Annotated in this window: 42 protein-coding genes and 2 tRNA genes (2 of these 44 cut by a window edge); 23 read left to right on the forward strand and 21 right to left on the reverse strand. The window is 44.0% G+C overall.

Annotated features, from left to right (window positions below; all coding sequences use genetic code 11):
- Positions 1 to 1,405, forward strand: the 3' portion of a protein-coding gene (acnB, locus tag HGG78_RS00265) for a bifunctional aconitate hydratase 2/2-methylisocitrate dehydratase (RefSeq protein WP_172531773.1). The gene continues 1,184 nt to the left of window position 1, outside the view; 1,405 of the gene's 2,589 nt are visible here — the last part of the coding sequence; the start codon falls outside the window, past its left edge; the stop codon is at positions 1,403 to 1,405.
- 112 nt (positions 1,406 to 1,517) lie between these two features.
- On the opposite strand, the gene HGG78_RS00270 is transcribed toward acnB, so the two are convergent.
- From HGG78_RS00270 to HGG78_RS00280, 3 genes are all read right to left on the reverse strand, one after another.
- On the reverse strand, positions 1,518 to 2,651 hold the full coding sequence (locus HGG78_RS00270) for a glycerate kinase (RefSeq protein WP_172531774.1): 1,134 nt from the start codon (positions 2,649 to 2,651) through the stop codon (positions 1,518 to 1,520).
- Positions 2,652 to 2,671: 20 nt separating this feature from the next.
- Complete coding sequence (locus HGG78_RS00275) at positions 2,672 to 3,937, reverse strand: GntP family permease (RefSeq protein WP_172531775.1); 1,266 nt, start codon at positions 3,935 to 3,937, stop codon at positions 2,672 to 2,674.
- A 133-nt stretch (positions 3,938 to 4,070) separates the two neighbouring features.
- On the reverse strand, positions 4,071 to 5,216 hold the full coding sequence (locus tag HGG78_RS00280) for a sugar diacid recognition domain-containing protein (RefSeq protein WP_172531776.1): 1,146 nt from the start codon (positions 5,214 to 5,216) through the stop codon (positions 4,071 to 4,073).
- Between the two features lie 84 nt (positions 5,217 to 5,300).
- On the opposite strand from HGG78_RS00280, the gene HGG78_RS00285 reads away from it, so the two are divergent.
- From HGG78_RS00285 to HGG78_RS00310, 6 genes are all read left to right on the forward strand, one after another.
- A complete protein-coding gene (locus HGG78_RS00285; protein ID WP_053311302.1) occupies positions 5,301 to 5,675 on the forward strand; it encodes a YacL family protein in 375 nt (124 codons plus the stop codon).
- 190 nt (positions 5,676 to 5,865) lie between these two features.
- Entirely contained in the window at positions 5,866 to 6,204 is a 339-nt protein-coding gene (locus HGG78_RS00290; protein WP_053311301.1) for a P-II family nitrogen regulator, read from the forward strand.
- A gap of 28 nt (positions 6,205 to 6,232) precedes the next feature.
- Positions 6,233 to 7,462 carry an ammonium transporter gene (locus HGG78_RS00295; RefSeq protein ID WP_172531777.1) on the forward strand — a complete coding sequence of 410 codons (1,230 nt, stop codon included), beginning with the start codon at positions 6,233 to 6,235 and terminating at the stop codon, positions 7,460 to 7,462.
- A 140-nt stretch (positions 7,463 to 7,602) separates the two neighbouring features.
- Positions 7,603 to 8,616: a Fe(3+) ABC transporter substrate-binding protein gene (locus HGG78_RS00300; RefSeq protein WP_172531778.1), complete on the forward strand. Its 1,014-nt coding sequence runs from the start codon at positions 7,603 to 7,605 to the stop codon at positions 8,614 to 8,616.
- Between the two features lie 100 nt (positions 8,617 to 8,716).
- Positions 8,717 to 10,342: an ABC transporter permease gene (locus HGG78_RS00305; RefSeq protein ID WP_172531779.1), complete on the forward strand. Its 1,626-nt coding sequence runs from the start codon at positions 8,717 to 8,719 to the stop codon at positions 10,340 to 10,342.
- The gene (locus HGG78_RS00310; protein WP_172531780.1) at positions 10,342 to 11,370 is read left to right on the forward strand and encodes an ABC transporter ATP-binding protein; all 1,029 of its coding nucleotides are present in this window, start codon (positions 10,342 to 10,344) and stop codon (positions 11,368 to 11,370) included. The genes HGG78_RS00305 and HGG78_RS00310 overlap by 1 nt, the downstream gene beginning before the upstream one ends.
- Positions 11,371 to 11,570: 200 nt before the next feature.
- Here HGG78_RS00310 and HGG78_RS00315 read toward each other — a convergent pair whose 3' ends face one another.
- The 14 genes from HGG78_RS00315 to hemL form a co-directional block, all read right to left on the reverse strand.
- Positions 11,571 to 12,983, reverse strand: a complete 1,413-nt coding sequence (locus tag HGG78_RS00315) for a phosphoglucomutase/phosphomannomutase family protein (protein WP_172531781.1) — start codon at positions 12,981 to 12,983, stop codon at positions 11,571 to 11,573.
- Between the two features lie 171 nt (positions 12,984 to 13,154).
- Positions 13,155 to 15,560, reverse strand: a complete 2,406-nt coding sequence (locus HGG78_RS00320) for a glycoside hydrolase family 94 protein (protein ID WP_172531782.1) — start codon at positions 15,558 to 15,560, stop codon at positions 13,155 to 13,157.
- A gap of 91 nt (positions 15,561 to 15,651) precedes the next feature.
- Positions 15,652 to 17,565 (reverse strand): beta-N-acetylhexosaminidase, encoded by a 1,914-nt coding sequence (locus HGG78_RS00325; protein ID WP_172531783.1) that lies wholly within the window; start codon positions 17,563 to 17,565, stop codon positions 15,652 to 15,654.
- A gap of 9 nt (positions 17,566 to 17,574) precedes the next feature.
- Complete coding sequence (locus tag HGG78_RS00330; RefSeq protein WP_053311293.1) at positions 17,575 to 18,450, reverse strand: glucosamine kinase nucleotide-binding domain-containing protein; 876 nt, start codon at positions 18,448 to 18,450, stop codon at positions 17,575 to 17,577.
- Position 18,451: 1 nt separating this feature from the next.
- Positions 18,452 to 20,173 (reverse strand): glycoside hydrolase family 9 protein, encoded by a 1,722-nt coding sequence (locus tag HGG78_RS00335; RefSeq protein ID WP_172531784.1) that lies wholly within the window; start codon positions 20,171 to 20,173, stop codon positions 18,452 to 18,454.
- Between the two features lie 165 nt (positions 20,174 to 20,338).
- Positions 20,339 to 21,334 carry an ABC transporter ATP-binding protein gene (locus HGG78_RS00340; protein ID WP_053311291.1) on the reverse strand — a complete coding sequence of 332 codons (996 nt, stop codon included), beginning with the start codon at positions 21,332 to 21,334 and terminating at the stop codon, positions 20,339 to 20,341.
- Positions 21,335 to 21,371: 37 nt separating this feature from the next.
- Positions 21,372 to 22,355, reverse strand: coding sequence for an ABC transporter ATP-binding protein (locus HGG78_RS00345; protein ID WP_053311290.1), 984 nt, complete (start codon positions 22,353 to 22,355; stop codon positions 21,372 to 21,374).
- A gap of 2 nt (positions 22,356 to 22,357) precedes the next feature.
- A complete protein-coding gene (locus tag HGG78_RS00350) occupies positions 22,358 to 23,392 on the reverse strand; it encodes an ABC transporter permease (protein WP_053311289.1) in 1,035 nt (344 codons plus the stop codon).
- A 2-nt stretch (positions 23,393 to 23,394) separates the two neighbouring features.
- Entirely contained in the window at positions 23,395 to 24,381 is a 987-nt protein-coding gene (locus tag HGG78_RS00355) for an ABC transporter permease (RefSeq protein ID WP_053311288.1), read from the reverse strand.
- Between the two features lie 167 nt (positions 24,382 to 24,548).
- A complete protein-coding gene (locus HGG78_RS00360) occupies positions 24,549 to 26,222 on the reverse strand; it encodes an ABC transporter substrate-binding protein (protein ID WP_172531785.1) in 1,674 nt (557 codons plus the stop codon).
- Between the two features lie 899 nt (positions 26,223 to 27,121).
- Positions 27,122 to 30,508 (reverse strand): hybrid sensor histidine kinase/response regulator, encoded by a 3,387-nt coding sequence (locus HGG78_RS00365; RefSeq protein WP_172531786.1) that lies wholly within the window; start codon positions 30,506 to 30,508, stop codon positions 27,122 to 27,124.
- 207 nt (positions 30,509 to 30,715) lie between these two features.
- Positions 30,716 to 31,741: a 16S rRNA (guanine(1207)-N(2))-methyltransferase RsmC gene (gene rsmC / locus HGG78_RS00370; protein WP_172531787.1), complete on the reverse strand. Its 1,026-nt coding sequence runs from the start codon at positions 31,739 to 31,741 to the stop codon at positions 30,716 to 30,718.
- Positions 31,742 to 31,816: 75 nt separating this feature from the next.
- A complete protein-coding gene (locus HGG78_RS00375; protein ID WP_053311284.1) occupies positions 31,817 to 32,902 on the reverse strand; it encodes an AI-2E family transporter in 1,086 nt (361 codons plus the stop codon).
- Between the two features lie 260 nt (positions 32,903 to 33,162).
- Positions 33,163 to 34,455 carry a glutamate-1-semialdehyde 2,1-aminomutase gene (gene hemL / locus HGG78_RS00380; RefSeq protein WP_172531788.1) on the reverse strand — a complete coding sequence of 431 codons (1,293 nt, stop codon included), beginning with the start codon at positions 34,453 to 34,455 and terminating at the stop codon, positions 33,163 to 33,165.
- Positions 34,456 to 34,896: 441 nt separating this feature from the next.
- On the opposite strand from hemL, the gene erpA reads away from it, so the two are divergent.
- From erpA to HGG78_RS00395, 3 genes are all read left to right on the forward strand, one after another.
- A complete protein-coding gene (erpA, locus tag HGG78_RS00385) occupies positions 34,897 to 35,238 on the forward strand; it encodes an iron-sulfur cluster insertion protein ErpA (RefSeq protein WP_053311281.1) in 342 nt (113 codons plus the stop codon).
- A 105-nt stretch (positions 35,239 to 35,343) separates the two neighbouring features.
- Positions 35,344 to 36,450, forward strand: coding sequence for an efflux RND transporter periplasmic adaptor subunit (locus HGG78_RS00390; RefSeq protein WP_172531789.1), 1,107 nt, complete (start codon positions 35,344 to 35,346; stop codon positions 36,448 to 36,450).
- An 8-nt stretch (positions 36,451 to 36,458) separates the two neighbouring features.
- Entirely contained in the window at positions 36,459 to 39,560 is a 3,102-nt protein-coding gene (locus HGG78_RS00395) for an efflux RND transporter permease subunit (protein WP_172531790.1), read from the forward strand.
- A gap of 61 nt (positions 39,561 to 39,621) precedes the next feature.
- Here the strand turns inward: HGG78_RS00395 and HGG78_RS00400 are convergent, their stop codons facing one another.
- Complete coding sequence (locus HGG78_RS00400; RefSeq protein ID WP_172531791.1) at positions 39,622 to 40,914, reverse strand: peptidoglycan DD-metalloendopeptidase family protein; 1,293 nt, start codon at positions 40,912 to 40,914, stop codon at positions 39,622 to 39,624.
- A gap of 129 nt (positions 40,915 to 41,043) precedes the next feature.
- Between HGG78_RS00400 and tyrS the strand changes: the two genes are divergently transcribed.
- Positions 41,044 to 42,231 carry a tyrosine--tRNA ligase gene (tyrS, locus tag HGG78_RS00405; protein ID WP_172531792.1) on the forward strand — a complete coding sequence of 396 codons (1,188 nt, stop codon included), beginning with the start codon at positions 41,044 to 41,046 and terminating at the stop codon, positions 42,229 to 42,231.
- A gap of 441 nt (positions 42,232 to 42,672) precedes the next feature.
- Complete coding sequence (locus tag HGG78_RS00410) at positions 42,673 to 43,518, forward strand: magnesium transporter (RefSeq protein WP_172531823.1); 846 nt, start codon at positions 42,673 to 42,675, stop codon at positions 43,516 to 43,518.
- Here the strand turns inward: HGG78_RS00410 and dacB are convergent.
- Complete coding sequence (dacB, locus tag HGG78_RS00415) at positions 43,497 to 44,939, reverse strand: serine-type D-Ala-D-Ala carboxypeptidase (protein ID WP_053311275.1); 1,443 nt, start codon at positions 44,937 to 44,939, stop codon at positions 43,497 to 43,499. The two genes, HGG78_RS00410 and dacB, sit on opposite strands and share 22 nt — an antisense overlap.
- A 100-nt stretch (positions 44,940 to 45,039) precedes the next feature.
- Positions 45,040 to 46,080, reverse strand: coding sequence for a porin (locus tag HGG78_RS00420; RefSeq protein WP_053311274.1), 1,041 nt, complete (start codon positions 46,078 to 46,080; stop codon positions 45,040 to 45,042).
- Between the two features lie 555 nt (positions 46,081 to 46,635).
- On the opposite strand from HGG78_RS00420, the gene greA reads away from it, so the two are divergent.
- Positions 46,636 to 47,109, forward strand: a complete 474-nt coding sequence (greA, locus tag HGG78_RS00425; RefSeq protein ID WP_053311273.1) for a transcription elongation factor GreA — start codon at positions 46,636 to 46,638, stop codon at positions 47,107 to 47,109.
- Positions 47,110 to 47,191: 82 nt separating this feature from the next.
- On the opposite strand, the gene yhbY is transcribed toward greA, so the two are convergent.
- Positions 47,192 to 47,488: a ribosome assembly RNA-binding protein YhbY gene (yhbY, locus tag HGG78_RS00430; RefSeq protein WP_053311272.1), complete on the reverse strand. Its 297-nt coding sequence runs from the start codon at positions 47,486 to 47,488 to the stop codon at positions 47,192 to 47,194.
- A 119-nt stretch (positions 47,489 to 47,607) separates the two neighbouring features.
- Between yhbY and rlmE the strand changes: the two genes are divergently transcribed.
- The 10 genes from rlmE to infB all read left to right on the forward strand — a co-directional run.
- Positions 47,608 to 48,237 (forward strand): 23S rRNA (uridine(2552)-2'-O)-methyltransferase RlmE, encoded by a 630-nt coding sequence (rlmE, locus tag HGG78_RS00435; RefSeq protein WP_053311271.1) that lies wholly within the window; start codon positions 47,608 to 47,610, stop codon positions 48,235 to 48,237.
- A gap of 99 nt (positions 48,238 to 48,336) precedes the next feature.
- Entirely contained in the window at positions 48,337 to 50,295 is a 1,959-nt protein-coding gene (ftsH, locus tag HGG78_RS00440) for an ATP-dependent zinc metalloprotease FtsH (protein ID WP_168523221.1), read from the forward strand.
- Positions 50,296 to 50,353: 58 nt separating this feature from the next.
- The gene (gene folP / locus HGG78_RS00445) at positions 50,354 to 51,184 is read left to right on the forward strand and encodes a dihydropteroate synthase (RefSeq protein ID WP_172531793.1); all 831 of its coding nucleotides are present in this window, start codon (positions 50,354 to 50,356) and stop codon (positions 51,182 to 51,184) included.
- 22 nt (positions 51,185 to 51,206) lie between these two features.
- Entirely contained in the window at positions 51,207 to 52,547 is a 1,341-nt protein-coding gene (glmM, locus tag HGG78_RS00450) for a phosphoglucosamine mutase (RefSeq protein ID WP_172531794.1), read from the forward strand.
- 261 nt (positions 52,548 to 52,808) lie between these two features.
- Positions 52,809 to 53,144, forward strand: coding sequence for a preprotein translocase subunit SecG (gene secG / locus HGG78_RS00455; RefSeq protein WP_053311267.1), 336 nt, complete (start codon positions 52,809 to 52,811; stop codon positions 53,142 to 53,144).
- Between the two features lie 27 nt (positions 53,145 to 53,171).
- A tRNA-Leu gene (locus HGG78_RS00460) sits at positions 53,172 to 53,255 on the forward strand.
- A gap of 54 nt (positions 53,256 to 53,309) precedes the next feature.
- A tRNA-Met gene (locus tag HGG78_RS00465) sits at positions 53,310 to 53,386 on the forward strand.
- A 206-nt stretch (positions 53,387 to 53,592) separates the two neighbouring features.
- Positions 53,593 to 54,048, forward strand: coding sequence for a ribosome maturation factor RimP (gene rimP, locus HGG78_RS00470; protein WP_053311266.1), 456 nt, complete (start codon positions 53,593 to 53,595; stop codon positions 54,046 to 54,048).
- A 35-nt stretch (positions 54,049 to 54,083) separates the two neighbouring features.
- On the forward strand, positions 54,084 to 55,571 hold the full coding sequence (gene nusA, locus HGG78_RS00475; protein ID WP_053311265.1) for a transcription termination factor NusA: 1,488 nt from the start codon (positions 54,084 to 54,086) through the stop codon (positions 55,569 to 55,571).
- A 24-nt stretch (positions 55,572 to 55,595) separates the two neighbouring features.
- On the forward strand, positions 55,596 to 57,671 hold the 5' portion of the coding sequence (infB, locus tag HGG78_RS00480; RefSeq protein ID WP_053311264.1) for a translation initiation factor IF-2. It continues 636 nt past the right edge of the window; only the first 2,076 of its 2,712 coding nucleotides appear in the window; it begins with the start codon at positions 55,596 to 55,598; its stop codon lies beyond the right edge, outside the window.

The following is a 57,671-nucleotide window of genomic DNA, read 5'->3' on the forward strand; positions in this document are numbered from 1 at the left end:
GCGTGCCGGTCAATACTGTGAGCCTAAGATGACGACCGTAGGTTCTCAAGACACAACCGGACCAATGACGCGCGATGAGCTAAAAGACTTAGCGTGTTTAGGTTTCTCTGCAGATCTAGTCATGCAGTCATTCTGCCACACCTCGGCTTATCCAAAACCAGTTGATGTTAATACACACCATACTCTGCCGGATTTCATTATGAACCGTGGCGGTGTTTCTTTACGCCCTGGTGATGGTGTTATTCACTCATGGCTAAACCGTATGCTACTACCAGATACCGTTGGTACTGGTGGTGACTCACATACTCGTTTCCCATTGGGTATTTCATTCCCAGCAGGTTCTGGTTTAGTAGCGTTTGCTGCCGCCACCGGTGTGATGCCTTTGGATATGCCTGAGTCTATTTTGGTGCGCTTCAAAGGTGAGATGAAACCGGGCATCACGTTACGTGATCTGGTTCATGCCATTCCTTATTACGGCATCAAACAAGGTCTGCTTACTGTAGAAAAAGCGGGCAAGATTAATGAATTCTCTGGCCGCGTGCTAGAAATCGAAGGGGTTGAACACCTAACGGTCGAGCAGGCATTTGAGCTATCAGATGCATCAGCAGAGCGCAGTGCCGCGGGCTGTACGGTTAAGCTTTCTCAAGAATCGATTGCTGAATACTTAAATTCAAACATCGTGATGCTGAAGTGGATGATCGCTGAAGGTTACGGCGATCGTCGTACTATTGAACGTCGCATCACCGCTATGCAAGAGTGGCTAGCGAACCCAGAGTTAATGGAAGCGGACAAAGATGCAGAATACGCTCATGTGATTGAAATTGATCTGGCGGAAATCGATCAGCCAATTTTATGTGCACCGAACGATCCTGATGACGCATGTTTGTTGTCTGATGTACAAGGTACCAAAATTGATGAAGTGTTCATTGGTTCTTGTATGACCAACATTGGTCACTTCCGTGCCGCTGGTAAGCTGCTTGAGAAATTTAATGGGCAGCTTGATACTCGTTTGTGGGTTGCTCCACCAACGAAGATGGACAAGGATCAATTGACCGAAGAGGGCTATTACGGCATCTTTGGCCGGGCTGGAGTTCGTATTGAAACGCCAGGATGTTCGTTGTGCATGGGTAATCAAGCGCGAGTTGCCGATAAAGCAACTGTGATGTCAACTTCAACTCGTAATTTCCCGAACCGTTTGGGTACAGGGGCGAATGTTTATCTTGCTTCTGCTGAGCTGTCAGCGGTAGGGGCTATTTTAGGTCGTATTCCAACTAAGGAAGAATACTTAGAGTATGCACAGCAAATAAATGCGACAGCAGCGGATACTTACCGTTACTTGAACTTCCATAAAATGGATCAGTACACCAAGAAAGCGGCGGAAGTCATCTTCCAAGAACCTGCATAAGGTTAGTTGTTATCAAAAAAAACCGCAGGTATAAATACCTGCGGTTTTTTTTCACCTAATGGTTTTCGCCATCAACTGAGTTCATCTGGATGACTCGACCAGAATAGAATGGCTAAAATTGCATTTTTAGTGTAGCCGCAACGTTACGTGCGGTTAGTTCGATATTTTGTGCTGCTTCTGCAAGTGCCGTTGGCAAATCAACTGAACGGTTAACGACGGCAAATACCGAATCGATACCATACTCGTGCACTACGCCGCAGTCGGTAGATAGACAGCCAGCGATACCGATAACTGGTAGATTGTATTGTTTAGCGATACGCGCAACACCAATCGGTGTTTTACCATGGATGGTTTGGCTATCAATACGACCTTCACCGGTGATGACCAAGTCAGCATCAGCAACCACGTTAGCCAAATCTACAGCATCCATCACGATATTGATCCCAGGTCGTAGTTCTGCGCCTAATAGTCCAACTAACGCCGCGCCGAGACCACCTGCCGCACCAGCGCCCGGCATATTGACGACGTCTTTATTCAGTTGCTGTTTCATGATATTTGCATAATGCGCTAGGTTCGCATCAAGCAACTCAACCATTTCTGGTGTCGCCCCTTTTTGTGGGCCAAATACGTGAGATGCGCCTTTCGGGCCACACAATGGGTTATCTACGTCACAAGCCACTTCCAGGCGCACCGTACTTAAGCGAGGGTCCAGGTTGCTCAGATCAATAGTCGCCAGCTTCGCGAGCTCGCCACCACCAAAACCAAGTTCATTACCGTCAATGTCGAGCATACGAATACCCAAAGATTGCGCCATACCTAGACCACCATCATTGGTTGCACTGCCACCAATCCCGATGATGATGTGCTTAACGCCTTTGTCTAATACGGCCTTGATAAGTTCGCCTGTGCCGTAAGTTGTCGTTTTAAGTGGGTTGCGTTGTGCTGGCTTGACTAAATCTAGGCCGGAAGCTGCTGCCATCTCAATAATTGCGGTTTCACCATCGCCCATCAGGCCATAGAAACCTTCAACCACTTCACCTAAAGGACCAATCACGGGATGATGAATAATAGTGCCATTAGTCGCATCGACCAAAGACTGCACTGTACCTTCGCCACCATCAGCCATCGGTAACTTAACGTATTCTGCATTTGGCAGAACTTGTTTAAACCCATCTTCAATCGCTTGAGCAACACCCATCGCGGTGAGGCTTTCTTTGTATGAGTCAGGAGCAATTACAATTTTCATTTTTTTTAACCTTACCGAAATTAAACAAATAGACCAAACACACCAAATATCATCACCGATACAAAGGCGATCATTAAGCCAACAGCAGATTCATAAGGGATCAGCTTGAGGCGTTCACGAATGTCCATATGAACCGCGCCGCCGGTTGCATGGAAAAAGCTACCATGTGGCATATGGTCTAAAACTGTTGCACCCGAGTGAATCATGGCCGCCCCAGCTAAAGCGGGTACACCAAGTTCTAAAATAGTGGTGCTAAATACACTTGCAGCAACGGCTGTACCTGCCGTGGTTGAAGCGGTGGCAAGTGACATCATTGCACCAGAGATAGGAGCAAGTAGGAAAGATGGCAGACCAGACAGAGCAAGCAGATCAATCAAACCATCTTTTAATCCAGAGTTGGCTACGATGCCGGCTAAAGTACCAGTACCCATCAACAAGACAGCAACGGGTGCCATACGATTCAGACCTGATATAGCAAAACGGTTGGTTTCTTGGAAACGTCCCATAGCGATCGCACCAAGCAAACCACCAAGTGGCAACGCAATAAGAGGGTCAACATTGATGCCTGCGATTGGGCGCAGTGCTAGCAGGGCAATCGCTACTAGTGGTGCAACGATTGCTGTTGTGAAAGAAGGCAATTTGCTGTGATCAACCGCGACCACTTCAGTTTCAGAAACTTTGTTACCCTTATTTACTAGACGTTTAGCAATAAAATAAGCAAGCAACAAACCACATAAACCAGGGATCACGCCCGCAGCCATGACTGAAGTTAGCGGTACATTGAAAGCATCCGCCGCCGCAATGGCATTAGGGTTTGGTGACATTACGTTGCCCGCTTTACCGCCACCGACCATCGCCAATAAAATCGCGGTTTTTGAAATGTCCGCACGACGTGCAATTGCCAAAGCGATTGGTGAAACGGTGATCACTGCAACATCGACAAACACACCGACTGAAGTCAAGATCATGGTTGCAAGTGCCAAAGCAAGGAGTGCTCGAGTCTCACCAACCTTTTTTACAATATTTTCAGCGATAGAAGTTGCTGCGCCGGATTCAATCAATACCCCAGCAAGAACACCAGCCGCAAGAATACGCAGCACAGCGGTTACGATGCCTTGAGCACCACCAATCATTAAGGCCACGGTATCGGTTAGCGAAACACCGCCGATCACACCGCCGACCAACGCACCAATGATCATGCCATAAGCGGGTGGAACTTTTTTGAGAATTAAGCCGATGGCAACGACAAGTGCAGCCAAAGCGCCAAGCGTAGAAACTTCAATCATGTTCAATATCCGTACTAGTTAATCTGTATTTGGCTGCAATATATGCAGCCAATAGTGAGTAGTCTTTAGCTATCTGTACGAATTTTAAGGAAGGAATAAGAGGGTTATTTGTGCGTTTGCACAATTTTAATGTTTATTTAAAACAAGAAAAAGCCAGATAAAGATGAGTGATATCATTTAACTTATTGAATTTTAAAGAGGTAACTTGCTCTATCTTCTCTAGCCGGTAGCGTAGGGTATTACGATGAATATGAAGTACTTGGCAAGTTTGATGTACATCGCAGTTTTGAGCAAAATAACTCTCAAGCGTCTTCATCAGAATGCCTTTGGTGTCATATGACTCTAGTAGTGTGTAAGGCTGGCGTAATTGATCACTTCGCCACTGCTCATCTTTAATGCTGTTAAGTAACACGGGGAGTTTGTCATCTTGATAGAAGAACACTTGGCCAGGCTTATTATCTGAAGCTTGCATGGTAAGCTTGGCGGTCTGGTAGGATTTTGCCAAACCAGCGAGTGTTGGAAAATAATCACCCAAGGCAATTTTTATAGTGAATTTGCCCTCTTTTTTGATTCGTTTGAGGAGTTGGTTAACTCGTTTTGCTTCGATTTCTTGCGACCATCCTTTATGAGTTAATGAGATCGGCTTTAGCACTACCACTTCATTAAACGAGACCGAGATAATTCCGACCAAGTTGTCGCGTTCAGGGTATTCTAGTAAATGGACAAGTTGCTGTAGATGTTCCAAAGAAAGCGCCGTATCTTTTTCAGGTATGACTTTAACTACCGCGGCTATACGCGGCTGAGAAAGGTCTAGCCCCAAACGTTCGGCAATTGAGTTGAGCTGTGTTTCATTGAGAGTTGAGCCTTGGATCAATTGCAATAATAATTCTTCACGGTGGCGTTTATTCCATTGAACCTGAGCCATCAATGCCGCTTGCTCAACAATAAGCTCAGCCGTCATTTTAACTAACTCACCGTAATGGCGCACTTCACTCGGTGCGCCTGAAATACCCACAACACCAATGACTTGCTCTTGGTAAATAATAGGTAGATTAATTCCCGGTTTTACACCCTTAAGGTATCCAGATGTGGCCTTATCAATCTCGACGACGCGGTTTTCATTGATCGCCAGAATCGCCCCTTCGTGCTTTTGGTGTAAACGTGCAGAGTCGCCAGAGCCAATAATGCGTCCTTTGTCATCCATTACATTGATCGAATAACTGATGATCTTCATGGCTCGCTCAACTATTTGTCGGGCGATGGTTTCGGTGATCTGCATAATCTCAAGTGGTTTCGCTAGGGATAATCACCGATAATAACAAAGTTGACGATATCACCAAGCAGCAATCTGCAGAGAATTTAGATGGATTACGAATTTAAAAAAAATACCCTTGATGGCAGTTATTACTGCGCTTTCTCTATGGGGCACGAAATCATTGGTCGCTGGTTGCAAGAAGAGATTAATAAGGATCACACTAAAATAGGTCAAGTATTGCAGTTGATCGAAACGGCACAAAATGAAGCCAGCCGAGAAGTGACGCTTGAAGGATGCGAAATCAGTCTCATCATTTTATCTGACGAGGTAACGGTGCAAGAAAACGTGTTATCTCATGCAGATGAATTAGATACAGACAGCGAGTTTGATTTCTATGATTGTGAGAGCACCGCGAGCTGTGGCATTGATGATTTTGTTTTAATGATGGATAAATGGTGTCAATTTATCGGTTACCACCGCTAAGTTGCACAATACTGGTGAAGCTTAAGCGTTTCGCCTTATTTTCGGGAAAGGGCTGCACCTAATTGGTGCGGCCCTTTTGTTTTTTTATCGGGAATTTAATTTAAATCATTTAAAATCAACAGATTAAAAAGTTGGCACGTACCTTGGATTTAATTAATCGTAAACGGACTACAGCTTCAGAGAGGATGCGATGAAACTAATAAACGCGATAATTAAACCATTTAAGTTAGATGATGTGCGTGAAGCACTGGCAGATGTTGGCATCGAAGGGATGACAGTATCAGAAGTTAAAGGTTTTGGCCGTCAAAAAGGCCATACCGAACTATACCGAGGTGCAGAGTACCAAGTGGACTTTTTACCAAAAGTGAAACTGGAGATAGCGACACAGTCAGAAAATGTTGATCGTGTGGTTGAAGCGATTATTAAGGCTGCGCATACCGGTAAGATCGGTGATGGCAAAATTTTTGTGTATGACTTAAGCCAGGCGGTTCGTATTCGTACGGGTGAAATGGATACAGAAGCACTATAAAAGATTCAAAGGATTGGAGAAAACTATTATGGAATTATCAGCAACAGTAACAGAGTTACGTTACGCTCTAGATACGTTCTTTTTCTTAATTTCGGGCGCATTAGTGATGTGGATGGCAGCCGGTTTTGCCATGTTAGAAGCGGGCTTAGTACGTTCGAAAAATACAACCGAAATTTTAACTAAGAACTTTTGTTTGTACGCTATTGCATGTACGACTTACTTAGTGGTTGGTTACAACATTATGTATGTCGACAACGCTGAAGCGGGTTGGTTACCATCATTTGGTTCACTGATTGGTAGCCAAGGTGAAGGTGCTGATCACTCACTAGAATCAGATTTCTTCTTCCAAGTGGTCTTCGTTGCAACTGCGATGTCTGTGGTTTCTGGCGCGGTCGCAGAACGAATGAAATTGTGGTCTTTCCTTATTTTCTCTGCCATTTTGACTGCATTTATCTACCCAATGGAAGGCTACTGGACATGGGGCGGAGGTTTCCTCGCTGATGCTGGATTTAGTGATTTCGCAGGCTCTGGTATTGTGCATATGGCTGGTGCTTCAGCAGCGTTAGCGGGTGTATTACTGCTAGGTGCACGTAAAGGTAAATACGGCAAAAATGGTGAGATATACCCAATCCCTGGTTCAAACATGCCATTAGCAACGCTAGGTACGTTTATCCTTTGGTTTGGTTGGTTTGGGTTTAACGGCGGTTCACAATTGATGCTGTCTGATTTCGAAAATGCAACCGCTGTAGGTCAAATTTTCTTGAACACTAACGCGGCGGCGGCGGCAGGTTCAATTGCGGCACTACTTGTTTGTAAAACTACATGGGGTAAAGCAGATTTAACGATGATCCTCAACGGTGCGTTGGCTGGTTTAGTGGCTATCACCGCAGACCCACTCTCGCCATCACCGCTCTATTCTGTTGCTATCGGTGCGGTTGCTGGTGTACTTGTAGTGTTTAGCATTATTGCTCTGGATAAAGTGAAAATCGATGACCCAGTTGGTGCGATTTCAGTTCATGGTGTATGTGGTTTCTTCGGCTTAATGGTTGTGCCAATCAGTAACGGTGACGCAAGCTTTGGCTCACAGTTACTCGGTGCCGCTGTCATTTTTGCTTGGGTATTTGGTGCAAGCCTAGTGGTTTGGGCGGTATTGAAAGCAACCATCGGAATTCGAGTAACCGAAGAAGAAGAGCTAGAAGGTATGGATATGCATGACTGTGGCGTAGGAGCTTATCCTGAGTTTGTCACTGTGAAGTAATATTTCCTTACAGATAAAATCGGAAAAAACCTGTCGCAAACGGCAGGTTTTTTTTCGATTAGTGATTGTTTTAAGATTAAGCATGAATATAATAACGAAACTGATATACATTATCATTACCAATTCAAAGGAACGACATAATGAAGAAACTGCTTACTCTTTCTGCAATTGCTTGTAGTGCATTGGCTCCATCAGCGATGGCTGCGGAAGAAGTTAACGTTTACTCTTACCGCCAACCATTTTTGATTGAACCTATGTTCAAAGAATTCACTAAAGAGACTGGTATTAAGGTCAATGTGAAGTTTGCAAAAGAAGGTATTGCTGAAAAATTGGCGCAAGAAGGCGAATACAGCCCTGCTGATGTGATCTTAACTTCTGAGTTTAGTCGTTTGTTTGAATTGTCTGAAAAAGGTCTCGTTCAACCTGTCGACAACGACACTATCGACAGCAATATTCCAGCGCAATACCGCGACAGTGCTGATGAATGGTTTGCATTAACAGTACGTACTCGCAGCGTTTATTCTTCACGTGACCGTGTTGGAAAGTTGGGTGCTGACTTTAATTATGCCGACCTCGCTAAGCCTGAGTTCAAAGGAAAAGTTTGTACGCGCAGCGGCAAGCACCCTTATAACGTTGCTCTTGTTGCTTCAATGATTGCAGAACAAGGTGAAGCAACAACCAAAGCTTGGCTTGAAGGCGTGAAAGCAAACTTGGCTCGTAAACCACAAGGTAATGATCGCGACCAAGTTAAAGCGATCAAAGAAGGGTTATGTGATGTCTCATTAGGTAACAGCTATTACCTAGGTAAAATGATCAACGATCCTAAGCAGAAGTCTTGGGCTGATTCGGTTTACATCAATTTCCCAGGCCAAAATGCGCAAGGTACTCACGTCAATGTCAGCGGGATGGCGTTAGCGAAATATTCACCAAACAAAGACAATGCCGTTAAGTTAATGGAATTTTTAACTAGCGACAGTGCGCAACACATGTACGCGGAAGTGAATTTTGAATACCCAGTGAAAGCGGGTGTTGAGCGCTCTGAACTCGTTGCTTCTTGGGGTGAGTTCAAAGCAGATAAATTGCCGTTAGAGAAAATCGCAGACAATCACGAAGCGGCAATTAAACTGCTAGATGAAGTCAAATTTGACCTTTAATTAGCTTTAGGGGTATAACCATACCCCTATTCTAATAAAGGGATATGAGATGTATTTGCACTTGTATTTGAGTTTCATAAGGCCTTGTTGTAATTAGGCGATGAAAGAAAAAAATTTATTATGGAAAACCAGTAGCGCCGCACTTGCTGTGTTACTGGTTTTGCCGATCTTAGCGATCTTTTATACCGCTGTTGGACAAACTGACGATGTTTTTTCTCATCTGATGTCGACAGTGATGCCTACCTATACTTTCAACACCATCGTTCTGACTTTGAGTGTGATGGGACTGTCCTTAATTTTTGGTATTCCTAGCGCTTGGATCATGGCAATGTGTCGGCTTCCGGGTGAGCGTATCTTACAATGGGCGTTAGTTCTGCCATTGGCGATGCCCGCTTACATTGTTGGTTATATTTTTACCGGATGGTTTGATTATGCCGGACCAATCCAAATTCTACTGCGTGATTTGACCGGATGGGGTGTCGGTGACTATTGGTTCCCAGATCTTCGCTCTTTAACAGGTGCTAGCATTGTATTGGCGTTAGTCCTTTACCCTTATGTGTATTTACTGTGCCGGGCTGCGTTTATGGAGCAAAATGTCTCTTTACTGCAATCGGCGCGGTTGCTGAAATGTTCTCCGTGGGAAAGCTTTCGACGTATCTCATTGCCGTTAGTTCGCCCTTCAATGGCGGTTGGCTTGTCGCTTGTCGCGATGGAGACGGTGGGTGATTTTGGTACGATGAGCTATTTCGCGGTCAATACTTTAACCACAGCGGTTTATGATACTTGGCTTGGCTACTCCAATTTAAACGCTGCTGCAAAGATATCAGCGGTGATGTTAGTTATTGTTATCCTGCTACTTAGCGCGGAACGTTACAGTCGGCGCAAACAAAAACTGTTCCAAAGTCAGTTCAATAGCCATGAAGATTTCCGTTATCAGTTGCAAGGTTGGAAAAAATGGTTGGCATTGATCTGGTGTTGGGGATTGGTGGCTATTGCCTTTATTTTGCCACTGATGCAACTGCTGTCTTACGCTTATCATTATTTCGAGCAGAGTTTTACGGTGGAGTTTCGTGAATACGCAATAAACAGTTTTACCGTTTCCTTTAGCGCCGCAATATTGGCCGTATTTGTCGCGCTGGTGGTCAATTTCTGTTATCGCTTAGCGCCCAATCGCAGTAATTTAAGCTTTATGCGTCTCTCTTCAATGGGCTACGCTGTGCCCGGAACGGTGCTGGCGATTGGTATCATGTTGCCGGTACTATTTATGGATCATCTCGTGAACGACATTGCTAAATACATGCAGTGGGGACGTCCGGGGTTAGTCTTTTCTGGTTCAATGTTTGCCATTATTTTTGCTTTAGTGGTGCGTTTTTCTGCGGTTGCGATTGGCAGTATCGAAAGCAGCCTCAATAAAATTTCACCTTCTTTAGATATGGCCGCTCGCACCATGGGGTGTAAGACAAACCGTATGTTGTGGCGGGTGCATTTACCACTGATCCGTCGAGGCGCACTGATTGCTGGTTTACTGGTTTTTATTGAGTCAATGAAAGAGCTGAATGCCGCTCTCTTGCTACGCCCATTTAATTTTGAAACTCTGGCGACTTATGTTTACAACTATGCCTCTGATGAGCATTTGGAATTGGCTGCGTTACCTGCCGTTTTATTAGTTTTAGTGGGCTTAATTCCGCTTGTTATCGTTAACCGTTCTCTGGAGCAAAATCACTGATGAGCTGTGCACTCTCTATTCATAATTTGACTTGTAAGTATGAATCTCAAACGGTGCTTGAATCGTTGACTCTGGATGTCGAACAGGGTGAAATTGTTTGTTTACTTGGAGCCAGTGGGTGCGGTAAAACCACCTTACTCAAAGCGATTGCCGGTTTATTGCCTCTGAGCTCTGGTGTGATGAGCTTAAATTGTGTGACGATTGATGATGGTGAAAATTGGCTGCCACCAGAAGAGCGTAATATCGGCATGATCTTCCAAGACTATGCGCTTTTTCCTCATCTCACGGTGGCTGAAAATGTTGCATTTGGCTTACGGCACATGCCCGCCCTTGAACGTGCAAACAAAGTTTCAGAGATGTTAGAGCTGGTCCATTTATCAGGTTTGGATGGGCGCTATCCACATCAATTATCCGGCGGTCAGCAACAACGAGTCGCGATAGCACGTTCATTGGCTTACAAGCCGGATCTACTGCTACTCGATGAACCGTTTTCCAATATTGATACCCAAGTTCGTCATGAATTAATCGCTGAAATTCGTAAAATCTTCAAAAAGCAGGGAGTGACAGCAATTTTTGTGACACATAGCCGCGAAGAAGCGTTTGCGTTCGCTGATAAAATGGCGGTCATGAATCATGGTGTGATTGAACAATATGGTACGGCATCAGAATTGTATTATCAGCCATCGAGTAAATTTGTTGCTGATTTCCTTGGTGGAGGAAGTTACCTAGCAGCAACGCGTCTTTCTGATTCTCAGTTTAAAACGGAGTTGGGGGTTGTCGAGGCGATAGCGCAACAACAGATACCACTGAACGCTGCGTGTGAGCTGTTATTACGCCCGCAACATGTGCAGATTTCAGCTCAAGATGAAAGCAGTGTTCATGTTATTGAACAGCAGTTCATGGGGGATCACTGCCGCTATGTAATTGAGGTCAATGGCAGTAAATTATTAGCCACTTCTTCCCAAGCACTGCTTATTGGCCAAAGTGTTGCGGTGAATATTGATACCCAAGGGATATTGGCATTTTAGAAAAAAGCCCGGCCAAAAATGCCGGGCAAATGTCTTCACCTATAGGGAACTCATTTGAGTGAAGCTGATTACCTTGCCCACTTGAAGCTGCGGCGGTGCTAACTACGCTCGCTTATCCCTAATCACATAGTTTGCCGTTGTGCATGGGGATAAACTGACTGGTTGTTTATCTGCAACTCCAAGTAGGCTGGGTACGAGCGTTACAACGACAGGAATTCTTTTACCTGTAGAAGAACGCGTTCTGCGGTTTCTTTATCGGCCATTTCGGCAAAAATTCGCAGCAATGGTTCAGTACCTGAGAAGCGGGCAATCACCCAACCTCCATTTTTGAAATAGACCTTAGCGCCATCTTCGTAGCTGACTTTTTCAATCTCATATTCAAATTCAGGCAATTGTTTCTCGACATAGATCTTGTTGTAGAGCGCCTCTTTCTCGGAAGACTTAAACTTACAATCTCCCTCTGCGGTATAGGCGTAGCCGTATTTACCATAGATTTCGGCCAACAGTTCTGACAACTTTTTACCGGTTACGCTGATCATTTCAACTAGTAGACTTGAAGCAAATACGCCATCTTTGCCTTTAATATGCCCACGAATAGTTAAACCACCCGAACTCTCACCACCGATCAAAGAGTCATCCGCTTCCATTTGTGAACTGATATGTTTGAAGCCAACAGGCACTTCAAAACATTTCTCGCCATGATCTTGCGCGACTTTATCAAGAAGGTGAGTGGTGGCGATGTTACGCACCACTGACCCTTTCCAACCTTTGTATTCCAATAGGTAGTAGTAAAGCAAGATAAGCACTTCGTTGGGGTGAATGAAGTTACCTTTTTCGTCGATTATACCTAAGCGGTCTGCATCACCATCGGTACCGATACCGATATCATAACCTTCAGCTGCCACAAGGTGCTTTAGTCGATACAATGTTGCTGCGCTCGGCGAAGGCATTAAACCACCGAAATCGGGGTTTTTACCGTCGTTGATCACATCAACATCACAGCGTCCATTGATCAACACGGTTTGCAGTGCATTTTTAGCCACCCCAAACATAGGATCAATCAAGACTCGTAAATTGGCTTTTTTGATGGCTTCAATATCAATAAAGTTGATGATTGAATCGACAAACTCGTTCATGGGATTGATGATTTCAATGGCTTTATCATTAATCGCTTGTTCGAAATCGACCCGTTTTACATCTGCAAGGGTTAAATGCGCAATTTGCTGCTCAATCTTTTGCGTGATGATTTCATCCGCATCGCGTCCACCTTCGATAAATACTTTAATCCCGTTGTAGTCTGCAGGGTTATGCGAGGCGGTAATACAAGCAGAATAAGCACAGCCCATTTCTTTGGCTTTGAACATGACGATAGGGGTTGGAACAAATTTATCAATGAAGCTAACTGGTACGCCATTTGCCGCCAATACTTCAGAGAACCAGCGGCCTGCTTTATCTGATAAAAAGCGACGGTCATAGCCGACAATAAAACCTTTATCTGCCACTTGTTCATTGTTGATGATGTTAGCAAGGGCTTGAGCTACAAGACATACATTGTCTTTTGTGAACTCTTCACCAATAAAAGCGCGCCAACCACCTGTACCAAATTTGATCATAATTTCATCCTTTGGGATTCACTATAATTTGCTCCCTTAACTCATAAGGGAGCAAATATACCCTTCCTACTTAAGCTACTTTGGCGTTAGTACCCCAATCACATCGTTTATCTATGCTCATGGGGATTAACTCACTTGCCACCTACCTGTATATAGAGCTATCTGTTGACCTTAACCAAGCACCACGACAACGTCATTGACACTGCCAGCTTCAAGTACTGGAATAACACCTTCAATAGCCTTGCCGTTTAGCGTGATAGATTTAACGCCTTTGCTCACCGAGCTCGGGTTTTCAACTTTGATGTTGTAAGTCGCACCGCGCCATTGACGTGTTACTTCAAAGCCTGGCCAATTCGTTGGAATACAAGGATCTACCGTCAGCCCTTCAAACCCAGTACGAACACCGAGAATAAAGTTTGTCACCGCGAAATATGCCCAGCCAGAAGTGCCGGTTAGCCATGGGTGGTTGGCGCGACCATGATCTTGATGATCGCGTCCCATGATGAACTGTACGTAAGAATACGGTTCAGCAATGCGCTTTTCGATAATGTCATTTTGGTTATACGGGTTTAGTGCGTCATAGAATTTCATTGCACGATCACCACGGCCTAATTTAGCTTCAGCCACCCATGCCCAAGGGTTTGGATGTGAGAAGATAGCACCATTCTCTTTTACCCCTTGATATACGCGAGTCACAAATCCAATGTCGTCGTTTGGTGTTGAGAAAGAAGGCGCATTCAGGTGCAGACCATATTCACAGAATAGGTTTTCATCAACCGCATCCATCGCTTTCTCACCACGCTCTTGCGATACGGCACCAGAAAGTACAGCTAGCGTATTGGATTCAAGGTGAACTCGACCTTCAGTTTGTTGGGCTGTACCAATTTTGTCGCCATTTTTGGTGAGGCCTCGAATATACCAACCACCTTCATCGTCCCACAGGTGAGTTTCACAAGCTTCGCGTACGTTGGCTGCCATTTCTGTATATTTCGCTACATCAGCCTCATTTTTACGGAACTTGGCAAGGTCGATAAACTCTTGTAGTGCCCAGAAATGAAGGAAAGATACCATTGATGACTCACCACCGCCTAAATTTAGGCAGTCGTTCCAGTCAGCACGTAGACCTTTACAGATGCCGGTTTGTCCGACGTATTCTGCAGAGAAATCTAATGCCGCTTTCATATGCTCGTAAACGGTTGCATTGCCACTGTCAGCGTATGGGATCTCTTCATCAAAAAAGCTAGTTTCACCTGTTTCCATCACGTATTTGCAAATGGTAGGTACTATCCATAAGTGGTCATCAGAGCAGGTATCTTCGATGCCGTGGATCTTGTCTTCATCACTTGGCGTTGGCACCACAGTTGGTGACTTAGATGGTTTAACGTCAGCTTTTTCTGGATCAAACCAGTCAGGATCAAAGAGGTGTAAACCGTAACCGGCTTTCACTTGGCCTCGTAGTAAATCAACCAGACGCTTACGTGTCATTTTCGGGTTCGCATGAGGCACAGAAATAGCGTCTTGTGCGGTATCACGGTAGCCAAGACCTGTACGCCCACCGACTTCAATAAATGAAGCAAAACGCGACCAAACTACACATGTTTCGGCTTGATAGAGTGTCCAAGTGTTGATCATCGTATCCAACCCTTGGTTAGGTGATTTCACTTGGAATTTATTGCAGCGTTCATCCCAGTGCGCTTTGATATCAGCAAAAGCGGCATCAACGTTGGTAATATCTTGATATTTTTCACGTAGACGAGCACCATTCCCTTTGCCGATACCGAGAATGTAAGCAAAACGAACTTCTTCGCCCGGTTGAATAACAAATTGCTTATGTAAAGAACCACAATGGTTGTAGCAAGTTTGCGCGCTGTTTGAACAGCGACCTTTTTCAACAGCAATTGGGTTCGCTTCGTCACGGTATAGCCCTAAGAAGCTGTCGCGTTGGCCGTCATATGAATCAGGATCAAATGTTGAAGCTAAGTAGTAGAAACCTTCAAAATCATTGGTGTTGTAGTAAAGGTCGTATTCAATAACACCCGCATCGTAAGCTGTACCAGCCGAGTACAGTGACATTTGGTGATTTTGGTTGTCAGATTGAATATGGCTAAATGAGAATTCAACGAATGAAAAGGCGCTGATTGTTCGAGGTTGATCAGAATCGTTTTTGATCACGACATCCCAAATTTCTGCATCTTCCCCTTTTGGTATAAACAAGGTTTTGCTGGCGCTAATACCATTGTATTCACACTTAAATTTTGAATAAGAAAGACCGTGGCGAACTTCGTAGTTTGCTTCGTCTAGGCTTTTTGCTACAGGTTGCCATGAAATGGACCAGTAATCACCAGTTGCATCATCACGCAGATATACATAGTGCCCTGGACGATCAAACGATGCGTTAGGGCGGAATTTAGTCACACGGTTATACTCTGGCGAGTTATAGAATGAGTAACCGCCAGCATTATGGGAAATGACCGTACAGAATTTTTCTGTTCCTAGGTAGTTTGTCCAAGGTGCCGGTACGTCTGGGCGTGTAATGACATATTCACGATTGTCGTTATCGAAATAGCCGTATTTCATTGTTCTTTCCTTTTAAACACACTGCGTATTGTGCAGCGAAAATTAATGCTAGTGAAAACGGTGGAGAGAAGTGAACTCTCCCTGCTTCATGTTATTTCCAAGGTGATCGGTAGCCTATTTCTTGTTTGTCTAACAAGGGAAGGTGACCTTTCAGCCGTGATAGATAGTCTTGCCAATCACGATGGGATTTTTGCGTCCATCCTGCTTCAGCGAGTGCGGTTAAGCGTGGGAATATCATGTAGTCCATACGCTGTTGGTTATTGACCAGTTCACACCAAAGTGCGCATTGAATACCGAGAATACGTTTACGAAGTGGATCGTCATCAGGCACTTCGGCCAAAGGCTCGTAGCGATATGCTTTTTCTAAAGGGGTAACGCCAGCCCAATCAACGCCAGGTTCTTCCGGTGCATAGTCTTGAGCGATATCTAAATAGGTATATTGACCCGGCTGTAAGATCACATCGAAGCCTTGTTTGGCGCAGTTCAGTGCCGCTTCTTCCGATAACCAGGAATAAATAACCGTGTCTTTACTGACTTTATTACCGTGTTGCGCTTCTTCCCAACCGACCATGCGTTTACCTAATGCACGAAGTTTTTGTTCGGCGTAACGCAGTAGGTGGCCTTGCAATTCTTTGGCGTCGGTGTAGTGGTTTTCTGCCATCAATTGTTGGCATTTTGGACTATTAACCCACACACCATCAGGCACTTCATCGGCACCAATATGGATAAATTGAGAAGGAAACAGTGCTGCTACTTCTTCCAACACGGCATCTAAAAATTGGTAGGTGCCAGGAAGTGCAGGGGAGAGCACGTTGTCGTTGTAGTATTGAATACTGCGATATTGAGATTGATCTTCATCATCCACCAAAAGGTGCGGTAGCGATTTAATTGCTGCGCGGCTGTGTCCTGGGATATCGATTTCTGGAATGATAGTGATTCCACGTTGACTGGCATAGTCAATGACGTGTTTGATCTCTTGCTGAGTATAAAAACCACCGTGACGCTGAGTGAGCAAACTGTATTGTGGTTCAAGAACCTCACCGGTTCCGCGCCAAGCACCGATAGTGGTTAATTCAGGGAAGGCTTTAATCTCGATACGCCAGCCTTCATCATCGGTCAAATGCCAATGGAAGGTGTTGACTTTATAGTGGGCAAGTTGATTGATTAAGCGTTTGACGCGATCAACCCCATGAAAATGACGGGCGCAGTCAAGCATCATGCCGCGATATTTAAAACGAGGGGCATCGCTAATTTTAACGTAAGGAATAATCAATGCCGTATCTTGCTGCTGGATAAGCTGTAACAAGGTCGCACAAGCATGAATGAAACCAACGTGTCCACTGGCTTCTAAGCGCACGCCGCTTCGGTCGACAAGCAGATAATATGTGCCTTCGTCGAAGGTCGGGTTGGTTCTTAAGACAATATCAGCACTGCCAATGGGTTTCACTTGCCAATCAAAGAGAGAGCTAAGCTCTTGCTGTAGCCAGGTTGCCGCCATTTCAGCACACGATGATTGTAATGTGATTTGACTTGATGCTGTCAGGGTAAAATGCCCATCAAATGTTTCAACTTTGTTCGGTTTGGGAATTAGGCACATTGCTGCGGTGTCAGTTTCCGCTACGATGCTACGTTCACGATAAGGTGAGGCTAGTGCAATCGGTGTAACGGTCACATCGTGTTGAACTTGAATTCCTAATTCATTGGTTCGAACAAATGCGTGTTTGACACCGTCGGTGTAGTAATGGAACGGTGCAGTTTTTATGCTGAATTCACAGTAAAAATTTGAATTTGCAGGTAAGCATTTACTATCTGGTTCAAGTGAGCAAAAACTACCTACTTGAGTGACTTCACCGTGTGTCACACTGTCGGGTTGGATAAAGCGATCTATCACAAAATGCAGTGACCAGTCGTTTAAATCTTGATCACTTAAATTGTGAAAAGTTAACCCAAAACGGCAAAATTGTTTTTGTTCAGAGAGAACCGCGAAGTCAATTCGATAGCTCATAAGTATTCCTTAATACAAATTATGCTCGGCTTTGCCGGCAAACATAATCGCGCCTTCGATAGCGTCGAATTGAGGTTGAACAATCCATTGTTGTACTGGTGGGGATAACCAACAAACAATGCGCTCGGCAATGCTGCCCATCAGACAAATGCGATGAGCTCCCTTGTTATTCAAAGCGATTAGCAACATTTCAATATCTGAAGCGGTGTGTTTTAGCATCTCAATCGCTAGGTAATCCCCTTGGTGAGCGAGAGCGAAAATTACTGGTGAAAATTGAGCATAATCGCGTGGTAAGGCACTTTTTGACCAAGTAACAATGTGGTCGATATCATTATTGAAGTGCTGCATAACGTGTTGACTTAATTCGCAATGCTCTCCAATACCATCTTGAATTAACAATACTTTTTGAATCAAGCGTAGCCCCATGACGGCCCCACCACCTTGGTCGGAAATTGGAAACTCTCGTCCACCAACCACATATTGTTGACCGTTTTTAAGTAAGATGCCGCACGAACCAGTTCCTGCAATCATGATTGCACCATCATCACCATGGTGAGCGCCAATGCAGGCTCCATAAGCATCGGTGTTTAACGTCAATGATGCGAAAGGATGTGCTTGCTGCATAAAGTCATGCCAAGCTGATTTTTGTTCTGCGCCAGCTAAAGCAAGGCCGAGATGCATTTGGGGAAAATGCGCTGATGATAAACCACCTTGATGAGCGGCTTGCGTAATTGCCTCGATAATGGACGCCATGGCGATCTCAACGCCCAGTAAAATATTGGCACTGCCACTTTTTGCTTCCCCAATGAGCACGCCTTGTTCATCTCGGATCCGCGCTCTACAAGAGGTACCACCACCATCAATACCAACGTAAAAATAGGTCATGTTATTGCTCTCCTTTTAAAGAAGAGAAATGATCAAACTGCTGGATAATGGCTAATAAATACCAAGCTCCGTGAGGAATCCATTGTTCCCCCCAGCGCCAGTTTTGTAACATGTCATCTTTTTGCGCTGGTGGATTAAAGGCGATGTCTTCTTCATCGTCGAAGCCACCAGTAATGCCATTACAAACTCCACCTTTGGCATTGAAAAAGCCTAACTGTGGCAGGTAGTCTGGGTTGTTATGACCATGTCCATCAAGCATGCACATGTTGTATGGGTTAAGGCCAACAATCCAGTTCAGAGTATTCTGCGCAAAAGTGAGCAATTGCTGGTGTAGCTGTGGGGATACATGAGGTTTCACACTGTAGGCTAATGTTGCCAGCGAGCCTAAACGTGCATTTTCGCCTTGCCACCAGTAGCCTGATTCATTGTCGTGAGCGACAAAAAATGCCGTTCGTTTTTCGCCGTTGACTGACTTTACATACTGACGAGGGTAGCCAAATGGGTTAGTGACTTGTTGGGTTATATTCAGCTCAAAATGACAGGCATTTTCTACGACAGAAATGATGGCTGATTTTTTATCGTCTTGGTGCTCAATCGTTAGATATTCACACAGTGCAATAACAGGTAAGCCCGCTTCGGCTGCGTGATAATAAGGCCGGCTACCATCGTGATTTGCTGACCAGTAGTGAGAGATTTCGTCATCACTCATTTGGCGAGCTGATAATCTTTCAGCCCATAGACGGCTTTCTTGCAAATAACGCTCTTGGCGAGTTGAGCGATAGAGCTCAACACTCGCTAATAGAGCACAATATTCATCTATAATATTTTCTTGGCCATCATTAACATAACGAGTGTTGTACTCTTTGAGGTGCCAATAACCATGTTCGGCTGCTGCAAGGTAGTGCTCGGAGGTAAAATCGCCGTATACATCTAATCGAGCCGCAGCGGCGAGAGCGGCAATTGATATGCCACCACCTTGGCGAAAAGCCGCTTGGTAGTCATCAGACTTGTCGCCTTGTTGATGGCTATAGGCACAAATCTCGCGTTGTTTGATGTCTTTGCTCCATTTGTCAAAGACTGTTGAATAAAAAAATCCCTCGGAATTTTGCATGCGAACAAGAAAATCCGCGCCAAATAAGGCCTCTTCCTTAAGGCGAGTACGTGAAAACGCAGCAAAATCCGAGTGATGCTCTAAAATTGCTAACCCTTTTAACATATTCCAAACCACCATTGGGGTTTGCTGAGGATTTAAATAGTTAGCATAAGAAAGGTGACTTAAATATTTGCTAACGTCACCAGAAGCGTCGTACCACCCACCATGTACATCGGCAGTGGTTGATGTACCTAGCAGTGGTACGCGCTTATCTTGCTTATCGAAAAGACCGCCACAACGTTGAGACTTGAAATAGTGCAGCACATCAGAAAACGTTTTCTGCATTAGTACTGCTGTGCCTATTTCGAAAGTCTCGGAGCGAGTATTTTCGAAACGTAAATAGTATCTTCCTTGAGTGGTAAATTCGGAGAAATCGATAGTGTAAAAGTTACCCACATGCCAATTGGCGACACAACCTTGTGATTTGATCTCTAAAGTCGTGACCGTTTGGTGTTTATCTGCACAAACCAATAAAGCCATGTACGAAGACAAACGCTTACTGCTGGTTGTCAAAATGGCTTGTTTAGGGCCTTGAGATTCATAGCCAATATGGTTAGTGAGTAATTGCATTCAGTCTCTCCAGGTCAATCAATGTGTTGTCGTCAACGTACCGTCTGTTTTGGTATCTTCCATCAAGCTTGAAGTTGCGGCTTGGCTAGCGAGGTTGCTGTGCTGCAACTTCAAGTGCTTGATAGTTGATTGAGTTAAATAGTTATTGTTTTAGTTGGTGATTGCTTACTGCTCATAGAGATAACAACGAACAAAGTGGTTATCAGACAGTTGAGTAACAGCTGGTAATTGTTCACGACATTTTGCAGTGGCATGAGTACAACGACCTGCAAATGGGCACCCGACAGAGTCTGGCGTCCATAGCGGTATTTCACCTTTGTTGCCTTTTAATGGCTCGTGGATCGACTTGCTTGGATCTGGAACGGCTGAAACCAATAGTTGAGTATATGGGTGTTGAGGATCGTGGATTATCTCTTCGGTGTCGCCCCATTCAACCATGTGGCCTACGTACATTACAGCAAGATCTTCGGCAATATAACGTGCGGTCGCGATATCGTGGGTGATGTATAGAAGTGACATTTGTTTTTCAAACTTCATCTCTTCCATCAGGTTTAAAACACCGGCACGAATTGATACATCTAGCATTGACGTTGGTTCATCAGCAAGTACAACTTCAGCCCCCACCGCAATATTACGTGCTAAGTTAACGCGTTGACGCTGGCCACCAGAAAGTTGGTGCGGGTATTTAGCTGCCGTCTCTTTTGGCGGGATCAGCCCAACTTGTTCGAGAAGATCGTGAACTCGTTCTTCTAGTTCCTTTTTATTACCAGACGTCACTTTTTTGTGGATCAACAGTGGACGCGCAATATGGTGGAAAATCGTATGCGTTGGGTTTAAAGAGCCAAATGGGTCTTGCCATACCATTTGTACACCTTCACGGTAGTGCATTAGATCGCTACGTGATGTTATTTCTTGAATGTCGCGGCCTTTGTATTCGATGATGCCATCGGTTGGAGCGTACATTTTAGCTATCATTTTGGCGGTAGTTGACTTGCCTGAACCAGACTCACCTACGACAGATAAACCACGACTTTTATACATTTTGAATGATACGTCGTTAATGGCTCGCATCATCGGTTGTTTAAGGGCGTTACTGTTGAGTGGAAAATCCTTAATCAGATTTTTACCTTCTACCAGTAATTGACCAAGCTCTTTGCTCATAATTGTCTCCAGAAATTCTTTTAATACAGCACTTGTTCTACAGCTTCATTTGAGCAATTGGTTCACCGTAAAGGTGGCAATTGGAGAAGCGACTAGGCTCTATTTGGCGCAAAGCCGTTGGTATTTTTGTACACGCCTCATGGACGCGATCACAGCGAGCCTGAAAGCGACAACCATGAGGAATATCTAGCAAGTTAAGTGGATTGCCAGGAATACCAGTTAGCTTTGTTTTTGGGCCAGTTAATGGAGGGAAAGAGCTTCCCAACCCTTTTGTGTAAGGGTGGTAAGGGCTTTGCAAAATTTGCTTAGAAGGTGCAACCTCAATTAATTCGCCTGAATACATGATGCCAATGCGGTCTGAGAACTCGACCATCAAAGATAAGTCATGAGTGATAAACAAAATTGAGAATCCAAATTCTTCTTTCAGAGCGTAGATTTTTTGCAAAATTTCACGTTGAACCACGACATCTAGTGCAGTGGTCGGCTCATCCATAATGATCATTTTAGGGTTGAGTGCGAGCGCAATCGCGATGACCAAGCGTTGACGCATACCACCAGAGAACTGGTGTGGGTAATCGTTCAAGCGGCTAGGGTGAATATCAACGATTTCCAATAACCCTTCAGCACGGCGTTTCGCTTGTTCACGTGTCATGTTGGTGTGACGCATAATCACATCACAGAACTGTTCTTCCATGGTCAATACTGGGTTTAATGCGTTCATTGCACTTTGGAATACCATCGACATCTGGCTCCAACGAAATGATTGCATGCGTTCATCACTGTATTGGATGATGTCTTCGCCATTGAAGATCACTTCGCCACCAGTAATAAATGCAGGCGGCTTATGCAGACGCATTAAGGAGAATGCAACGGTTGATTTACCACAACCAGACTCACCCGCTAGGCCAAAAACCTCGCCTGGAGCAATATCGAAGCTGACATTATTACAAGCACGGACATCGCCAGCGTCAGTAATGTAGTCTACGCATAGGTTACGGATTGAAATAAGTGGTGATGTCATAATTATTTATCTCCGCTCCAAAGTGCATTGTTTTGTGGTGGTAGTTGTTCTTCAGGCTTACGCTCTTTTTTGTCTTGAGCTGCCAGTTTTTTCCAACGTTTCATGCCTTTGTGTGAACGTAACTGAGGGTTCGCAATTTCATCGACGGCAAAGTTAAGCAGTGCAAGCCCTGTAACGAGAAGCGTCAAAGCAATACATGGAGCGAGCAGTTCCCACCAAGCGCCGATCAGCATTGAAGATGAGGTTTGTACGTTGTACAGCATGATGCCCCAACTGATGGTGTTGGGATCGCCTAGACCAAGGAATGAAATGGTCGCTTCCATCATGATGGCGTACATCACAGAACCAATGAAACTTGCACCAACGATAGAGATAAGGTTTGGCAAAATTTCAATGAAAATGATGCGCCAGGAGGATTCACCGAGCACTTCAGCCGCTTTTACAAACTCTTTCTCACGTAATGCGAGTGTTTGCGATCGAACAACACGTGCGCCCCATGCCCAGGAGGTGCAACCGATGATTAGCGCGATAGTTAATGGCCCGGCCTCACCAATGAAGGCGGCGACCACAAATAAAAGTGGGTACTGAGGAATAACCAGCATGATATTCATCGCTGCGGTTAAAAAATCATCGATTTTTCCGCCAAAGTAACCAGCAGAAACACCGATTACGGTTGCCAAGAAACAGACGGTAATACCGGCACCAAAACCAACCGCTAGGGAAACGCGTGCGCCATAAACAACTTGTGACCAGATGTCACGACCCATACGTGATGTACCAAGTACGTGATCAGCTTTTTTTGACATTAACAGCGTACGGCGGTCTGTTGCTAGGTTTTCAGCGACCCAACCATTTGGATCAGCTTTGGCTGCTTTTACGACAAATGATGGATATTCATGTGGATTACCCGTGCGTTTATCAGGAGCGTGGCTTGTGATAAGCGGTGCTGCTAAAGCGATAAATAAGAATGCACTGAGAATCACCACGCCAACCATGGCAACGGTATTACCACGAACAAGTTTAATAAGATCTTTCATGATTATTTACCTCCCTTACGTAGGCGAGGGTCAAGAACGACGTACAGCATGTCTGCTAGTAGGTTAAAGAACAGCATAAACAGAGTCATAATTAACAATTGGCCTTGCAGTACTTGGTAGTCACGAGCGTTGATAGCGTTAAAGAGAACCGTACCAAGACCTGGGTAGTTAAAGATAATTTCGATGATGAGCTGGCCACCAATCGCCATACCAAGAGACATCGACAGTGCCGTTACACTTGGTAATAGAGCATTACGTGCAGCGTAGTTAAAGACTACGCGGTTTTCGCTTAAGCCCTTACCTTTTGCCATAGTGATGTAGTCTTCTGCCAACAAGTTAATCATGTTGTTACGCATGTTGACCAAGAACCCACCGATTTGGACTAACGAAGCACAAACCAGAGGAAGGAAAGCGTGGTAAGCCACATCTTTAATGAATGTCCAACTGGTCCAATCTGGCGTTACTCCTGCAGTATAGGCGTAGCCTGTAGGGAACCACTGTAAGCCAATAGCAAAGGTAAACATGGCGATCATCGCGATAACGACCTGTGGAACCGCCTGAATAACTAACATGCCTGGGGTAACGAAAGTGTCATAGCGACTACCACGCTTCCATGCAGCGAAAATACCTAAAATGGAACCGATAGAGAAAGAGATAACTACCGCCGTGCCAGCTAGAAATAGTGACCAACCAAAAGCACTACCAAGTAACTCATTAACACTCAAAGGGTAAAATTTAATCGATGTACCTAGCTCCCAGCTTAAAATGCTTTTTATGTAGGTTACATATTGAACTAAATATCCACCATCAACGAAGCCAAGAAGCTGTTTCATTGCAGCAATTCGCTCTGGTGTTACTTGTGTTGTTGCATTCGCGAACATCATGGTAACTGGATCACCTGGCATCGCTCGCGGAATAATAAAGTTTAAAGTTGCTGCGACTAGCAACGCGATAAAATAGAACGACAAACGTCTTAAAAAATAACCCATAACTCACACCTTACTCACCCAGTTTTATCCTGTATCTGGTTTCAGGTCGCTCCTAGCGAAATTTAGAGCGATAAATCCCCTAACGACGAGCGCTATACTTTTAATAGGTATTAAAGGGGATTTTTATCAGCGGCGTACAAGGTACGCCGCAAGGATTGAACTTCTACTTATTTAACTGGTTTTAGGTCCAGTACATGCAATAGACGCTCTGGGATACCAGCCCAAATGTTTGGACGGCCTTTTGGATTTTCTTCGTTCCACCAACCAGTGAAGCGAGTTGTATTGTACTGGAACATATATGCACCAGACATTACAGGAACCGTTACTTGATTTTCAGCGATGATTTGCTGAATACCATGAGCGATTTCTAGTTGCTCGTTCTTATCGGCTGTTTTGTAGAAGCTATCAAGTAAGTTATCTAGCTTCTCATTTTTGAAGAAGTGCATCGCGAAACGAGGCATACCTTCACCACCTTGTAGTGCTGAGTTGTAAGCACTGTTCCAGTATAGATGTGGATCGGCACCGTGGAAGTAGTTGGTGTACGCAACATCGTAAGTACCTTCAAGCATGGCTTGGTTGTATACTGCGAATTCTGGTGTACGCGCACGTGCTTTAATGCCAACTTCACCAAGTTGCTCTACAGCTAGCTGTACGGTGTTGTTAAAGTCAGTCCAACCGTTTGGAGACTGAACTAGTAGCTCAAAAGACTTGCCTGATGGTGTATCAACAAAACCATCGTTGTTTACGTCTTTGAAGCCAGCTTTAGCTAGTAGTTTCTTGGCACCTTCTACATCGTATGTGTTGAAGCCTTTGTATTTATTGTGAATACTTTCATCTGACCAAGCTTCAAATGCGTAACCTAAGCCTGATGCGAAGTCATTGACAGTACCGCCACCGTAAAATGCGATATCGATAATGGTTTGACGATCAAGAGCCATAGAGAATGCGCGGCGGAAGTCTACGTTTGTTAACGCTTCATTTTTCGCTGCATCTGGATTCTTGAAGTTAATCATAAATGCTTGAGTGCCCGCTGCAGGGTACCAGTAATGGTGATTTGGACTTGCTGCTGCATAAGTACGATCGATATCTGGAACGAATGATGATGTCCAATCAAGCTCAGAGTTTACGATCTTACCTAGAAGTTGGTCATTGTTTGCAATTTGAGGAACACGTAAACAGTCTACCTCAAGGCTTGCTGCATCCCAGTAATTCGGGTTACGACATTGGATATAAAGCTGAGGAGTGAATGTGTCGATCTCGGTAAATGGACCAGTACCTACAGGGTTTTCATTGGTAAAGGTTGTTGGATCTTTCACATCTTTCCATACGTGCTCAGCAACGATAGGAACCAGAGAGATCTCATAAGGTACGTTAGAGTTTGCTTCTGTTAGGCGGAAACGAACTTGGTACTCGTTTAATTTTTCAACGCTAGTTACCCACTTATTGATACCACGTTGGTCAAGTTCTGGCTTGCCTTGTAAAAGGGCATAAGAGAACACAACGTCATCAGCTGTAAATGCTTGGCCGTCAGACCATTTAACACCTTTACGGATATCAAATGTAACGCTCATCAAGTCATCAGACATTTTAAAGCCTTCAGCAAGACGCATTACCGGAGTATTACCGTGCATTTCATTAAATACTACAAGAGGTTCGTAGATGAAGTCAGTTGTAGTACGTAGGTTTGTTGCTAGGTACGGGTTAAAGTTGCGCACCATTGTAGGGTAGAAATCCGGTACGATAGTTAGCTCACTACGTGCAGCTGCTGGAGCTGAAACACTCGTTGCTGCAGCGGCGATTACTGCTGCGGCTAGTGCTGTTTTTTTTATATTGGCAAGCATAGCTGTTCCTTACTATTTGCTTTCATTTCACTAATGGATTTGAATGTTATCAATTGATAAACACTCTCCAAGGCCTACCTCATTATCTGTTAACAAACCGGAGGAGTGAGTCAACTTGAGTGGCCTGTAGACCTTTGGTAGGAGTAAGAAGACACCTTGCAGAGAAAATTATCAATTCCAATTCCCGTTAAAAACGTCAAAACATGACACTTTGACGTCATAAACGTCAATATTATCGATTTTCTCTCAATGTTGTTCAATTTATCGACAGTGATCAACCTCTCGAATAACTATAAGTATTCCACTTTATGTAAGTGTTCACTACGTATTTTGGCCTTTATTTAAAAGGTTTTTTTTGATTTTCTTGTAAGTGGAGATCTTGCTCACGCCTTAGATTTTTCGTTAATTTGCGTACCTAAATTAAATCTGCCGAATTGTTGTGATTCGGTTCGCAATCTCTATCTTTACTCAATACTATTGGTGATTTTTCACTGTTGAATGAGAATCCTCTGACTCTTTAACTGGAATCTTTATGTTGTTTTTACCTCTTTTTTTCTTTTGTAAAGCAAGGTTTTTGCCTGCCAATACTCGGTTAAAATTTTAAGCCACTAAACGACATCAGACACTAGAAAAGCGTTTTGGAGATAGGTAATACCAATCGTAGTAAATAACTGTTCATCCTAGCTGGTTAAAATACTCGATAACTGCGTTAGAATTTTTGATTGTAGAATAACTACTTATCGAAAAATCCTGCCTTGTTCTCAAGTCTTTTTCCTGCGCTATTTCTGATCACTCATTTACTGTGATTGGTATAAGAGAGATTATGTGGCCATCGGTGATGCCTTGGCTAGCGGTAATAAAAAACCCGCACTAGGCGGGTTTGTGTAGACAATATAGCATTAGCTAGTCAGCAGTTTTTGTAGTTTGTCACGCTGAGTTTCGATATGAGCCCGTTCCGGTCCTTGCTCTTGGCAGTGCTCTAAAATGTAATCTAAAGAGTTTAGAACTGTCCGCCAACGAGGGGTTTTTGGTAGTGTCTCTATTCGCAAGTATTTATCTAATGTCCTTGTCTGCAGAGTGCTTCTATCAAGATACACCCGCCACAAGCCACTTTGTTCGGCGAAGGTAAACTTGCTTTGGCTAGTCACTCGCTCCCAGTAATCTAAAGCACAAGTCATGGCCTCTACTAGAACTTCACGCATCAGATCTTGCTTTGACTGGTTATCTCCCGATACTTTGTCAGCAATACGGGTAAACTCCCCACCGAGCTCTTTTAATTGTTGAAGTTTCTCTCTATCACCTTCAAAAGCATAACTCGAGAGTGCTTCGATGGCGGTTTCCAGATTATTAATGCGAGCGGCGTTAATATTTCCCCCAACATTAAAAATATACATAGCTTGCAGCCCAGAGCCTTCTGGTAATCGTAGAATATCGGCAGACATGTGCTGACGAGTATCATCGACATAAATATCGATATTGCCGCAATAGTGTTCTTGATCGACAACTAAGTACTTTGGTGCGATCAATTCATCGGCATTAGAGCGTTTTAACTGCTCCTGGCTGCGCCTGAATAACCTAGCGGCGGCCTCATTAGCAAAACGTACTTTATGGTCATCTCGAATGCAGATAATTGCCTCTGGTGCTGACTCTAGTTGTTCAAGAAGGCGCCCTTGTGTTTCTAGTAAGCTGGCTTCGACCATGGCCCGATGTTTAAGTTCTTGCTGTAGTTGTTTGTTTTCGATGCGGCGCTGCTCTGCCTTACTAGCAGATAGATGAGCCACGATACGAGCTGCTAATTCATGTTTATTAAATGGTTTTGATAGGTAATCATTAGCACCAGCATCAAAGCCACGAACACGATCATCAGTCTGATTTAATGCGGTAAGCATAATGATAGGCAGCTCAGCGTGGTCGTACTGTTCTCTGAGTTTTTCACAAACTTGATAACCGCTAAGACCTGGCATCATGATATCGAGTAGCAACAGTTCTGGTTTTTGTTGTTCAACGGCCGCCAATACTTCATTGCCATCTTTTACTGTGCGGACTTGATAGCCCTCTAAGCGTAAGAAACTGTCTAACACTCGTAAATTGACGGGTTCATCATCAGCGACTAGAAGCAGTGGACCAGAATTATTATCAGGGAGAGTGCTCGCTTCTGGCTGCTCTATTTCTGCAATTTCAGGTGCTTGGAAGTGGCGCGGCTCTATATGACTGGCAAATTGGATCTCTTGGTCTGAGGCTATCGGTAGGGTAAAGCTAAAGGTAGTACCTACCATAGGCTGGCTGCTGACATACAGCGTACCGTGCATCAGTTCAATCAGTTGACGGCTAATCGAAAGCCCAAGTCCAGCACCTTGACGGTAGCGACTTGCATCTTGTCCTGCTTGAATAAGAGGTTCAAAAATATGCTCAAGCTGTTCTGCTGGAATTCCTTGCCCAGTATCGACGACTTGCACACGAATCTTGTCATCGACGACATTGGCTGAAATAACAATTTTACCTTCAGTCGTATATTTAATCGCATTACCGATTAAGTTATAGAGTACCTGCTCGAGTCTTTGTGGATCGGCTGAAACCCAAACACATTCATCAGGGACTTGGTTAATAATGCGTATTGGTTTTTTACCCAGTAGGTGGCTTGAAAGCTCTAACACTAAACGGGTTGCGCTAGAGAGATCAACAGCACAGCGGTTGATATCCAAACTGCCATAACGCATTTTATGGTAGTCCAATAGGTCATCAACTAAGTTTGCTAAGCGTTGTCCACTGCTGATGATAATGCCTAATTGGTAACGATGATCAGCCGTAATCGGGCCATTGGCCCCAGAGACTAAGGCTTCTGCAATCCCCACCATACCGTGCAAAGGTGTTCTTAATTCGTGTGAGGTGGTCGCGAGAAATTCATCTTTTAATTTATTGGCTAAGTGTAGTTCTTCATTTTGTTTGCGGATCAGTTGGATATTGCTTTCAAGTTCTTTGTTTTGCGATTTGATCAACTGCATTTTTTCACGAATAGAACGTTGCATGCGTTCAAAGCTAACCGCCAAACGGCCGATCTCATCTTTGCGTTCAGTATTGATGACGTTTTCATCCAGATCACCTGCGGATACTTTTTCGGCAGCCCATGTCAGCTTCAATAGTGGAGACGTAATGAAGTTGGATAAGTAGTGAGAGGCGATGACCACTAAAATAATGGCTGTCAGCATGGCAAAAATAAACAGTTTTTCTAGCTGGTGGACTCGTGCGTAAGCTTCTTTCTCTGGAAGTTCAACGACTAAAGCCCACTGTAGGCCAGTGGTGATAATCGGAGTGTAGGCCGCGATGGTTTTTTCGTCTAAGGTATTGGTATAGGTGCCAACTGAACTGATTCCAGAGAGCGCCAGATCAATCACCTTTTGGCTTTTATCGATTTCTGCTTGTTGATATTCCAAGGTACGGGAGAGGTGATCTTGACTCACTAGCAAGGTTCTTATTTGTGAGGTTTTATTGGTATCAGCCATCAGTTTTGTAATGCCATTATTTGGCAAACGGAACATGGCATAACTGTGCAGATAACCTTGCTGAATGATCGGTGCCCCTAGCCACGCGACTTGTTTGCCATCTTGTGGTGAAAAATCGGAAACGATGACCGGAGTATATTCCCCATTACTTTTATGATGCTCGCTGACTTCTTGTGTCAAACGGCGGAAGGTTTTTCCTATATTGGAGTCTTTATATTTTCCGGTTAATAGGTTCGTGCCGTAGTTATCATATTTATAGACTGAATAAACGACGTCACCAGCAATATCGACTAATAAGATATCATCAAAATCCGAGCGTTTAAGTAATTCTAAATAAGCCCAGTGATAGCGTTTATGCAACAAACGATATCTTTCACTGCCCACATAGCTACTTGATTGAGGCAAAATTGACGTTTTTATTTGATCGCCAGAACCTGGGATGTAGCGCTGCTGCGCATGTTCTCGAGCCTGTGCAATATCTGGCCCAAGTCTTTGAAATGCATTAACTAAACCGTAAAATCTCCCACCACTAGCATAGGCAAGTTCTGAACGAACAAAACCCATCACTTCTGATTCTTTTGCTGCGAAGTAGTCGAACAATTGCTGCTGCTTGTTATCACGAACGGAAAGTAAGTGGGAGGTGCTTTGTTCTTGCAAATCTTGACTGTGTGATTGGAGGAAAAAGATGGCCATCACCGTCAAAGGGGTGATACTGAGTACCAGAAAAGCCAGCATCAATGTGTTTTGCAGGCGTTTGAATTTTTGCTTACGAGAGAACCTAAACATAGAAAAAAGCGTTACTTTCTGTGAGGCTTTAACCGTTTCCAGTTAAAGCAAATGAAAAACAAAGAAAACTTAAAGCAACGAAATTAACAAGTTTTTTTACTTTGACAAGTAAGTCCTATTGAAAGTGTTGTCATCAACGCAAAATTAGGTATAACAGTGGGTGACACGGCGGTAGTTCGATCATTTTAACCGTCAAAATGAAATATTTTAAGACTTCTTAGCATGATAAATGACAAATTTATTAGTCTTATTTATCGTCTCACAATTACCATAGGCGTGATTGATAATCGGGGCATATTTTAGAAAACTATTGGCGACGATAAATAGCTCACCATCCGATGTTTGATGGCTTGGTGCATCCGCGAGTAAGGTTTCAGTTGCGCTATAGCTAGTCTCTAAACCTGAATGGAATGGTGGGTTGCTAACGATAAATTGGTAGTCGCTGTTTGTATCTGAATAGACATCTGAAGCAAACACATTTCCGCTTAAGCCATTAGCGGCTAAAGTTGCTTTACTTGATTCAATAGCCAGTGCGCTAATATCACACATTTCCAACTCAATACTGCTATTGAGTGTTGCCATAACACCACCGAGCACACCAGCACCACAACCGAAATCAAGCACTTTACCTTTGAGGTTTGGTAGTGTGTCGAGCAATAACTGGCTACCGAGATCAAACTCACCATGGCTGAATACACCTGGTAGACTTTTCACAATCAATGAATGTTGTTGATATTGAACTTGATAGGTTTTGAACCAGCCATTGATGTCAAAGGTGGCTGCTTGCTCGCTACACTGCCCCCAATAAAAAGAACAACGACGCGCAGAGTCATACTTTTTTACGATGCCGTAGGGTTGGAACATTTTTTCGATGCTCTTTACACCGGATCTATTTTCACCAACCACCACGACCTCGGTATCTTTACCCAATTTAGCAAGTAGCATGGCAAGCAGATACTCCGCTTCCAACTTAGCTTTAGGCCAGTAAAGTAAGATCAGATCAGCGTTGGTTTCTGCTACAAATTGAGCGCCAAAATATCGTTGTATTTGGCTATGAGCGTTTAACTGGCGATAGTAACCATAATGGGTAGTGAACACCGAAACTGAACGGCAATGATGAGTTAATTCAACCGGAAATAGGTCTTCAACCTCTCCGGCAACTAAAACATGCTTATCGGCGAAATAAGCGAGTTGACGTTGGGCAATTTGACTCGGTGCGGTGTAAGTTAACATGGGGAGCTCTACGCTAAAAAATAGGGGGCGATTTTCGCATAATCGCCCCCTTGCTTGAAGTTATTTCTGCTGTATTTAGTTGTTGTCTTGCTGGTTTAGAAACTCTTTAAATTCTTCTTCATAAATGTTGAACAGCACCATGGTAATGGCAAAAATCAATGGACCATAAATTAAGCCAATCAAACCAAATAGTTGAATACCACCTAGTAATGAAAAGAAAATCAGTAAAGTGTTCATACCTGAGCTGCCTTGCATTAATAGTGGGCGAAGTAGGTTATCGATAGAGCCGACAATTGCAATGCTCCAAACCGCAAGGAAAATGGCCCAAGTTGTATCGCCTATCAAAAATAAATAAGCGGTGGCTGGAATCCAAATTAATGCTGTACCAACGACTGGAATGAACGAGGCAAAGCCCATCATGGTTCCCCAGAATAGGCCAGGGAAACCTGCAAGCCACATTCCCAAACCACCAGCAAACCCTTGTGCTATTGCTGTCAAAAATGACCCCATTACTGCTGATTTAGAGACTTGCTCAATTTCAGATAGTAGCTTGTCTTCTTGGGTGCGTGAAAATGGCAGTATGTGCCTAATGGCATTGATGATTTTGTCGTGATCGCGTAATAAAAAGAACAACACGAACAGCATCAAAAAGAAATCCATCAAAAAGTTGGTGGCATCGCCAAGGATTCTTGCACTAATACTGACCAGATTCGAGCCAAATGAAGTGGCAAATTGTCCTACTCTTTGTGCGATCTGTTGTGGCTGTATTTCATCAAAAGGTAAGTATTGGTTAGCGATCGATAACCCTTTAACCACCCAAGGATGAGCAAAAACGGTTTGGATGCCGCCATGAGTCACCCATTGATACATATTTTGAGAAAATAAAGAGCCTTGTTGGACGATCGCCGCGAAAACAAATAGCAATGGAATCACAATAATAAAAGTTAAGATCACGCAGGAAATGAGCGAAACAGTATTTTTATGTTTCGGCATTTTGCGTTCAAGCCATTCGTGAATAGGGAACATCAGTAACGAAATAATAAAGGCCATCACAATGGAGTTAATATAAGGCTCGACTAGTAAATAGCACGCTATTGCAGAAGCCAGTAGTGCAAACACCAACACCCAATGACTAGAGGTTATTTTTATTTTTTCAGGCACGTTTTATTCTCACAAAATAAGGTATTGGTTTTATAATGGCTGCAAATCAGCGCGTTATCAATGAGGAACTGTGGATATGGGGTGTTGCAACAATGAAAAAGAGTGCAGTGGAAAGTCACATCAGCGGCGCAAAGTGCCTTGGTTTGCCCTCACTTTGCTCGTACTTGGTGTGCTAGTTGTACTAAATTGGCAATAAAAAAGGCTGCGTGTGCAGCCTTTATGGTACGTGTTCCTAACGATAGGGACACAAAAGATAGTGTTTAAGCTTCAGATGCAATAATCGCTAAGCTGCGATCAGCCGCTTCTAGTGTTGCTTCAATCTCTTTGGTGCCATGAGCTAATGAAGTAAAGCTCGCTTCAAAAGCAGAAGGCGCTAGGTATACACCGTGCTCAAGCATTAAATGGAAGAAGCGTTTAAAGCGTTCAACATCGCACTTTGTTACTTCTTCATAGCATGTCACACGTTCTTGTTCGGTAAAGAAGAAGCCGAACATGCCACCCACTTGGTTAACCACCATTGGAATACCGTGTTTGTCTGCTAATTCTTTAAATCCATCAGCTAACTGCTTAGTTTTCGAATTTAGGCGTTTTTCATTGCCTTCTTCTTTCAGTAGCGATAAACATGCATAACCAGCTGCCATTGCCACAGGGTTTCCTGATAGCGTCCCCGCTTGGTAAACAGGCCCGGTCGGTGCGATATATTGCATCACTTCTTTACGTCCACCAAATGCGCCAACAGGCATGCCACCGCCAATCACTTTACCTAACGTCGTTAAATCAGGTTTTATGTTGTAGTATGCTTGAGCGCCACCTAAAGCAACACGGAAACCAGTCATGACTTCATCAAAAATCAGTAGTGCGCCTTCTTGATCACAGATTTCACGCAGCCCTTCATGAAAGCCTTCAACTGGTGGAATACAGTTCATGTTGCCAGCAACAGGTTCAACGATAATACAGGCAATTTCACCTTTATTCGCGGCAAATAGCTCACGGACTGAATTTAAATCATTAAACGTTGCGGTTAAGGTATGTTTAGCAAAGTCAGCCGGAACACCTGGAGAGCTTGGTTGACCCAAAGTTAGTGCGCCAGAACCAGCTTTCACCAGCAAGCTATCAGCGTGGCCATGGTAGCAGCCTTCGAATTTCATGATTTTATCGCGGCCAGTATATCCACGAGCTAAACGAATCGCGCTCATAGTAGCTTCAGTACCTGAACTAACCATGCGCAGTTGTTCCATCGATGGCACCAGTTCAGAGACCAGTTCTGCCATATCAATTTCCATTTCAGTGGGTGCACCGAAGCTTAGGCCGCGCTGCGCTGCGCTGATCACTGCTTCACGGATAACCACGTGGTTATGACCTAAAATCATTGGCCCCCAAGAACCAACGTAATCGATATAGGCTTTGCCATCGGCATCAAAAATTAAAGGGCCATCTGCGCGGTCGATAAAAATCGGCGAGCCGCCAACACCATTAAAAGCACGGACTGGAGAATTAACACCGCCAGGAATAGATCGTTGTGCTTTTTGGTAAAGCTCTGCTGATTTGGTCATGGATTTATCCTCTTTTGCTCGTTCGGACCAGTTGCGGGGCATTGTATACCCAAATGGGCCAAAGACACTTTTTTTCACTGATTTTCTGAGCGCTTTCACAGCCAGCGGTGTTAAACATGGTGTACAACCGGTGATACAACCACTAGTTTGCTGTTCACTCTCTGTAAAATCAGAGTTTAAGTTAAGTGATGGTGAATACTTGAACGAATAGGTCAGGTATTGGATAATCGACTCATTATTAAAAAAGAGTCACCTTTGCAGGTATGAATTGATCATAATATACCCAAACAACTTGCAGTTGCAGTAGGCTGCTGGTGAGCTAACCCTCATGAGCATAGATAAACGATGTGATGGGGTGAGCGAACGTAGCCAATTCCGCTGTAGTTTCAAGTTGGAAAGGTATAAACCTGACGGGTATTTACACGAGTGAGAGAGGTCATCGTGAGTGAAGTAAACGTACCATTGTCGTTTTCTGATACAGCTGCAAAACGCGTTCAAATGTTAATTGCTGAAGAAGAAAACCCTGCATTAAAGCTGCGTGTATACATTACAGGTGGTGGTTGTAGCGGTTTCCAGTATGGTTTTACCTTTGATGAAAATGTCAACGAAGGTGATACCACTATTGTTAATAGCGGTGTAACCCTAGTGGTTGACCCTATGAGCTTACAATATCTCATTGGCGGTGTTGTTGATTATACCGAAGGGTTGGAAGGTTCACGTTTTTTTGTGAATAACCCTAATGCCACAACAACATGCGGTTGTGGTGCATCATTTAGCGTATAAATGATGCATATTTAGCTAGACAAATAAACTAGTTAACAAGCCCTACGTATGAGGATGTTTCGTAGGGCTTTGCCGTTCAGGCAATAACATAATAAGGGATTATCTATGCCAGATACTCAGGCGAGCAACCGACAGTTTGGTGGCTTTTTTACGCAAAGACCATGGCTTATTTCTACTTTTTTCATCCTGCTTCTTGCTCTTTGGCTAGGACTTGGTTCATTGAAAGCCGAAGAACCTCGCCAGAAATCCGTCACAACAATTCCCTTAGCTAAAGTTGTTTACCAATCATTTCAAGCACAACAAACCGATAAACGCATTGATTTATACGGTCGAACGGCACCGGATCGCGTAGCAACGATTGGCGCTGAAATTGCGGGGAAAATTACTCAATTAACAGCTACTAAAGGTCAATCAATCACCAAAGGGCAACCAATCGTTACCATTGATAAAGGTGATTTAGCCGCACAACTAGACAGCGCTAAAGCGCTTTTACAAGTGAAGCAAAAAGAGTTTAAAGCCGCGCAGTCATTGAAAAATCGAGGTTTGCAAGGTGAGGTGGCGTTTGCTACCGCGCAGGCAGCTTTAGCCGATGCCAAGGCGATGGAAAGCCGTGCAAAATTAGCGTTGCGTAATACCTCGGTGGTTGCTCCTTTTGACGGTATTGTTGAAAACCTTTTGGTAGAAAAGGGTGACTTTGTTGGTATCGGTGATCCGATAGCGACGTTTATTGATTTAAGTAAATTAGTCATCGAAGCGGATGTGAGCGAGAGACATATCCAGAAAATAAAACAAGATCAGCTCGCCACAATTCGTTTTATTGATGATTCAACGGTAGAAGGTCGGGTGAGGTATATTTCACGGGTTTCTTCACCGACCACCAATACTTTTGCTATTGAAGTTGAACTGGCTAACCCAAATCAGGCCATTCCAGCCGGCGTTAGCGCAGAGGTAGAGCTCAGTCTAGAAACACAACTTGCCGTAAAAGTCACACCTGCGATGCTTGCTTTGGATGCTGATGGCAACCTTGGCGTTAAAACCTTAGTTGAAGATCGCGTCCGTTTTATGCCTATCAATCTCGTCAAAGCAGAGCAAGACGGAGTATGGCTAACTGGGCTTGGTGAGAAGGTTGATATTATCACCGTTGGGCAAGGTTTTGTGCGAGATGGCGATCAAGTGATTGCGGTCAAGCAAGCAAACGCTGAAGCCCAGTAGGAGGCGCGATGTTTTCCATCATTGATGCGGCGCTATCACGTTCGCGAACCATGCTGTCATTACTGCTGTTGATTTTAATTGCGGGGGTTGCAACCTATTTGACCATTCCGAAAGAGTCTAGCCCTGACATCACAATTCCAATCATCTACGTTTCTGTCAGCCATCAAGGCATTTCACCGAGTGATGCCGAGCGTCTTATCGTACGCCCTTTAGAGCAGGAAATGCGCTCGATTGAGGGAGTAAAAGAGATGACTTCGAATGCTTCTGAAGGACATGCTTCGGTGGTGTTGGAGTTTAATGTTGGCGTTAATCTAGATAAAGCAATGGCAGATGTTCGAGATGCGGTTAACTTAGCAGAGCCAAAACTACCAGCAGACAGTGATGAGCCGACGGTCAATGAAGTGACGCTAGCTTCTGAGCAGCCGGTATTGTCGGTGGTGTTGTACGGTACTGTTCCTGAAAGAACAATTGTGCAAATTGCGCGTCAACTTCGAGATAAATTAGAGAGTTATCGTCAAGTGCTGGAAGTTGATATTGCAGGGGATCGTGACGATATTGTTGAGATCATCGCCGATCCGTTGTTAATGGAGAGCTACGGTTTAGACCAAGGTGATATCTATAACTTAATTGCGCTCAATAACCGAGTAGTTGCTGCCGGATTTGTAGATACTGGTTATGGTCGCTTTTCGGTGAAGGTCCCTTCAGTATTTGACTCACTGAAAGATGTATTAGAGCTTCCAGTTAAGGTTGATGGTAAGCAAGTGATCACTTTTGGTGATATTGCTACGGTCCGGCGGGCATTTCGTGACCCAGAAAGTTTTGCGCGTTTAGATGGTAAGTCTGCGGTGGTTTTGGATGTTAAAAAGCGGGCGGGCGAAAATATTATTGATACTGTGGAGCTAGTCAAAGCGGTAATGAACGAAGCGCAAAAGCGAGAGGAATGGCCAAGCAACTTACTAGTCAAATACACATGGGATGAATCCAAAGATGTGGAGATCATGCTCAATGATCTACAAAACAATATTCTTTCTGCCATTATTTTGGTGGTAATTGTTATTATCGCGATTTTGGGGATGAGAACCGCCCTGTTGGTCGGCATTTCGATCCCTGGATCATTTCTAACTGGGTTGTTGGTTCTGTCGCTGTTTGGTTTAACCGTTAACATTATCGTACTGTTTTCATTGATTATGGCCGTTGGCATGTTGGTTGATGGGGCGATAGTCGTCACGGAATTCGCTGATCGCCGCATGCAAGAAGGTACGCCTCGTAAACAGGCATATCGAGACGCAGCAAAACGCATGGCATGGCCGATCACCGCTTCAACCGCTACAACACTGGCTGCGTTTGCACCTTTGCTTTTCTGGCCAGATGTCACCGGTGAGTTCATGAAGTACTTACCGTTAACTTTGATAGCAACACTGGCTGCTTCTTTGGTGATGGCATTGTTATTCGTGCCGGTACTAGGTGGTTTAATTGGACGGCCACAATATGTCTCCACGCAAAATCAGGCTCGAATGCTAGCATTGCATGATGGTGATTTCACACAAGCAACGGGTATAACTAAGCTTTATTACCACACCCTTGCCATTGCGATTAAGCATCCACTAAAAATCTTACTCAGTGCTATTTTACTGGCGATTGCGATTGGTTTTACCTATGCCAAGGCAGGGCTAGGTGCCGAGTTTTTCCCTGAAGTTGATCCGCCCTATTTTAATGTCAAAGTACGATCTTATGGCGACCTTTCTATTCAAGAGAAAGATGTGATCATGCAGGAAATCGAGCAAGTGATGCTGGGCCATGAGGAGTTTGAAAGCGTTTATACTCGCACTGGTGGCGAAGATGAGATCGGTCAAATTCAAATAACTCCCGTTGATTGGCAATACCGGCGCAGTGTAAAAGCGATCATAGAAGAGCTCAAAGTCGCGACGGATCAATTTGCAGGTGTCGAAATTGAGTATAAATTTCCCGATGCTGGGCCACCGGTTGAGAATGATCTTGTGATCGAAATGTCGGCTCGCACCCCAGAAAACCTTGAAGCGGCGGCAAAAATGGTCAGACAATGGGCGGATAATAACCCCGCATTAACCAATATTAGTGACACTTCAAGCAAAGCGGGTATTGACTGGCGTGTTGATATTCGCCGCGATGATGCCTCACGGTTTTCCGCAGACGCCACCTTGGTCGGCAACACGGTTCAGTTTGTCACTAATGGCTTAAAGATTGGTGATTACTTGCCTGATGATGCGAATGAAGAAGTCGATATCTTGGTTCGTTATCCGGAAGAGAAGCGAGATATTGGTCGCTTTGATCAATTGCGAGTCAACACGCCAGTTGGTCTGGTGCCGATAACCAACTTTGCTCAGATTAAGCCTGACCATAAACAAGATACCATCAAGCGTATTGATGGACGGCGCGTTATCGACATTATGGCGGATCTCAATGAAGGCTATAACCTTGCGTTAGAGTTACCGAAAGTGACTCAAGCTTTGTCTGAGCTAAACTTACCGAGCGGTGTTGAATTTAAGTTGCGTGGTCAAAATGAAGAGCAGGAGCATTCATCAGCGTTCCTGCAAAATGCATTTTTGATTGCCCTAGCTGTTATGGCGCTAATTCTGGTCACCCAATTCAACAGTTTCTATCAAGCGTTCCTCATTTTAAGTGCGGTGCTGTTCTCAACGGTCGGCGTTTTTGCTGGGTTACTGATCTTCCAAAAACCGTTTGGCATTATTATGTCAGGAATTGGTGTGATCGCGCTGGCTGGCATAGTGGTGAACAACAACATAGTTCTGATTGATACCTACAACCAATTGCTACGCCGAGGCTTATCAAAGCAAGATGCAATTTTACGTACAGGTGTGCAGCGTTTAAGGCCGGTAATGCTGACTACGGTGACAACCATTCTTGGTTTATTACCCATGGTTCTTGAAATGAACATTGACCTGATTAACCAAAAAATTGAGTTTGGTGCGCCAAGTACCCAGTGGTGGTCACAGCTTGCGACGGCAGTTGCTGGTGGGTTGACCTTTGCAACGGTGTTAACCTTAGTATTGACGCCTTGTTTACTGATGCTTGGGCGGCAACGGGTTGAGACTGACAGTGAAAATAGCTAACGTGACAAAGATAAAGCCCATAGCATTGGGCTTTATCTTTAGTCATCAAATCAGCAAATTATTATTTGCTAGCGTACAATAGTTGACTATAGCGTTCTAATTTACCCATACGAATTTGTGCGTTGGCAATGAAGGTCGTTTTCGCTTTGCCCGTTAGTGATTTTGACTGCGGTAAAGAGACCGTTCTTGGGTTTTTATGCACTCCGTTAACCAGAAATTCATAGTGCAAGTGCGGGCCCGTAACTCGCCCTGTACCACCTAAAGTACCAATGGTTTGTCCTTGCTTAACACGCTGACCGGTTTTGACCATGCGGCGTTGTAAGTGCAAATATTTGGTTATGTAGGTATTGCTATGGCGGATAAATACGTAATTACCATTAAATTGGTTATAGCTCGATTTCTCGACAACGCCATCACCGGCGGCCCAAATTGGCGTGCCAACAGGAGCGGCGTAATCAGTACCACGGTGGGCGGTTACTTTTCCTGTCACTGGGTGGCGGCGCGTTGGGTTGAAGTTTGAAGACACACGACGAAAATCGATAGGCGAGCGTAAGAAGGCTTTTTTCATCGCACGACCATTTTCATCGTAGTAATTGCCCGTGCTGTCATCAAGAATGGCGGTGAACTGCGTACCTTGGTTGGTAAAGGTGGCGGCAATAATATTTCCTCGACCAATGATTTCACCCTCAACCACTTTTTCTTGATAAAGCAATTTGAACTGGTCACCTTCACGAATATCAAGAGCAAAATCGATGTCCCAGCCAAATATCCCCGCTAATTCCATAATTTGGTTAGCTGTCAGGCCCGCGGATATAGCAGCATTCCAGAAATTAGAGGTAATGCTCGCTTCAGCATAATTGTATTGGTACATCACCTCTTTTTTATCAAATTCAGAGGTGAAATTGTTCCCAGACTTGGTAATGCGGAAACTTTCAAAAGCATTAATTTTTCGTTTGAGTTGAATTAGCTCATTATTTTCATCAAACCCGAACTGCAGCTCATCACCAGGGTTTAAGCGTGATAATTGGTGGTTAATATCATCATTAGTCGATGTGAGTTGATAAAGTAAACGCGAAGATAGCCCAATACGTTGAAATAGTACGGCGGTACTTTCGCCTGGGCGAACCTGATACTTTTCCCAACGCAATACCGCTGATGGAGCGATGGAGACGCCGGGGGAGAGTGCTTCAGCGTTTATTGTCAGTGGATAATGCCGACCAATTTCCAAGCGTTCTTGATCTCTCGATAGGTCTTTTGGAGCGGGCAGAAAAAACAGAGCAAATACAATGATGGCACTGAGAAAAGCGATAAGGGCTCTGTGTATCCAAGGAAGACGAGCAAAAATAGACAGCATATTCAGGTTCGTTTAGTAAATTATAAAAAAATTGGTCAGTTCGTTAGTCTAACTGGTTTCAAAAAGCATCGCTATTCAAGTAAGATGTTCAACTATTAAATTTTGCCAAATCTGTAGGAGTGAACAAGAATGGCGAGTATTGAAGCGGCTTTAGCTGAGATTAAACGCGGCGTTGAAGAGCTAATCCCAGAAGAAGAATTAATCGCGAAGCTAAAAGAAGGTCGCCCACTACGCATTAAGTTAGGCGCAGATCCAACGGCACCAGACATTCACCTTGGCCACACGGTGATTTTAAACAAACTTCGTACTTTCCAAGACCTTGGTCATGAAGTCACGTTTTTGATCGGTGATTTCACCGGTATGGTTGGTGATCCAAGTGGTAAAAATACCACTCGTCCACCGTTGACGCGTGAAGACGTATTGCGTAACGCTGAAACCTATAAAACGCAGGTGTTTAAAATCTTAGACCCAGCTAAAACTAAGATTCAGTTTAACTCGGAATGGTTATCGCAATTAGGTGCAGAAGGTATGATTCGCCTAGCATCAAACCAAACCGTGGCTCGTATGTTAGAGCGTGATGACTTTAAAAAGCGTTATGCGAACGGCCAACCTATTGCTATTCATGAATTTATGTATCCACTCCTACAGGGTTATGATTCAGTAGCAATGGAAACGGACGTTGAGTTAGGTGGTACTGACCAAAAATTCAACCTACTGATGGGGCGTGAATTGCAAAAAGCCAATGGTCAGAAGCCACAAATTGTGTTGATGATGCCATTGCTTGTCGGCTTAGACGGTGAGAAAAAAATGTCTAAGTCTGCGCATAACTACATCGGTGTTAGCGAATCACCAAGTGAAATGTTCGGTAAGATCATGTCGATCTCCGACACCTTGATGTGGAGCTACTATGAACTGCTTTCATTCCGTCCATTAGCGGAAATTGAACAGTTTAAAATGGATGTCGAAAGTGGTACTAACCCTCGCGATATTAAGATCTTACTTGCTAAAGAAATTATTGCTCGCTTCCATTCAGAAGCCGATGCCGATGCGGCTGAGCAAGAATTCATTAACCGTTTCCAAAAAGGCGCAATGCCTGACGAAATGCCAGAGTTTGAATTTGATGCAGGTATTGCAATTACCAACTTGTTAAAAGATGCAGGCCTAGTTGGCTCAACGTCTGATGCAATGCGAATGATTAAGCAAGGCGGCGCAAAGCAAGACGGTGAGAAAATCGAAGATACTAAGTATCTACCAACAGCTGGCACGTACGTTTATCAAGTTGGTAAGCGTAAGTTTGCTCGAGTCACGATAAAATAAGCCTATTGTGAACGTTAAAGCGCCTGCGGGCGCTTTTTTATTGGTTGCTTATTTATTCTATTTTTATGATTACTTATCAATAAGTTGGAATGAATTAAAAACTTTAAAATCAGGCTGTATTTTAGTTTTACTTTTGGTAGACTCTCGCCACTGCTAATTGGGCAGTACCTTCGGAGATTTATATGAACAATACCGACCATCCCCCTAGTATGAAGGGAGAAAAATAACCGCTTTCGGTACTGGCGATCTTCGTTCCTACCTTAGGTGGTAGGGCATTCCTTTTCTATTCAGTCCTTTCTATATTTTTCTCCTTATCTCTAGATTGAGATGAAAATCACTGATCAACGTTTTTATGACTGCAGCATTATTCGCTGCTGTGATATTGGGTTGTTTGGGGTTTCATTTCGGTGGTCGTTACCTTTGCCAATCGGGAGATTCGCCATGACGGTAATGAGCAACATCTATATTGAAAATTCACCAAGCTTTTCTCAAGAAGAGATCGGTGCAGCACGTAATGCATTTTTACAGTATGAGCAGGAGAAACAGGTACATTTACTCACCGTAATGCCTATTGAAGAGGCTGTCGCTATTTTGCGTCATTGCTCGGTGGGGTATGTGCAACAACTATTAACTGAATTAGACAAAGATGGTCATGACATGCGTGCACGTCACTATGCTAACCAACTTGGTTTTATTTATTCAGAGGTCGAAACCTCACAAAGCTATTTAACTACTAGTGTGCTCGAACACGTCAAACAACGTATTGGTTGGATCATTGTGCTAGCGCTATTAGGCATCGTATCAGGGCTTATTATTACCCAATACGAAGATACTTTAAGCCAACTCGTGTTATTAGCCGTGTACATGCCAGTCATCGCGGCGGCGGGTGGCAATACTGGCTCGCAAGCCGCGACATTGGTTGTACGCGCGTTAGCGGTTGGGGAATTAAAAAAGCGTCAATGGTTACTTGTGCTGTGGAAAGAGAGCCGGGTAGCTGTTTGCCTTGCTGTGGCGATTTCTGCGGTGATGGTCGCGCGCATTATGTTATTTAGTGATGCCAATTCAGCGGGTGGCTTTAGCTTGCAAAGTATTGCCTTGGCAATAGCAGTGGCGTTGTTTATCCAAGTGACGATTTCGACCACTATTGGCGGTATATTGCCGATAATTGCGCGAGTGTTTAAATTAGACCCCGCTGTGCTCGTCAGCCCTGTGCTGGCCTCTATGGTTGATATTTCTGGTATGTGGATCTATTTCAATGTGGTTAACTACTTCTTAGGATTAAGCTGACTGAATTTGACCACATCTTGGAAAAAAAGCGTCTCAAATTGAGTAATAGGAGCAGTAACATTAGGTTGGCTGCTTCTATTATTTGGGTAGTAATCGGTCACAAACTGGACGAATAGAGTACTCGGCTTGCCCTGTTTGTCTAAGCCAAACCCCGCCATGTTATAACTGCCGTATAACGAACCACTCTTGGCAACTAACTGCCCTTTAACATCTTGCCCGCGCATGCTAGAACGATAGCGTAAAGTGCCTGATTCGCCTGCTTTGGGCATTATCGCAATTAAGCCTAGTGTGTGATCATTTTGCCAAATGTAGTTGAGGATATTAGCCATACTGTCGATCGAAAGTCGATTATTTCGTGATAAACCGGAACCGTCAGCAAGTTGAGCATGTTCGAGATTGACCCCAGTGCGAGAGAAGATGATCTGTTTAATTGCCTCGGTACCATTATTAAAGCTGCCCGGTTGAATGAAAAAGTGGCGCCCCAATGTTTTTGTGAGGCTATCAGCGATCAAATTGTCCGATTCTTTGAGCATGATCTCTAGCAATACCTCAAGTGGCTGGGACTGGTGCTTTGCAATAACACGTCCTTTTTCTGTATGGTTGCTGCCCACTTTCACTTCACCTTCTAAGCTAATTCCGACCTGTTTTAGCTGTTTATAGATCATTCGAGTGGTATACAAGTTAGGATCTTGCACGGCAAATTTGAGCGGTAGCGGTTTACTCCGCTCGGCTAAGCAGCCATTTAATTGGTAATTATTTTGCTCAGAGGTGGTCAGTTCTAAATCGCAACGGGTACTTTCTTGTTCGAGTTTGCTAACCGTTTGCGCATTAGTCGTTACATGAATCGGGTACTGCTCAGGAACGTAGACGCGGGTTTTTCCATCATCTTGAGTATAAATAGAGGCCTGCACGCAGTTGCCATCTAAGGTGATGGCTGTAGAAGGGGCGCTATAACATACGCCTAGAATATCCCACGGCGAACCGACTGCGCGGTCGTAACCGCTAAAAGTGGAATTATCTAACCAGAGATCACCACTAATTCTACTTAATCCTTGTTTTTTGAGGGTGGTAAGTAGATTTTTGAGATCTTGGTTGGTTAATGTTGGATCGCCAGAAAAGCGAATGATGATGTCATTGCCACTGTGCGTGAGCGTAGTTGAAAAACGATATTGATCGCCGAGCTCCAGTTTGGCTGCTAGGGCAGTAACCAGCTTTAATGTGCTGGCTGGTGGAAAATAAAGACCGAGATTGTCTGTTTGCTGGAAAATATGTTCAGAACCTAATGGCTTTACCAGCAGCCCGACACGGCTGCCTTGAGGCAAGGCTTCAAGTGGCGAGTAGGCAAAGGCTGTAAAGGTAGAACTACTGAGTAGCAGCACAAAAGAAACAAGTGAGATAAAGCGGCGATGCAGTAGTGACATAATCAGTATTTCAAAACAGAGTGTGACTGACAGTATAGCGAGATACAAAAACGCCTGCTAGTCAGCAGGCGTTTGGCATCTAAGACATTAAGTCAATAGATTAGAAGTCGTAACGAAGACCTAGAGCTAGCTCATCTTCAGCATCTGCTTTAGTTGCTGTACCAGTGTTGTTACCAACTGCACCGATCTTATCGCCTTCATCAATCATGTTGAAGTTGTAAGAGATGTAAGTACGGAAGTTAGGCTTGAAGTAGTAAGTGTAGTCAATTGCAAAGTTATTTGCAGAAGTCTCATCAAAAGTTTCAGCGTTGTTGTAAGTTGCTGTAATTGCAGATGAACCTGGTAGTTTGTAACCAAATGCAACTTCGTAACCCGTGTAATCACCGTTAGTTTTTGCTTTCTCACCATCAGTGTAAATAGCAGCGATATAAGCATCAGCGATTGTGTAAGATGCCGCAACCATGTACTCGTTTTGCTCATCTTGGTCTGCGTAGCCAGCACCTAGTTTGAAACCAGTGTCAAAAAATGCGTAGGTACCAGAGATTGAGTAACCGTCAGCACCGTTATCAGCGTAACCACCGTCAGTTGCGTCTGTACGGTCAGCAAAGCGGTAGCTTGCTTTTAGACCAAAGTCTGCAAATTGACCTTTGTACGACAGCATGTTGTCAGAACGGTCTGCAACAGCGATTTTATCTGCCGCAGAGTTACCGTGGTAAGACATGATATCTGTGAAATCTGTGATAACACCTAGTGCACCGTCGTTTTTACCGTAAGTCACTTCACCGAAGTTACCACCGATACCAGCGTAAACGTAACGGTTAGTTAGATCGCTGTCACCTTTATCGGTATCTTTGCCATTTTCAGCTGTTGTGAATTCACCTTCGTAGAAACCAACACCGTATAGGCTGTCGTTGATCGCAACTTTACCTAGGAAGTTCAAACGTACACGAGAGTTGTCTTGAGCTTTACCATCTTTAAGAGACAGACGCGCTTCAGCACGACCGCCGATTTCTAGAGTGTTGCCTTGAGAGCTGTACACTGTAGAGCCAGCTTGGTCACTGCTTTGGTTTACGCCTTCTGCGTTTACGCCTGTAGCCACTGCTGCGGCTGATACTGCTAGAGCAATCAGAGTTTTGTTCATCTTATTTAGTCCTAATTTATTGTCCATAAATTTTTATTTCCGACGTATGTATCGTCCTAAGAGAAATAATAAATCCCAAACATGTTGCATATGTCAGCTTTGTGTAAAACCTTAAATCATATACGACAAGGTGCTTTTAATATTTCTTGTGCTACTTTTTACCCTTAAGTTCCCTTATTAGTTAGTAAAATGATATAAATCGGACTTATGAACGATGCTTTATTTGTGGTAAATAAATATCAAGTCTTTGTTTTTTTTAAAATAAAATTGGTTTTTTAAGCTGGTTTGATCTGTTCTGTTTTTATTTTTTTTTAGTGATGTGGGTCGGTTTTTTGTGCGAAATGATTTGCCTTGTAGTGTGGTGGCGAGTGTTTCACTGCCGTTTTTTTTGATTCAATTGACAAAAGATGATCAAAGAGTCACTTGATTTCAGGTGATTTAGTCACAAAGTTTGATTACACTAATCAGCAATTATGTTGTTCCATCTACTACCTAGCCTAACAGGTTGGGTAGTTTTGTTTTGCCCAAAGAAAGCTTTGGCATATGAGGTGTAAAATGGAAAAAGTTCCAATGACAGTACGTGGTGAACAGCTACTGCGTACCGAGCTAGATAGGCTATTAAAACTGCGCCCACAAATTTCAGAAGCTATCGCAACCGCGCGTGAGCTTGGCGATTTAAAAGAGAATGCTGAATATCATGCCGCTCGTGAAGAGCAGGGCATTTGCGAAGCTCAAATTCGCGATATTGAATACAAGCTTTCTGTTGCTCAAGTGATTGATGTCACTAAAATGGAAAATACGGGTAAAGTAATTTTTGGTTCGACAGTAACAGTGATCGATGTCAATACCGACGAAGAAAAGCGTTATCAAATTGTCGGTGAAGATGAAGCTAATATTAAATTGGGCCGAATTTCTGTTAGTTCTCCGATTGCACGCGGTTTGATCGGTAAAATGGAAGGCGATGAAGTGATTATTGCTACCCCAGGTGGCGATAAAGATTTCGAAATTGACAAAGTTGAATACATTTAACTGAAGGTCAGAAATCAAAAAGGTCGCAACATGCGACCTTTTTTGTCTTTATCCATGACTAAATAGAGAATAACGATAGACTCTATTTGCGAGGAATTTCGATTTTACGCTGCTCTGATTGGCGGAACAGTACAAGAATATTACCGATAGTCTGTACTTTTTCTGCGCCAGTTTCACGAACAACGGCATCAATGATCAACTGTTTAGTTTCGCGATCTTCTGATGCCACTTTAACTTTAATCAGTTCGTGGTGGTTCAGTGCAATTTCGATTTCCGCTAGAACAGCCTCAGTGAGTCCATTTGCGCCCATAAGCACAACAGGTTTTAGACTGTGTGCTAGGCCTTTAAGATGCTGCTTTTGTTTGGTGCTTAGGTTCATTACGCGGCCAATTTTATTTAATATAAGGGTTGAAAAACGCTATTTTAACGCCATCTATGCTTGAAGACTATATTTTATACCATACTTTCTTGGATAGAAGCATTTCAGTTAGGAATCGAATGAGTAAACAGAAGCATTCAGCGAGCTCTGGCCGTTGGTTGAAAGAACACTTTGATGACAAGTATGTGAATGAAGCCAAGAAGAAAGGTTACCGTTCTCGTGCTATCTTCAAAATTGAAGAAATTCAAAATAAAGATAAATTGCTGAAATCGGGAATGACCGTCGTTGATTTGGGTGCAGCCCCTGGTGGTTGGTCTCAATATGCGGCAGGTATTGTCGGTGATGAAGGGCAAGTTATCGCATGTGATATCTTACCAATGGATTCCATCGCAGGTGTTGCCTTTCTACAAGGTGATTTCCGCGAAGAATCGGTGTTAGAAGCACTATTAGAACGCATTCAGCCAGACATGGTAGATGTAGTGATGTCTGATATGGCCCCTAATATGGCCGGCAATTTATCGGTTGACCAACCCAGAGCAATGTACTTAGTTGAACTTGCTTTAGATATGTGTCGACAAGTTCTTGCCCCAAATGGTAGTTTTGTGGTCAAAGTATTCCAAGGCGAAGGGTTCGACCAATATGTTAAGGATATCCGAGACATGTTCAAGGCCGTAAAGATTCGCAAACCCGACTCATCGAGAGCTCGCTCTCGAGAAGTGTACATTGTAGCCACTGGTTACAAAGGTTAACGTTTTTGCTGTGCAAAGCATGAGTTAACACTATGGCTACAGGTTACAAACTGTAGTACCCTACCTTTAATTACAACTAGTTATCGCGAGGCTTACACCTTGAGTGATATGGCAAAAAATTTAATTCTGTGGCTAGTTATCGCTGTTGTTTTAATGTCGGTGTTCCAGAGCTTCGGCCCTGGTGATAGTAACGGCAAAGCAGTTGATTACACCACGTTTGTACAGGAAGTTGGCCAAGGCCAGATTCAAGATGCTCAATTTAACAACAGTGAAATTACCTTTACTCGTAGAGGTGGTGGTGCTCGTTATGTAACTTACATGCCAGTGTATGATCAAAAGCTACTTGATGACTTGATCAACCAAAACGTGAAAGTACAAGGAACGCCTCCAGAAGAGCAAAGCTTGCTCGGAACTATTTTCATCTCTTGGTTCCCAATGATTCTATTGATTGGGGTTTGGATCTTCTTCATGCGTCAAATGCAAGGCGGCGGCGGTAAAGGCGCTATGTCATTTGGTAAGAGCAAAGCTCGCATGATGAGTGAAGAGCAAATTAAAACTAACTTTGGTGACGTTGCAGGCTGCGATGAAGCGAAAGAAGATGTGAAAGAGCTGGTTGACTACTTGCGTGATCCAAGTCGCTTCCAAAAACTGGGCGGTAAAATACCAACAGGTATCTTAATGGTTGGTCCTCCTGGTACGGGTAAAACGCTGCTTGCTAAAGCTATTGCAGGTGAAGCGAAAGTACCGTTCTTTACCATTTCAGGTTCCGACTTCGTTGAAATGTTTGTTGGTGTTGGTGCATCTCGTGTGCGTGACATGTTTGAACAAGCAAAGAAAGCGGCACCGTGTATCATCTTTATCGATGAAATCGATGCGGTTGGTCGTCAACGTGGTGCTGGTGTCGGTGGTGGTCACGATGAGCGTGAACAAACACTAAACCAAATGCTGGTTGAGATGGATGGTTTCGAAGGTAACGAAGGTATCATCGTTATCGCTGCAACGAACCGTCCGGATGTTTTAGACCCTGCGTTGCTTCGTCCTGGTCGTTTTGACCGTCAAGTGGTTGTTGGCTTGCCTGATGTACGCGGCCGTGAACAAATATTGAAAGTTCATATGCGTAAAGTGCCGCTAGCGGGTGATGTTGAACCATCATTGATTGCACGTGGTACACCTGGTTTCTCTGGGGCAGACCTTGCGAACCTTGTAAACGAAGCGGCATTGTTTGCGGCTCGTGGTAACAAGCGTAACGTTTCTATGGTTGAATTCGAATTGGCCAAAGACAAAATCATGATGGGTGCTGAGCGCCGTTCAATGGTGATGTCTGAAGAAACCAAAGCGTCAACCGCGTACCATGAAGCTGGCCACGCTATCGTTGGACGTTTAGTACCAGAGCATGATCCAGTATACAAAGTCTCAATTATCCCTCGTGGCCGAGCGTTAGGTGTGACTATGTATCTGCCTGAGCAAGATCGTGTCAGCATGTCGAAACTACATCTAGAGTCGATGATTTCTAGCTTGTATGGCGGCCGTTTAGCTGAAGAGCTAATTTATGGTAAGGATAACGTATCAACAGGCGCTTCTAACGATATTGAACGTGCCACGGATATCGCTCGTAAGATGGTGACACAATGGGGCTTCTCAGAAAAACTGGGTCCATTGCTTTACGCTGAAGATGAAGGTGAAGTATTCCTTGGTCGTAGCGTAACTCAAACCAAGCACGTGTCGAACGACACAGCTAAGCTTATTGATGATGAAGTCCGTAAAATTATCGACCGCAACTACGACCGAGCGCGTAAAATCCTTGAAGATAACATGGATATTATGCACTCAATGAAAGATGCATTGATGAAATATGAAACTATCGATGCTGGTCAAATTGATGATCTAATGGAACGTAAAACTGAAATCCGAGAGCCTGCAGGTTGGGGCGATCAAGCAAAGGCAAAAGCCGATGATGCGGAAGTCAGTACTGAAGCGGAAAAAGCTCAAGAGCAAACCAAAGAGCCTGCTGCTGAAGCGACACCAGATGAATCCTCAGAAAAGAAAGATGCTGAGTAATCATTAATCCTTTAATTAAACCCCGAGTTCACTCGGGGTTTTTGTGTTTTAGAGCAAAATGAAGATTCAAACTCCAACGAAAACGCTGATTTTCGACCGCCCACATGTGATGGGTATACTTAATGTAACGCCAGATTCATTTTCAGATGGCGGTAAATTTAATTCACTTGAACTGGCTATAGAACGCGCAGAAAAAATGATCGCAGCAGGTGTTAGCATTATTGACATTGGTGGCGAATCAACAAGACCGGGCGCGCCTGAAGTGACATTAGAGGATGAGCTGCAACGCGTTGTTCCAGTCATTAAAGCGATTCGAGCGAAACATAATGTATGGATATCGATAGATACCAGTAAAGCTGAAGTGATGAGGCAGGCGGTTAATGCCGGTGCCGATCTGATCAATGATGTACGAGCATTACAAGAGCCAGGAGCATTAGAGGTAGCAGCCAAGGCTGGAGTGCCTATCTGTTTAATGCATATGCAAGGCCAACCAAGAACCATGCAAGTGAGCCCTTGTTATCAAGATGTTCTTACCGATGTAAAGTCATTTCTTCAAGAGCGCGTTGCTGCGTGTGAGAATGTAGGTATTGCTCGTGAACAAATTATTCTTGACCCCGGTTTTGGATTTGGAAAAACGCTCGAGCACAATTATCATCTTCTGGCACACCTTGAAGCCTTTCATCAGCTAGGCTTTCCTATTCTGGCTGGAATGTCTCGGAAATCTATGATTTTTAAGCTGCTAGAAAAAAATCCAGCAGACTGTATGGTAGCGAGCGTAACATGCGCGACGGTAGCAGCGATGAAAGGTGCGCAAATTATTCGGGTTCATGATGTAGATGAAACTCTTGAAGCAATGAAAATTGTGCAAACCATTATTCAAAATAGTTAAAAATAATAATTAAGGAAGAATTATGTCTGACAAAAGACGTTACTTTGGTACAGATGGTGTCCGCGGTAAAGTTGGACAATACCCTATCACTCCTGATTTTGTATTAAAGCTTGGCTGGGCTGCTGGACGTGTACTAGCAAAACAAGGCACCAAAAAAGTTATCATTGGTAAAGATACACGTATTTCTGGTTATATGCTTGAATCAGCTTTAGAAGCGGGTTTGGCAGCAGCTGGACTAAAAGCGACACTGACTGGCCCAATGCCAACACCAGCGGTAGCATACTTAACACAAACTTTCCGTGCAGAAGCGGGGATTGTTATTTCGGCGTCACATAACCCTTATTATGATAATGGGATTAAATTTTTCTCATCAGAAGGCACAAAATTGCCAGATGATATCGAATTGGCGATTGAGGCAGAACTGGATAAAGATATCGAGTGTGTTGAATCGGCAGAATTAGGTAAAGCAACACGTTTAGTTGATGCTGCCGGTCGCTATATTGAGTTCTGTAAAAGTACTTTCCCGTCAAAATTAAGTTTAGCGGGCTTAAAAATTGTGGTCGATTGTGCGCATGGTGCCACTTACCACATTGCTCCTAACGTATTTAAAGAGCTAGGTGCTGAAGTTATTGCGATGGGTGTTGAGCCTAATGGTCTCAATATCAACGATGAAGTCGGTGCTACAGATGTAAGAGCGCTACAGCAGCGAGTGGTCGCAGAAAATGCCGCGCTAGGTTTGGCATTTGATGGTGATGGCGATCGAATCATCATGGTTGACGAGCTTGGCAATAAAGTCGATGGTGACCAAATTGCGTACATTATTGCCCGTGATGCTCTGCGCCGAGGCGAGTTGAAAGGTGGTGTTGTGGGAACATTAATGACCAACCTTGGTATGGAGAATGGCTTAAAACAGCTTGGTATTCCATTTACCAGAGCTGCCGTTGGTGACCGCTATGTGATGGAAAAACTTCTGGAGAAGGGATGGAAAATTGGTGCTGAAAATTCAGGGCACATCATCCTGCTCGACAAAGTGACTACCGGTGATGCAATTGTTGCCGCTTTGCAAGTACTTGCATCGGTTGTTGGCAGTGAATTGTCGCTAAATGAATTAGCCAAGGGCATGATACTCTACCCACAAGTGTTAGAAAATGTCCGTTTTAGCGGTGATTCTAATCCTTTAGAAGCGGAAGCGGTTAAAGCTGCGGTTACTGCTGTTGAAGCTGAACTTGGCAGCAAAGGGCGAGTATTACTACGTAAATCAGGTACTGAGCCACTGCTACGAGTTATGGTTGAAGGTGAAGATGCGGAGTTGGTTGAAAATTCCGCACTGAAAATTGCACAAGCCGTGAAAGCAAGTTGTTAAATTAGCGCTAAATAACGGCTGACCTAAGCTTTATTTGATGAATCAGCATTAATAAACTTGGTTAGCCGTGTTTGTATCTGTTTATTGCCCTTTTTTTGAGCGTTTGATACGCAAACAGTGCTTTTTTACGAAATAGCGCTTGTCAGTATTGGTTGCATTAGTTAGTATTGCGTCCGCCTTCGCTGAGGAGGCCGCTAGCCTTGTTCAAGTCAACTGATAAGAACGGCGCTGGCTCAACAATTTGGAACATAGGTGGAAGTAATGTTTACAGTTCTACTTGTGATTTACCTGTTGGCGGCGCTTGGTATCATTGGCCTAGTGTTAATTCAACAAGGTAAAGGCGCAGATATGGGAGCCTCTTTCGGTGCTGGCGCTTCAAACACTGTGTTTGGTGCTGGTGGCTCAGGAAATTTCCTAACCCGAATGACTGCAATTTTTGCAACAGTATTTTTCATCCTTAGTTTGGCATTAGGCAATATGTCTACGCATAAAACTGAATCGCAATGGGTTGACCCTACACAAGGTCAAGTGATTGAGCAAACTACTGATGCCGCGGTTGATGTACCAGCAAAAGCTGGTGATGAAATACCGCAATAACTTATCGTTAGATAAGTATAAATAATTGCCGAGATGGTGAAATTGGTAGACACACTAGCATGAGGTGCTAGCGCCTATGGTGTGAGGGTTCGAGTCCCTCTCTCGGCACCATTATTTACAAACTTGTAAATCACTTGATTGAGCGTATAATGCTCGCAAGTCGGACGCGGGGTGGAGCAGCTTGGTAGCTCGTCGGGCTCATAACCCGAAGGTCGTCGGTTCAAATCCGGCCCCCGCAACCAATTCTTTAGGGTTTTGGATGCAAGTTTGAGCAGTGTCAACCTCACTGCAATTGAGAATTTAGGTTCTCAATCATCAGGGTCCAGCAACAAAAAACCCCGACTTTCGGGGTTTTTTGTTATCTAAATTTCTCAAGCTGAGATTTTAGATAGTTGCTTGGGATTTAAATTGGGCTCTGTGCCCTTTTTTTGTTTCTGGAGTGGTTTAAATGACTGGTTTAGAAAGACAACTGACTGAAATGCTTGAAGCTCCAGTGGCAGCATCTGGTTATGAGTTAGTTGGATTAGAGTTTATTCGTGCCGGTGAGCACTCAACACTACGCATTTATATTGATCATGAAAATGGCATTCTTGTTGACGATTGTGCTGAAGTGAGTCGTCAAGTAAGTGCCGTTCTTGATGTTGAAGATCCAATTTCAGTGGCTTATAACCTAGAAGTTTCTTCACCAGGTTTAGAAAGACCACTTTTTAAAGCAGCACACTATGAACAGTTTGTTGGTCACGAAGTCAGCATCGTTTTGAAAATGGCCGTAGGCAACCGCCGAAAATGGAAAGGAATTATTCATTCTATTGAAGGTGAAACTGTTGCGATTAGCGTTGATGGGCAAGAAGAGCAATTTGCGCTTAGCAACATTTCAAAAGCTAACCTGATTCCTAAATTTTAGTTCTCCTAGAGAAAAGAGCTTAAGAGGCTAGATAAATGAGTAAAGAGATTTTAGCGGTAGTTGAAGCGGTTTCAAACGAGAAAGCAGTACCTCGTGAACGTATTTTTGAGGCGCTTGAAACTGCGCTAGCGACATCGTCAAAGAAGAAGCATGACATCGAAATCGATGTTCGTGTTGCCATTGACCGTAAAACGGGTGAGTTTGAAACATTCCGCCGTTGGTTAATTGTTGAAGAAGTAGAGAACCCAACGAAAGAAATTTCTTTCGAAGCGGCTAAGTACTACGACGAAACGGCAGAACTTGGTCAATATGTTGAAGATCAAATTGAGTCAGTAACGTTTGACCGTATTACCACGCAGACTGCAAAACAAGTTATCGTACAGAAAGTACGTGAAGCTGAACGTGCGCAAATTGTTGAACAGTTTATCGACAATGAAGGTGAATTGGTTACAGGCGTCGTTAAGAAAGTGAATCGTGATTCTGTTATTCTTGACCTTGGTAACAATGCTGAAGCGGTTATCTTACGTGATGATCAACTGCCACGTGAAAACTTCCGTCCAGGCGATCGTGTTCGTGGTCTGTTGTACGCAGTTCGCCCAGAGGCACGTGGTTTCCAATTGTTCATTACTCGTTCAAAACCTGAGATGCTTGCAGAGCTTTTCCGTGTTGAAGTGCCAGAAATTGGCGAAGAGTTGATCGAACTAAAAGGTGCGGCTCGTGACCCTGGTTCTCGTGCAAAAATCGCAGTAAAAACCAACGATAGACGCATCGATCCTGTAGGTGCTTGTGTTGGTATGCGTGGTGCACGTGTTCAAGCGGTTTCAAGTGAAATTGGTGGCGAGCGTATTGATATCGTTCTTTGGGATGATAACCCAGCTCAGTTTGTTATCAACGCAATGGCTCCTGCTGATGTCGCCTCTATCATCATGGATGAAGACGCACATTCAATTGACATCGCTGTTGAAGCTGACAACTTAGCACAAGCTATTGGCCGTAATGGTCAAAACGTTCGCCTAGCGTCACAATTGACGGGTTGGGAATTGAACGTCATGACAGTGGCTGATCTTCAGAAGAAACACCAAGAAGAATCAATGGCTTCAATCGAGAACTTCATGAAGTATCTTGATATTGAGCAAGACTTCGCTGAGCTTCTTGTCGAAGAAGGATTCTCAACACTTGAAGAAGTGGCTTATGTCCCAGAGGCTGAGTTACTCGAAGTGGATGGCTTGGATGAAGATCTCATCGAAGAATTACGTACTCGCGCTAAAAATGCTCTAACAACGATTGCATTGGCACAAGAAGAGTCTTTTGAAGGTCTAGAGCCTGCTGAAGATTTACTTGCTCTTGAAGGTTTAGAGCGTGAAATGGCATTTAAACTGGCAGCCAAAGGTGTAGTAACACTTGAAGATTTAGCTGACCAAGGTATTGATGAACTTGAAAATATTGAAGGCCTTACCGAAGAACGTGCTGGTGAACTTATTATGGCAGCACGTAATATTTGTTGGTTTGGCGACGAAGAATAATTTTCAGCAAGGGGAGAAAGCGGCATGACACAACTAACAGTTAAAGCACTGAGTGAAGAAATTGGTACGCCAGTTGACCGCTTATTAGAACAACTTGCTGATGCAGGCATGAAAAAAACAGATGTAGATAGCGTTTCCGATGACGAGAAACAACAACTGCTATCTCACCTGAGAAAAGAACATGGCGACACTACTGGTGATAACGAACCGACGCGTTTGACTCTGCAACGTAAAACGCGCAGTACTCTTAGCGTGAACGCTGGCGGTGGTAAAAGTAAGAATGTTCAAGTTGAAGTGCGTAAAAAACGAACCTACGTTAAGCGCAGTGCAATTGATGATGAAGCAACACGCGAAGCTGAAGAAGCTGCGCAGCGCGAAGCCGAAGAATTAGCGAAACGTGAAGCTGAAGAAGCAGCAAAACGTGAAGCTGAAGAAAAAGCAAAACGCGAAGCGGAAGAAAAAGCAAAGCGTGAAGCAGAAGAGAAAGCGAAACTTGAAGCACAAGCAAGTGACAAGAGCAACGCTGATGAGAAAGCAAAACGTTCTGCAGTGAAACCAGAACTTTCTGCTAAAGATAAAATTAAGCAAGAAGCAGCGCGAAAAGAAGCCGAAGAGCTAAAACGTCGTCAAGAAGCCGAAGCATTACGTAAAGCTGAAGAGGAAAGTCAGCGCCAGCTAGAAATAGCGCGTGAATTGGCTGAGAAGAACAAAGAGCGTTGGTCTGCTGAAGAAGAGAAAAAGGGTAGTATGGAAGAAAATACAGATTACCATGTTACGACTTCAACGTATGCACGTGAAGCCGAAGATGAAGCAGATCGCCGTGAAGAAGGTGCTCGTAAGCCAACCAAAGCGAACAAGCGCAAAATGTCATCTAAAGATGATAAGCAAGAGCGTGATTCTCGCCGCGGTAAAGTTCGTAAAGGTCGCATGTCTAAGCCTGCTTCTATGCAACATGGTTTTGATAAATCAGCGGTAGTTGCTAAGCAAGATGTTGTAATTGGTGAAACAATTGTTGTTTCTGAACTGGCGAGCAAAATGTCAGTTAAAGGCACTGAAGTCATCAAAGTGATGATGAAAATGGGTGCTATGGCGACAATTAACCAAGTGATTGACCAAGAAACAGCAGCGCTTGTTGCTGAAGAAATGGGCCACAAAGTTGTTCTTCGTAAAGAGAATGAACTTGAAGAAGCGGTACTTGCCGATCGCGACAACGATGCAGCGGCAGTAAGTCGTGCACCGGTTGTTACTATTATGGGTCACGTTGACCACGGTAAAACGTCAACACTTGATTACATTCGTAAAGCTCACGTTGCCTCTGGCGAAGCGGGTGGTATTACGCAGCATATCGGTGCTTATCACGTTGAAACACCAAACGGCATGATTACTTTCCTTGATACTCCTGGACACGCAGCGTTTACTGCTATGCGTGCTCGTGGTGCTCAAGCGACAGATATCGTTGTTCTTGTGGTTGCAGCAGACGATGGTGTTATGCCACAAACGGTTGAGGCTATTCAGCACGCTAAAGCGGCGGGTGTTCCTTTAATTGTTGCGGTTAACAAAATCGATAAAGAAGATGCAAACCCTGACAACGTTAAGAATGAATTAGCGCAGTATGATGTTATCCCTGAAGAGTGGGGCGGTGAGAACATGTTTGTTCACATCTCTGCGAAGCAAGGAACGAACATCGACGGTCTTCTAGAAACCATTCTGCTTCAATCAGAAGTTCTAGAACTGACTGCAGTTAAAGAAGGTATGGCCTCTGGTGTGGTTGTAGAATCTCGCCTAGATAAAGGTCGTGGTCCTGTAGCAACAGTATTGGTTCAATCTGGTACTTTGCGTAAAGGCGATATCCTTCTTTGTGGTCAAGAATATGGCCGTGTCCGTGCGATGCGTGACGAAAATGGTCAAGAAATCGTTGAAGCTGGTCCGTCAATTCCTGTTGAAATCATCGGCCTTTCAGGTGTTCCTGCATCTGGTGATGAAGCGACTGTTGTACGTGATGAGCGTAAAGCTCGTGAAGTTGCAAACTACCGTCAAGGCAAATTCCGTGACGTGAAACTTGCTCGTCAGCAAAAATCTAAACTAGAGAATATGTTCTCT

It is taken from the genome of Vibrio aestuarianus, from assembly GCF_012395185.1.
Classification (GTDB): domain Bacteria; phylum Pseudomonadota; class Gammaproteobacteria; order Enterobacterales; family Vibrionaceae; genus Vibrio; species Vibrio aestuarianus.

Bases quoted from the DNA above. Each gene is read 5' to 3' on its own strand.
- HGG78_RS00270 (WP_172531774.1), bottom strand. From the start codon at position 2,651: ATGAAAATTGTAATTGCTCCTGACTCATACAAAGAAAGCCTCACCGCG.
- HGG78_RS00275 (WP_172531775.1), bottom strand. From the start codon at position 3,937: ATGATTGAAGTTTCTACGCTTGGCGCTTTGGCTGCACTTGTCGTTGCC.
- HGG78_RS00280 (WP_172531776.1), bottom strand. From the start codon at position 5,216: ATGCAGATCACCGAAACCATCGCCCGACAAATAGTTGAGCGAGCCATG.
- HGG78_RS00285 (WP_053311302.1), top strand. From the start codon at position 5,301: ATGGATTACGAATTTAAAAAAAATACCCTTGATGGCAGTTATTACTGC.
- HGG78_RS00290 (WP_053311301.1), top strand. From the start codon at position 5,866: ATGAAACTAATAAACGCGATAATTAAACCATTTAAGTTAGATGATGTG.
- HGG78_RS00295 (WP_172531777.1), top strand. From the start codon at position 6,233: ATGGAATTATCAGCAACAGTAACAGAGTTACGTTACGCTCTAGATACG.
- HGG78_RS00300 (WP_172531778.1), top strand. From the start codon at position 7,603: ATGAAGAAACTGCTTACTCTTTCTGCAATTGCTTGTAGTGCATTGGCT.
- HGG78_RS00305 (WP_172531779.1), top strand. From the start codon at position 8,717: ATGAAAGAAAAAAATTTATTATGGAAAACCAGTAGCGCCGCACTTGCT.
- HGG78_RS00310 (WP_172531780.1), top strand. From the start codon at position 10,342: ATGAGCTGTGCACTCTCTATTCATAATTTGACTTGTAAGTATGAATCT.
- HGG78_RS00315 (WP_172531781.1), bottom strand. From the start codon at position 12,983: ATGATCAAATTTGGTACAGGTGGTTGGCGCGCTTTTATTGGTGAAGAG.
- HGG78_RS00320 (WP_172531782.1), bottom strand. From the start codon at position 15,560: ATGAAATACGGCTATTTCGATAACGACAATCGTGAATATGTCATTACA.
- HGG78_RS00325 (WP_172531783.1), bottom strand. From the start codon at position 17,565: ATGAGCTATCGAATTGACTTCGCGGTTCTCTCTGAACAAAAACAATTT.
- HGG78_RS00330 (WP_053311293.1), bottom strand. From the start codon at position 18,450: ATGACCTATTTTTACGTTGGTATTGATGGTGGTGGTACCTCTTGTAGA.
- HGG78_RS00335 (WP_172531784.1), bottom strand. From the start codon at position 20,173: ATGCAATTACTCACTAACCATATTGGCTATGAATCTCAAGGCCCTAAA.
- HGG78_RS00340 (WP_053311291.1), bottom strand. From the start codon at position 21,334: ATGAGCAAAGAGCTTGGTCAATTACTGGTAGAAGGTAAAAATCTGATT.
- HGG78_RS00345 (WP_053311290.1), bottom strand. From the start codon at position 22,355: ATGACATCACCACTTATTTCAATCCGTAACCTATGCGTAGACTACATT.
- HGG78_RS00350 (WP_053311289.1), bottom strand. From the start codon at position 23,392: ATGAAAGATCTTATTAAACTTGTTCGTGGTAATACCGTTGCCATGGTT.
- HGG78_RS00355 (WP_053311288.1), bottom strand. From the start codon at position 24,381: ATGGGTTATTTTTTAAGACGTTTGTCGTTCTATTTTATCGCGTTGCTA.
- HGG78_RS00360 (WP_172531785.1), bottom strand. From the start codon at position 26,222: ATGCTTGCCAATATAAAAAAAACAGCACTAGCCGCAGCAGTAATCGCC.
- HGG78_RS00365 (WP_172531786.1), bottom strand. From the start codon at position 30,508: ATGTTTAGGTTCTCTCGTAAGCAAAAATTCAAACGCCTGCAAAACACA.
- rsmC (WP_172531787.1), bottom strand. From the start codon at position 31,741: ATGTTAACTTACACCGCACCGAGTCAAATTGCCCAACGTCAACTCGCT.
- hemL (WP_172531788.1), bottom strand. From the start codon at position 34,455: ATGACCAAATCAGCAGAGCTTTACCAAAAAGCACAACGATCTATTCCT.
- HGG78_RS00390 (WP_172531789.1), top strand. From the start codon at position 35,344: ATGCCAGATACTCAGGCGAGCAACCGACAGTTTGGTGGCTTTTTTACG.
- HGG78_RS00395 (WP_172531790.1), top strand. From the start codon at position 36,459: ATGTTTTCCATCATTGATGCGGCGCTATCACGTTCGCGAACCATGCTG.
- HGG78_RS00400 (WP_172531791.1), bottom strand. From the start codon at position 40,914: ATGCTGTCTATTTTTGCTCGTCTTCCTTGGATACACAGAGCCCTTATC.
- tyrS (WP_172531792.1), top strand. From the start codon at position 41,044: ATGGCGAGTATTGAAGCGGCTTTAGCTGAGATTAAACGCGGCGTTGAA.
- HGG78_RS00410 (WP_172531823.1), top strand. From the start codon at position 42,673: ATGACGGTAATGAGCAACATCTATATTGAAAATTCACCAAGCTTTTCT.
- dacB (WP_053311275.1), bottom strand. From the start codon at position 44,939: ATGTCACTACTGCATCGCCGCTTTATCTCACTTGTTTCTTTTGTGCTG.
- HGG78_RS00420 (WP_053311274.1), bottom strand. From the start codon at position 46,080: ATGAACAAAACTCTGATTGCTCTAGCAGTATCAGCCGCAGCAGTGGCT.
- greA (WP_053311273.1), top strand. From the start codon at position 46,636: ATGGAAAAAGTTCCAATGACAGTACGTGGTGAACAGCTACTGCGTACC.
- yhbY (WP_053311272.1), bottom strand. From the start codon at position 47,488: ATGAACCTAAGCACCAAACAAAAGCAGCATCTTAAAGGCCTAGCACAC.
- rlmE (WP_053311271.1), top strand. From the start codon at position 47,608: ATGAGTAAACAGAAGCATTCAGCGAGCTCTGGCCGTTGGTTGAAAGAA.
- folP (WP_172531793.1), top strand. From the start codon at position 50,354: ATGAAGATTCAAACTCCAACGAAAACGCTGATTTTCGACCGCCCACAT.
- glmM (WP_172531794.1), top strand. From the start codon at position 51,207: ATGTCTGACAAAAGACGTTACTTTGGTACAGATGGTGTCCGCGGTAAA.
- secG (WP_053311267.1), top strand. From the start codon at position 52,809: ATGTTTACAGTTCTACTTGTGATTTACCTGTTGGCGGCGCTTGGTATC.
- rimP (WP_053311266.1), top strand. From the start codon at position 53,593: ATGACTGGTTTAGAAAGACAACTGACTGAAATGCTTGAAGCTCCAGTG.
- nusA (WP_053311265.1), top strand. From the start codon at position 54,084: ATGAGTAAAGAGATTTTAGCGGTAGTTGAAGCGGTTTCAAACGAGAAA.